This window comes from Bacillus cereus group sp. MYBK227-1, assembly GCF_051916325.1.
GTDB lineage: Bacteria > Bacillota > Bacilli > Bacillales > Bacillaceae_G > Bacillus_A > Bacillus_A cereus.
In genome coordinates this window covers 1-56,179 of sequence record NZ_JBQAGK010000001.1, presented here as the reverse complement: position 1 = coordinate 56,179, position 56,179 = coordinate 1, and the positions used below count along the sequence as shown (strand labels likewise).

The window sequence follows — 56,179 nt, the reverse complement described above, 5'->3', positions numbered from 1 at the left end:
ACCACTTTCGTTCATTTCACTTATTTTTGAATAATGAGCCGGTAACACAACTAAATTTTGAGATAGCTCTTTATATCGGCTATACAAAGTATTACGTAAATCACTCACCCAATCTTCAGCCTTACCAGCAAGATCAGGACGCCCAATTGAATCTACAAATAAAATATCGCCTGATAATAAATAAGAATCATCTACAATGAATGACGTACTTCCAATCGTATGCCCTGGTGAGTATAACGCGTCAATTTCAATTTTAGTACCCCCCACCGTAATAACAGATCCTTCAACGAGCGGTTCGTATGAGAAAACGACTTCCTCCGCATCTTTTGGCGGTAACCAATACGTACCCCCTACTTTTTCCGCTAACTTACGTCCTCCAGAAATATGGTCTGCATGTAAATGTGTATCCATTACATTCTTAATCGTAACGCCATGCTCTTTCGCAAACTCTTCATATGCCTCGGCTGTCCTTACCGCATCAATAACTGCTGCTTCACCGTTTGAAACGACCATATAAGATAAACAGCCTTTTCCTAGGCGGTTAAACTGATACATACTTCCGCCATTTTTTAAATCTCCAACTTTTATAGGCTTTACATATTCACTCCAAGCTTTCATGCCACCAGCTAAATAATAAATATTTTGTAATCCCGCCTCTGTTAATTGCTCTGCCACAAATATAGAAGACCCTTCTTTTGCACATACTACTAAAACATCTTTATCTTTAGGTAATTCACTTACAATATGATCTACACCATCTAACAAGTCAAAGTAAGGTTTATTAATAGAAGAAACTTGTTTCCCTTCAATTTTCCAATCTTCATAATCCGTCTCATTACGAACATCTAAAATGAATAACTCTCCGAATAAAACTTTCTCTGCCACATCTTTTGCTTGTAACGGTTTAACATTCATTTTATTACCCCCATAGGTATATTTTCTTTCAAAAAAATTTACTTCTCTATATTCCCTTTCCACTCTAACATGCCTGGGATGACATTTTTCACATTTGCATAACCTTTCTCTTTCAACATGTGGCAAGCTACATCACTACGGTTACCAGTTCGACAAATAACATAAATTTGCTTCATCTTATCTAATACTGCACTGTCTAATTCACCTAATGGCACCGAAATGGCGGATGGAATATGGCCAAAAGCAAATTCCGCTGCTTCGCGAACATCTAATACAATGCTCTCTTCTCCATGAGACAATATAGACTGTAATTCTGCATTCGTAATTGTATGTGGATATTTCACAACTTCATTCACTTCATGCTCGTTTGCTTTCCTAACATAATGCACCAATACATCACCCTCGTGTTTCGTCCCGATATATTGATGTCCTACTTTACTCGCCCAACTTTTTATATCTACCGTAGATCCTTTATCTGTTGCCTTAACTTCAATCACTTGCCCTGGTGCCAATCCTTCTATCGCCTTCTTCGTTTTCACAATAGGCATCGGACAAGCCAAACCTTTACAATCTAAACTCATATCCACTTTTATACTCATAATCGATTCCTCCACAATTCATATACACATACCTGTAGGGGTATATTAAAACGTTTTTGAAAATCTGTCAACACTTACGTTTGACAGATTATCGGCTTTTTACAAGTAATTGAACAGCTTCTTTAATTAACTCTTCATTTGAACCATTACCACTTTCAAACTGTTCACGCAAACACTGCTCTAAATTCGTTCCAACAACGAGTCCAATTGTACGATCAAGTGCAGAACGAGATGCTGTTAACTGTGTAATAACTTCTCGGCAATCTTTTCCTTCTTCCATCATACGAAGCACACCACGAACTTGACCTTCAATACGTTTCAATCTATTTTTCATATCTTGATTATATTCCATTCTATAATCACCTCATTACCATTATGTCACCATTTATAACCTATGACAATATATTATACCCTATAGGGTATTTTGTAAACCCCTATTTTTAATTTTTGTCTTATATGTTCGCGAAACAAAAATTAAAACCTTAATCTATAGGTTTTCATCTTTCACTAAATCTTGAAGTAGAAGATGAAAAATATCAATATACAACACGTTCTGGCAATACTGTCCCATACAATTTAAAACCACCATCTACATTCTTTACCTTATATCCTTTTTCCATTAACATACGCGCTGCAACATACCCTCTCATACCAAGTTGGCAAGTGATATATATTTCTTTTTCCATTGGCACTTCATCCAATCGATCACGTAATTCATCTAACGGAATATTAATAGAGCCTTCAATCATTCCCTGTTTTAGTTCGTTAGGCTCTCGAACATCAATAAGGTACCCACCATTTTCAACAATGTGATCTATTTCATGCCATTGCACTGTGTCCACAAAACCATCTACTATATTACTTGCGGCATACCCCACCATGTTTACTGGATCTTTTGCAGAAGAATACGGCGGGGCATATGATAATTCTAAATCTGGTAAATCGATTACAGTTAAATTTGCCTTCATTGCCGTTGCAATAACATCGATACGCTTATCTACTCCATCACGCCCTAAAGCCTGTGCTCCGTAAATTTTTCCGCTTTCTTTATTAAAGATTAATTTTATTAGCACTGGCGTAGCATTCGGATAGTATCCCGCATGAGAATTTGCCTGTACATGTACTACCTCATAGGGTATATTTAATCGTTTTAATATTTTCTCATTTACTCCAGTCGAAGCAACTGTTAAATCAAAAACTTTAGCCACAGAAGTTCCCATCGTACCTTTATATAAAGAATCTGTATGCCCATGAATAATATCTGCTAACATGCGACCTTGACGATTAGCTGGCCACGCTAAAGGAATCATCGTTTCTGTTTCTGTAACAAAATCTTTCACTTCAATCGCATCACCAATTGCATATACATATGGATCAGATGTTTGAAATTTCTTATTTACCTTTATCGTTCCTTTAACTCCTAATGCTAATCCTGCATCTTTCGCTAAACTACTCTCTGGTTGTACACCAATTGCTAAAATAATCATATCTGTTTTTATAACTGAGCCACTTTTTAAACGTACAACAGTCCCATTCTCTTCTAACGCATCTACACCATCTTCAAAAACAAGCTCAACATTGTGCACCTTCATATGCTCATGTACATATGCCGCCATTTCGTAATCAATTGGTGGCATCACTTGATTTGCCATCTCTACAAGAGTAACCTCAATCCCGCGTTCTCTTAAATTCTCAACCATTTCCACTCCAATAAATCCTCCACCAATAACCGTCACATGACGTGGTTTCTTCTCATCAATATACGCTTTTATACGATCTGTATCAGGTACATTTCGTAACGTAAACAACGCCTTCGCTTCTTCAATGCCCGGAATAGGTGGAACAATTGGTTTCGCCCCTGGTGAAAGAATCAAAACATCATATTCCTCGTTATATGTTTCATCTGTAGTTACATTCTTTATCGTAATTGTTTTCTCTTCTTTATTAATCTTTACCACTTCACTCAATACACGTATATCTAAATTAAAACGCTTTGACATCCTTTCAACAGTTTGTACTAATAATTTTTGTCTTTCTGTAATGACACCGCCAATATAATATGGCAATCCACAGTTTGCAAATGAAATATATTCACCGCGCTCAACCATAATAATTTCATCTTCTTCACTTAAACGACGAAGCCTTGCAGCTACTGATGCCCCGCCGGCAACTCCGCCTACTACAACTATTTTTCTGGACATATTTCGAACCTCCATATTATTTAATTTTCTCATGTATCACACAGAAAAAACCTATACCTGTATGGGTATATGATAGAGTATAAAAAATTTAATTTCAATCAATATGTCTTTCTTTCACAAATTTGAAACAAATAAAAAAGAACTTAGATATCTCCAAGTTCTTTACGAATGAAGCAATCCATCGTTCCATTTTCATACTTCCTATAATCTCTTTGTAAAACTATACTCCATGTTCCCGCCTAGCGCTGCCGCTGTATCACCAGTTTCTCTAAAATCATGTGTATATATTTTTTCAAATGAACCGAAATCTACTTGCTTATAAAATTCAAAACAAGGGAATCCATCATGCTCTCCTTGAATATCAATACTACCATCCTGTTTCACACATACATTTAATACATAATCCACAGGAGGTGCATATACATTTAATGGATTACTTGCACTCGCACTCATTTTGAATTGCACACCTTCAGAATTCCATGTGATATCAGTGCACACAATATTTTCTGTACTTGCTTTCCCTGTTCTTTTATTCACAGAACCATCTGGATTCGTAACCTTCTCTGTCGTAATACCCGTGTTCGCATATGAAAACACTTCTTCTTTATAAAAATCCACTACTACCTCTTGCTCAACTCTAGAGCGCATCACATTTACCGCATACGGTGTGAATTCATGTGAATCACCTTCGAATTGAATTATTTTTCCTGTTTCCATATCTTTCTTAGCTTCTGTCCAAGAAATTGGAATGAATACACTGGCTCTAATTTTTACGATATTAGTCATCAGAAACACCTCTATAATTTTATTTTAGATATTGAATGCTTATTAAATAAAACAGACCATAATTTCAATCCTAAAACCAATAGATTTCTCTTTTACTTTTCTATTTCCTTCTAAAAAATAGCGCTATATTTATGTTTAGACTGTCGTTTTAAAGCTATATTCCATCTCTCCAGCTAGTGCTGCTGGAGTATCATTTGTTTCTCTAAAATCATGTATATATATTAGTTCAAACGAACCAAAATCTACTTGTTTATAAAATTCATAGCAAGGGAAACCATCATGTACACCTTCAATATTCACAGTACCACTTTCATTAGCTCGTATAGTCAAAAAATAATCAGCTGCAGGTGCTGCTGCGTTTAAAGGATTACTTGCACTTGCTCTCATTTCAAATGAAACTTCATCTTCACTCCATACAATATTTGTACATACAATATTTTCTGTACTTGTTTCTCCCTTTTGATACTCAATTGAGCCATCTGGATTTGTAATCTTCACGGTGACGATACAAGCATCTGCATATGTGAAAATTTCTCTTTTATAAAAATCAATATTTACTTCTTGTTCTAACCTTGAACGCTTTGTGTTCACAGCTTGTGGTGTAAACTCACGTGCATCTCCAGCATATTCAAACACTCTTCCTGTTGCAGGGTCCTTAATAGGTTCCAGCGATGCATACGGTGCAAATACACTCACTCTAATTTTCACGATATTAACCATGTGAAACCTCCATTGATTCTATATTATATAAATCATTATTTGTTCTACCAACATAATATAGTCAATTTGATTGACTATATTACGCATAGTACAATAGGTATTACATATAGTCAACTTAATTGACTACAAGTACGGAGGTTATATACATGAATCAAACATTCAACGAGTTAGATCTTACATCACTTTTATCATTATCATTTAGCACATTAATCACTGAGCTACATGACAAATTAAGTGAATTAGGATTTGAAGATATTAGGCCAGCACATGGTTTTATGTTCAAACGCATCCTTCCTAATGGGGCAACTGGTATAGAGCTAGCTGAGTATTTGGGGATTTCCAAACAAGCTGTAAGTAAAATGGTGGATTCTCTTGAGAGTAATGGCTACGTTACACGCAAAACACATCCTACTGATAAAAGAGGTAAAATCATCGTTTTAACCGCACGTGGTTTGTCAGTAATGAAAGCAAAAGAAGAAATAGTAGCTGAAATAGAACAGCGATGGATTGAAAACATAGGTACAGAACGAATGCAGATGCTAAAAGAAGATTTAACAACATTCGTTACTAAAGAAAATACAGAGAAATTATCATCAAATATACGACCTGTCTGGTAAACAAAAAACGAATCCATTTTGATTCATCTTCTTCAAAATGGATTCGTTTTCATTTCATCTTTTTCACATACAAAAACTGTCCCGTAAATACGTTCTTCAACATTATTTATGCCTGTCTCTCTATGATATCCGACAAAATCAATACCTACAGGCGGCGTAATATCAACCTTACATACCCCTATTTTGCTCATTTGGATCACTCCATTTCTCTATGTAACTCCCTTTTTTCAAGAATAGCATATTTTTCCTATTTTAAATAAAAAAGAACGGACACAGTATCCTATGTCCGTTCTTCCCCTCACACATACTTCCGATGCACCATCTTCCCATCATAAGAAAACACAACGCCCTTACTCTCCACAATGGACTCCATATGCACCGTTCTTCCCCATAGCTGATGAAGATATGGTAATACTTTTTCTAAGTATTTTAAATCGAGCTCGATTCCTTCGTAACTATGTTTAATGTATAATTCTCCGTTCTTTAAGTAGTCTCCATCTTCTACTACTAAGTACGGGAACCCACCATTTGTCCGCATATTTACGAGTTGATCACGCACATTCTCCCATTCTTTATCTATTACTTTATATTCTTTTCCTTGGCGCTGGAATAAGTACATATCTTCTCGCATAACAAGATCTTTATTTAAGTAGTTTCTTAGGAACGATACGTCCCATTCAATTTCGCGTACTTCAAACATTTTGTCACGGCCAGATCCTGGTTTTACGCCTCGTCGTTTCATTTCTTCAGTCGGATTATTGTACCGTTCTTCAATATCTTCAAAGATTTTAATACCGAGGTAGTATGGATTAATACTTGTTTTTGATGGCTGTACAACACCTGCATTTAATTTCGCAAATTCAATTGCTTCATCAGAGGTTAAGTCCATTTCACGAAGTATGCGTTGATGCCAGTAGGATGCCCAGCCTTCGTTCATGATTTTCGTTTCAAGCTGTGGCCAAAAATATAACATTTCTTCGCGCATCATCGTTAATATATCACGCTGCCAATCTTCTAATTCACGGCTATATTCTTCAATAAAGAGAAGTAAATCTTTCTCTGGTTGTGGTGGAATTTTCTTCTTTTTACGCACATTGGAACGTTCCTGCTTTTTATTGCGATTATCTAAATTCCATAAATCATCGTATTGCGACACCTTTTTCTTTTCTACTTCTTCCTCTTCTAAATCATCAATACTCCATGCGAGCTTCGGACGCATAAGCGACGGATCAATATGCTCTTGAATGGCAAGTACGGCATCTAAAAATGTTTCTACCTCTGCCTTTCCGTACTTATGCTCATACGCTTTCACACGGTCCGCTGTTGCCGCCATACTCTCTACCATATCTCGCTTCGTATTTGAAAAACGAATATTATTTTTGAAGAAATCACAGTGTGCTAAAACGTGCGCTACAATTAATTTGTTTTGAATTAAAGAGTTCGTATCTAATAAAAAGGCGTAACATGGATCAGAGTTAATAACGAGTTCGTATATTTTACTAAGTCCTAAATCGTATTGTAATTTCATTCTGAAAAATTGTTTTCCAAAACTCCAATGTGAAAACCTTGTCGGCATCCCATATGCACCAAATGTATAAATAATTTCCGCTGGACATATTTCATAACGCATCGGATAAAAATCAAGCCCAAATCCAGTCGCAATTTCCGTAATTTCCGCAATCGCATATTGCAGTGCTTTATCATCACTTGCTCTCATTATTTTCCCTCCTTACACTTTCCCTTAAGAAAGTGTATGATGAAGAACAAGCTTTCATGAGGATTGATTGCATAATAAAAAGACACCCCCGCAAAAACGAGAATGTCTCATCTATTAACCTTCAATAATCTCCATCTTCTCCGTAATCGGAGTACGTGCTTTTCCTTCTGGCGCTTTATCGAAATAGCCGATATGAAGAATTCCAACGATACGTTGGCCTCTTGTTAAACCGATTCCTTCTATAAATAATGGATTGTAGTTTAATCCGCCTGATTTCCAAACGCAACCTAATCCGCGTTCCCAAGCAAGAAGTTGGAAGTTTTGCATGAATGCACATGTTGCAGCATAATCTTCATCACGTTGAATTTGACGCGGATCTTCATTTATATATACAACGATTTGTGCAGGCGTGCTTAAAAAACGATCTGATAAAATTTTACCGCGTTTCGCTCTTTCTTCTTCCGTGAAAGAGTTTAATACTGCATCTACTAATTTCTTGCGGCCTTCTCCGATGTATAGTTTACAATTCCATGGTTCACGGTGCTTATGATTTGGTGCCCATGTTGCATCGTTTAATAGTTCAATTAATAAATCTTTTTCTACTGCTTTGTCTGTAAATGTACGAACAGAGCGTCTTTCTTTAATCACATTAGCGATGGAAGTATATGTAGTCATATTTATCTCTCCCTTATTTTTATCTATATATATAAGTTTATCGTCATCATTGATATTGATTTTCAATTTCGATTATACCTTAGTTTTTTACTATTAATCAATGTTTTATGTTGGAAAACTTCTAAAAACGTCATTTCATACTGTGAATAAAAAAACTTGATTTGTTCACAAGTATTTCACATTTTATGGAAATGATATGTGTACAGTTTTCTACATTATCCATCTAGGAGGAGTTTACATGTACAAAAAAATCGCTGTTTGTATGACTATGGCAGCATTATTATACGGGATATCCACCTTCCCTACATCCGCTGCCACACCAAAAGAAGTAACAATGCATCACCATAAACCAATTCCAGAAGAAGAAGTGCAATCGCTAGAAAAACTCGGCTATAACAAACATGAAATTTGGAAAGCTGCTCATATTGCAAGAATTAGTAATAAAGAAATAAAAGATGTTTTAGCTTACTATAAGCAAAATAAATCTTGGGAGAAAACAGCCGAGCATTTCGGTGTAGATCCAAGTAAGCTGAAAAAGCATCATATGAATAAAGAAACAAAGCAAGCACTGCTACAACAGCTGGCAACTATGCAAAAATCCACACCGGATCAGCTAAAGCAAAAAATGAAAGAATATAACATCAAATTGCGTCATCTTACTGTGTTAACAATCATCTCTCAAAAAAGCAATACCCCTCTTGATGATGTATTAAAAATGAAAAAAGACGGAATGGACATTAAACAAATTGCCGAAAAATTAAATGTAAAAAGAGAAGATATACGAGCGGAAATGATGAAATTAGTGAAGTCTATTAAAGAACAAAAAACAAATTAAAATGCTAAAAAGGAAGAGCCATTCACCACTCTTCCTTTTCTTTATGAACTTTCAATTTTTAAGTATAAATTCCCGTATTTCCCAAAAACTAACACAAGTAAATGATGTAAGTTAGGGGTGAGAAAATGTTCGGTTTATCATCTAAGAAATCAAAAAAGACTAATACAAAAACACTTTGTTCTATTCCAGAATTTATACAAACCATGAAAGAATCAAGCGATTTTGTCTCTTATAACATACTTAAAGATGAAACGTTGTGCTTGTTTTATTATAAATCTGTCGTGGAAGCACTTATTATTAAACAATTCATTTTAACTCCTATAAAAAAGGAATCGGAACAAATCCAAAACATCTCTGATTTATGTAATATCATCTCTATTGAAGACATTATTACCTCCCCTTCTATTGATGATATTCGTGAAAAATTATTAGGTGGATATATTTTAATACGCTTAAAAAACAATTCGAATCCTGATCAATATGCTTTAATTCGTGCCGAAAGTACTGTTTTAGGAAAACGATTATATAACGATACAGAAAATGAGTATAGCGTAATCGGGCCTAAAATCGGTTTCGTTGAAAACCTTGATACAAATATCCACTTATTACGCCGAAATATCGTAACGGAGCAACTCATTTTTAAAGAAGTTACCGTCGGATCTATATCAAAAACAAAAGTAGCAGTTGCTTATATAGAAGGAATTACAAATGAACAATTTGTCAACACCGCAATTCAACGGCTAGAAGACATTGACTTTGATGTCCCATTTGATTCAACTATGATTGAGCAATTTATTAGTGATAATAGCAATTCACCTTTTCCTGTTCTATTACCTACAGAACGATTAGATCGAGCTGTATTTGCATTAATTAACGGGGAAGTTTTAATTTTAACAGATGGCTCTCCATATGCTTTATCAGGACCAACAACGTTACTGGATTTTTTCATTTCACCAGAAGATTATTATTTACCGTGGATGATTGGATCGTTCTTTCGTATTATTCGTTTTTTCGGAGCTATATTTTCTCTGTTTTCCTCCGCTATTTATACAGCGGCTTTAACATATCATTATCAAATGATTCCTGCCGATTTACTAGGTCCTATTATTTTCTCGAGAGCTAACGTACCTTTCCCTCCTATTCTAGAAGCACTCTTTTTAGAAATTACAATCGAATTACTTCGTGAAGCGGGAGCGCGTTTACCGACAAAAGTCGGACAAACGATTGGGATTGTTGGGGGGATTGTAATTGGCCAAGCATCTGTTGAAGCGGCTTTGACAAGTACAATTTTATTAATTGCAGTTGCTTTATCCGCTCTTGCATCTTTCACAACACCGACTGTAAAGATGTCTTCTACTATCCGGTTGTTACGCTTTCCTCTTATTCTTTTAGCCGGTGCATTCGGAGGATTAGGCCTTATTGTCGGATTTGTATTTATTTTAGCTCATTTAATTAAATTAAAATCACTTGGATCACCTTATTTATTACCTTTATATCCATTTCGTGGTTTAGGTACAGCAGAAGGTTTTCTTCGATTACCATTTAGTCAAACGGCACAAAGACCTTCTTTTCTTAGACCAAAATCAAAATGGCGCTATAATCCAAACAAATCGAAGCAAAAACGTGATGGTGAGAATGAATGAAAAAAGTTTTATTGCACCTTATCATTATCTTCTTCGTTTTACAAACTGGCTGTACACAAACGTATATAGTGGATGCACAGCGTATTATTCATATTGCTGGATTTGACATCACAAAAAACAAAAGATTCCAAGGAACTATCTTATTCCCTGAATACACACATGGTGTAAAATCTAAGCCAGAGACGCAATCAACATCTGCTCGTTCACTTGAAACAATCGCTTCACGATTAAATGCTAAATCTCCTCACAATGTCGTTGTAGGTCAAATGCGTGTTGTCCTATTTGGAAAAGCTCTAGGAGAACGCGGAATGGGAGAGATTATTACTAACTTACAACGTGACCCAAATATCGGACGCGATGTACAACTAGCAATTGTAGATGGATCGGCTGAAGAGCTTTTAAATTACGGAAAAAAAAATGGGTCTTTATATATTGCTGATTTACTCGAACAAAATATAAGAAATGAAAACATTCCACAAACCGAATTAAACATTTTTTTATATAATTATTACTCTTCCGTATGTGATGCCTATGTTCCTTATATTAAAATGGACGATAATCATTCTGTCGCTGTCAAAGGGCTTGCCTTTTTAAAAGGCGATAAAGTCGTCATGTATACGGATAAAAGACATTCTGTTTTAGCAAAATTACTTATTAATCCTACAAAAAATGGACGTTACGAAGCAGCGATAAAAAAGGATAAACATAAAGGTATGGTTGTTATACAAAACTTAGCTGGGGAAAATAAGTATAATATAGATCAAACTGGCGACATACCAAAAGTAAAAATCCATTTAAAATTAAATGGATTAATTAAAAACTCTCCTAATTGGATTGATTTAAGAAAAGAAACAAATATCAACTATATAAAAAAACAAATTGAACGAAATGTTGAAAAAGACTGTGAAGATCTAATAAAACAATTTCAAGAAAAGGAAATTGATCCTTTAGGAATACGAGATGAAATTAGAAGCCATACGAGAAAATGGAATATAACACAAATTCGAAATATGTATAAAAATGTAGCGGTGGATGTAAATTTAGATCTTAATATTGTACAATCTGGAATCGGAGAATAGTGAGGTGAAATAAGCAATGAATACAATGAATAAAACAAAGACAGTCTCTCCATATTTTGCATTTATTTTATTGCATTCTCTCCAGATTGGTATAGGAATTCTCGGATATCAACGTGTAATTTTAAAAAACGCTGGTTATGATGCCTGGATTTCTCTTATTATTGCGGGAATTGCAACTCATATTGTGCTGTTTTGTATGTTAAAAATGCTTGAAAAAGACGGAGATTTAATTAGCATTCATACAACAACCTTTGGAAAATGGGTTGGCTCTATATTTTCTGTAATTTTCACTCTTTATTGCTTATTATTTTGCCTTACGGTTCTTCGTACGTATATGGAAGTGATACAAGTTTGGATTTTCCCTACCATTAAGTTATGGAAACTTACGCTTATGTTTTTATTAGTCACTTACTACATTATAAAAGGTGGCTTCCGTTCTGTGACAGGGATATGTTTTTGGGGTATTGTTCTTCCTATTTTCGTTGTATTCTTTTTAATCTATCCAATGAAATATGCTCATTTTCGTAATATTTTACCTATTTTTACACATTCACCTTTTGACATGCTTATATCTGCAAAACAATCCGCATTGGAATTTCTGGGGTTTGAAACAATTCTTATCTTTTATCCCTTTATTGAAAAAGGAAAATCTTTAAAGCGATGGGCCCATGCTGGAATTGCTTTTAGCACCTTAATTTATGTAGTTTTAGCTATCGTATCTTTTATGTATTACAGCGAGGGACAATTAAACCGTACTATTTGGCCTACTTTAACGATGTTAAAAATAATTAAAGTTCCTTTTATCCAGCGCTTTGAATATATTATTATTTTCGTTTGGTTTTTAATTATTTTACCAAACCTCTGCTTAACTATTTGGTCATCATGTCAAACGATGAAGCGTTCCTTTCATATTTCATTTAAATTTACATTACCGTTTTTTATTTTCATCATATTTTCAGCTTCTCTACTTTTCACAAACCGTGAAAGTATCAACACATTAAATACCGTACTATCTCAAGCGGGTTTATATATTGTATACGCTTATATCCCAATTTTATTTTTGTTTCATTCACTAAGATGGTACTTCAAAAATCGTTCAAAAAAAACTTCTCCCTAGGTGTCCCTTAGTCTGATACAATTTGATTAATACATTTGTAAAGGGGACAAGCGAATGAAAAAGTATGTATTTTCTTTACTTGCAGTACTAAGCTTAATTCTTGCTGGATGCGGAAGTACTAGTACAAATGACCAAAAATCTTCTGAATCAAAAAAAGAAGAACATGACCACGCATCGCACACTCAGCAAGCTGACATTCAAGAGAAAACAAAAGGAGTCGACACACTTCCTACCTTCCTAGACAAGCTTGATCCACAAATGAAAGATATCTACACTGTCGCTGGACAAAATGCAGAACTATTAGATTGGATTCCATGCTATTGTGGTTGCGGTGAAAGTGTAGGACATAAAAATAATAAAAACTGCTTTATTCGTGAAATTAAAAAGAATGGTGAAGTTGTTTGGGACTCCCATGCAACGACTTGCGTCAATTGCCTAGAAATCGCAGTTGAATCTGCTTCCATGAAACAAAAAGGAAAATCAACGCTTGAAATTCGTAACTATATCGATAATAAATACAAAGAAGGCTATGGCAAACCAACACCTACGCCAATGCCAAAAGCTTAAAAAACGAGGAAACTCCTCGTTTTTTCTTTTCATTCACTTTTTTTCTTAACAAATTCTTTCAAGTGTATTTCCCCTTACTTATCACACACTATATATAACTCTCGGTAAGGAGGGTACACAGTGCAAACATATAACGACTATGATAAAGCTCTCTATTACACGTATTGCTGTAATTGGGATAAATTACTCGTTCTCATGGTTCAAACGAACGATCAATTATTTTCTAAACGTATTGAGCATTTTTTACACGCTTATCAATACAGTAAAGAACTTCCAGAAGTTGATAAACAATTGCAGCTCCTATTTCAATATATTGACCACGCATCCCAAAAGTCGCATGTAGAAGAAGTAGAACAAATTCAAATGTAAAATATAGCGCTATTCTCTTCCGGAGAATGGCGCTTTTTTAAAATGTTTATATCAATAAAAGTTTCTCCTTATAAAACTTTTATTGATAAACATATTTTTTCTTTCTTTTCCATACTACTTCATACTATAATTTAGTATGTAACTATTATAAGAGAGGTATAAAATATGGGACGAGAAAAAAAGCAAGAATATGCTTTACTTACCGCATGGGGAGCTTCTTTTATCGCTACACTAGGAAGTCTGTACTTTTCCGAAATCATGAAATTTGAGCCTTGTGTTCTTTGTTGGTATCAACGTATTTTTATGTATCCATTCGTTTTATGGCTTGGTATCGCTGTAGCAAAGAAAGATTATCGCATTGCAAGTTATTCTTTACCAATCGCAACTATTGGTGCTTGTATTTCTTTATATCACTATGCAATTCAAAAAGTCGCAGCATTTTCAGCTGCTGGGGCAGCTTGTGGACGTGTACCATGTACGGGAGAATACATAAACTGGTTCGGTTTTGTGACAATCCCGTTTTTAGCACTTATCGGCTTTATTACAATCGCTGTTTGTAGCTTTATTGTCATCAAAAACAAATAAGGAGATGAAAGAATGAAAAAAATGCTTATATTTGGTGGTATTATTATCGCCTTGTTTGCGGCAATTTTCGCTGTAACACAAATGGAAGAAAAAAACGCTTCAACTAGCCAAAAAATTGATAATGCTACTGGTAGTCAAACAGATGGTCCTGACTACTACACAAATAAAATCTCACTTTCAGATCTTCAAAAGAACTTAAAAGAGAAAAAAGAAGAAACAGTATACTTTTATCAAACATCTTGCGTTCATTGCCAAAAATTATCTCCTGTCGTAGTGCCAATGGCTAAAGACTTGAACGTTGATATGAAAGTTATGGATATTGAAAAATTAGATGCTCCTTGGGATGAATATAAAATTCAAGGTACACCAACAATCATTCATTTTAAAGATGGCAAAGAAGTGAGCCGTATTAGCGGTGAACAGCCGAAAGACAAATTAAAAGAATGGCTTGAACAAACGAAAAAGTAATTAGAAAAGGAAACTCCTTCTACACATGAAATGGGCGTAAAATCCCACACTAATGTATAAGGAGGGGGTTTTATGCCAGAAGTAAGATGTTCTGTTTCCAACTGTTCTTTTTGGGGACAAGGTAACTTTTGTCAAGCAAGTGCGATCATCGTTCAGCCTGATGCAGATGAAACTGGTCAAACTGAAAATGATTCATATACAGCTGCTGTTTTAACAAACGAGACGCTAGAAAGTTCTGTAGCAACGAGTGTAGAGACTTGTTGTCATACATTTAAGCCTAGATATTAACAATTATTCCACCTCATATACGTGAGGTGGTTTTTTCTTTCCCTCTTCTTGTTTACGTCATCTCTAATTCTCCCTATAATAAAGTTAACATTTTTATGAATACGAAGGTGAAATACTATGGCTAAAACAATTGCAGATATCGCCAAATTGGCTGGAGTTGCAAAAAGCACAGTCTCTCGTTACTTAAACGGCGGATATGTAAGTGATAAAACAAAACTTAAAATCGAAGGTATTATTCAAGAAACAAATTTCTCTCCCAATACATTTGCTCAAAGTTTAAAAGCAAAAACAACAAATTTAATTGGTGTCATCATCCCCCGATTAGACTCCTTCGCTACAATGAAAACACTTATCGGGATCGATAAAACATTACAGGAAAATAACTATCAAATGCTTGTAGCAAATGCAAATCAAACAATCGGAACTGAAATACAAGCAATTGAAAACTTTATAAAACAAAAGGTAGCTGGCATTATTTTATTAACAAAAACATTGACGAATGAACATCAAAAAATTATGGCTAATTCAAACATCCCTATTTTATTCGTCGGGCAAGAATATAAAGATCAATATTGCCTCGTTCACGATGATTATGATGCAGCTTATGAGTTAGGGGCATACGTTTTATCGCAAGGCCATCGACATATTGCTTATTTAGGGATAGAAAAAGATGATATTTCTGTTGGAATAAATCGAAAAAATGGTTTTCAAAAAGCAATTGAAAATTTAGAACCGACTTGCAACGTTTCATATTACGAAACAACTTTCCGCATAGAAGATGCCATGAAACAAGTACAACATATTTTAGATAATAATCGCCCAACTCTTATCGTATGTGCTACAGATAACATCGCTCTTGGCGCAATGAAAGTCATTCACTCCCACTCTCTTTCTGTACCAGGTGATATTTCTGTAACAGGATTCGGTGGATATGATATTTCAGAAATGGTACACCCTAGTTTAACGACAATTGCGTTTGACTATGAGTATGCTGGAAAGCTTGCTGCCACTTCTCTTTCACAGCTTGTTGAAAACAAAACTATACCAAAAATATTACACTCTCGTTATACATTAAAAATCCAAGAAAGCGTTGACAAAATATAAAGGCGCTCTATAATAAAATTAAAACCGGTTCCACATTTTAAAAACAGGATTTTCAACATCATTTCCCTGTTTTTTATTTTAACTTTTTGCGGAACCGGTTCCATAAAAGAAAATTTATAGTAAGGGGGAATTTTTATGGATATGAAACAAATTGCAACTCAAGTAATACAGAATATTGGTGGAAAGGAAAACATTGTTCGTGCCACACATTGCGCGACTCGCCTTCGTCTTATATTAAAGGATGATACGAAAATAAACGCTGCAGAAATCGAAAACATCGATGGAGTAAAAGGTGCTTTTGCAACGACCGAGCAATATCAAATTATTTTTGGAACTGGCATAGTAAACAAAGTATATGATGAATTCTCAAAACTAATTGGAATAGCTGAACTAGATTCTACAACATCAAACGATATACCTAAGAAAAAAATGAATCCTGTCGCCCGCCTAGCAAAGACACTATCTAATATTTTTGTTCCAATCATTCCAGCTATCGTTGCAAGCGGTTTACTTATGGGTCTACTCGGAATGTTGAAAGCGTTTAAATTAGTTCCTGGAGATCACTCACTTATCCAATTACTTGATATGTTCTCAAGTGCAGCTTTCATCATTTTACCTATTTTAATTGGAGTTAGTGCCGCTAAAGAATTTGGTGGAAACATTTTCTTAGGTGCAGTTGTTGGTGGTATATTAACTCACCCAAGCTTAACAAATCCTTGGACTCTTTCAAATGCAAAACCCACTGTTTTACATTTCCTTGGTATGGATATTGATATGATTGGCTATCAAGGTACTGTTTTACCTATTTTATTATGTGTATATGTTATGAGTACAATTGAAAAAGAACTTCGAAAACGTGTTCCGAACTCTTTAGATTTATTAGTTACACCATTCTTAACAATTATTATAACTGGCTTTTTATCACTTATTATTATCGGACCAATTGGATATAAAATTGGTGACGGCATTACGTACCTTTTAAATACAATTTATCAATTTGCAGGACCAGTAGCTGGACTTATATTCGGTGGATTGTATTCAACAATCGTTCTTACTGGCCTACATCATAGTTTTCACGCTATTGAAGCGGGCTTACTCGCAAATAAAGATATCGGTGTCAATTTCTTACTCCCTATTTGGTCAATGGCGAACGTTGCACAGGGCGGTGCTACTTTAGCTGTCTATTTCAAAACAAAAAACAAAAAAACGAAAGAAATTGCAATTCCAGCAGCAGCTTCAGCATTTTTAGGAATTACAGAACCAGCTATCTTTGGTGTCAATTTAAAACTTGGTAAACCATTTATTGCAGCAGCTATTGGCGGCGCAATTGGAGGGGCTTACGTTGTTTGGATGCAAGTAGCGGCTAATGCATACGGTTTAACAGGTATTCCGATGCTTACAATTGTTGCACCTCTTGGCATGATGAACATGATTCACTATATAATTGGTTTCGCTATTGCAGTTATCACTGCTTTTGTTGCCACATTCATTTTATATAAAGAAAGTAAATAATAACGGGGTGAAAACCTATGTCAAAATATAAAACAATACTGCAATCTAATAAAGACGAATTACATTCTTTATATGAAATTGCAAACCAAGATTCATGGAAACCAATTTATCATATCCACCCACCATTTGGATTAATGAATGATCCTAACGGTGTATCATACTACAATGATGAATATCACGTTTTTTATCAGTGGTATCCATTTGGTCCCATTCATGGAATGAAGCATTGGGGGCATGTGAGGTCAAAAGACCTTATTAACTGGGAGCGTATGCCTGTAGCCATCATCCCTACTGAAAGCTATGAATCACACGGTGCATATTCTGGTAGTGCTATCGTAAAAGATGGCCTTCTTCATCTACTTTATACAGGGAATATAAAAAAGCCTGATGATTCCCGTGATGCAAAACAATGTATGGCAACAATGGATTCACAATATACGATGACGAAATATAGTAATAATCCTGTTATTGATATAATTCCTGACGGATATACAAAACATGTACGTGATCCAAAAGTCTGGAAACATAATGATATGTACTATATGTTACTCGGTGCCCAACGTGAAAATAAAACAGGAACTCTATTACTATACAAATCAGAAGACCTATACAATTGGCATTTCCAAGGCGAAATTACAACAAACTTAAAAGAATTCGGATTTATGTGGGAATGCCCCGATTACTTCCAATTATCAGGGAAAGATGTACTTCTCTTTTCACCGCAAGGAATTGAAAAAGACGGAGAAAACTTTCACAATGTATACAATGTCGTTTATGCTATAGGCCATTTCGATATTAAAAATTTATATTTCCATGTTGATTCCTATTACGAAGCTGATAAAGGATTCGATTTTTATGCCCCTCAAACTTTAGAAGACTCTACTAGTCGTCGCCTATTGTTTGCTTGGGCAGGATCAAGTGAAATCACATATCCTTCTGATGATTATATGTGGGCTCATTGCCTAACACTTCCACGTGAATTAACATTAGAAGATAACATCTTAAAACAAAAACCAGTTTCAGAATTAACAAAACTACGAACAACAAAAAAAGACATTTCAGGAGATATAACAGCTGGATTAAATGTATTATCAACGCTTGATGATGAAGACTCCTATGAATTAATTGTTACACTTAAAACAGAAGATGCAAAGCGTTTTGGTCTTTCTCTCTTCCACAATGAGAAGGAATGTTTCCCCATTACATTTAATCGGGAACAAGGTACTATTTCTATAGACAGGGGCAACTTCTACCATCAATTTGGCGGAGAATATGGATTTGAACGCTGTAAAAAAATCGATATTCAAGATACGATAGGACTACAAATATTTGTAGATAAAAGCATCGTGGAAATTTTCTTATACGATGGTTCAACAGTCTTTACGTCCCGAGTTTTTCCTCGAAAAGACATGAAACATCATATCGCAATCTTTTCAGATGCAAAACTAAACTTTACCATCACACAATATAAGCTGAAAAGAGGGATTGTATGAGAAATGTCTTTTGTATAGGTGAACTATTAATTGATTTTGTGTGCCGAAATACTAATGTTTCTTTAGTAAACGGTTCAGATTTCGAAAAAAAAGCTGGTGGAGCACCCGCTAACGTTGCTGCTGCGATTACAAAATTAGGTGGACACGCTACATTTATGGGGCAAGTAGGAAACGACCCATTTGGTGAGTTTCTTGAACAAACTTTACAGCGTGCGCAAGTCGATACATCCATGCTCATAAAAGATAAACAAACAACACTTGCATTCGTATCCATCGATCAAGATGGCGAACGTGATTTTACTTTTATGCGTGGTGCAGATGGTGAATATCAATTCAATAGCATTGATTTATCAAAAATACAAACGAATGATTTAATACATTTCGGTTCAGCGACAGCTTTACTATCAAGCCCATTAAAAGAAACGTATTTTCAGTTGTTACAATATGCGAAAGATAAAGGCCATTTCATTTCTTTTGATCCAAATTATCGAAGTGCACTCATTACAAATACAGAACAATTCTCTCAAGATTGTCTAACCTTTATAAAACATGCACACTTCGTAAAAGTAAGTCAAGAGGAAGCTACTATGCTCTCTAAAGAGAGTGATTTACAACAAGCTGCACTCAAATTATTAAATTATGGCGCAAAAGTAGTAGCTATTACACTTGGAAAAGACGGTACCCTTCTTGCGACAAATGAAGGTCAAACTATTGTCTCTTCTATTTCCATTCAACAAGTCGATACAACTGGTGCTGGTGACGCTTTCGTTGGAGCAATGTTATATCAGATTGCCCAAAGTGAACATACACTTTCGTATCATTTCAAAGACTTAACAGCATTTATCTCCTTTGCAAATAAAGTAGGCGCTATCACATGTACAAATTACGGTGCAATTGCCTCTCTTCCATCATTAACAGATATAAAAGCATACGATTAATCGTATGCTTTTTTTACATCCCTCTCCAAAAATCATGCATAATAAAAAAGTACAAAATAACGAGAACGGCCGTCCCGCATAGGGTAATGCGCCGATATATACTCTTCTCTCCTTCCCTCGCTTTCACAAACGCCCAAATAAATCCGAAGAACAATATTAAATCAACATATGGAACATAAAAAGAAAAGACGAGAAACGCATATAAATACACGATAAATAAACAGGTCGTTACTAAGAAAACTTTAAACGCAAATTCACTTTTCATAATATAACCGCCCCCTATCTGTACTGTATTATATTCAGCAAAATACAATAGTTGCAGTTAAACTCCAAGTATAAATAAGCTACCGTCTATAATACGGTAGCCATTACGGAACATTGTATTTCCGTTTATATATATTACTTAAAATCGAAGAAGGAATTTGCTCGTAACGAACTTTCTCTCCTGTTTCATCTATAATATACGAATTGTTTCCTATATAATATATTCCATCTTTTCGTTTTGAGTACACTGGATATCTTTCATTTGGCAATACCGTTTCCACTTTCGTTAACTGTCCATTTGGTTCTTGCCAATATATATCCGCGCGGTCTACTAACGTAAGTACTCCAATTTGTTCTTTTTCTATTTTTCGACCATTCCAGCTCACAACGCGATAACCAAGTTTATTCGCTTCATATTCGGGGCTCGTATGAAAACGAGAAATGATTACTTTTGTTTGTAATTGTACTCGGTCATATAACCATTGTATATCCCTGTCATGCATACGAATACAGCCATTTGATTCCCTACTTCCAATCGTCCATTCCCGGTTCGTCCCGTGAATTGCATATTCATTCTTATCTAGTCCAAGCCACCTCGTACCAAGAGGGTTATTCGGTGCACCCCCAGGTATTTTTTTTCGATGGTATTCTTTATTTTTAAATTTAGTTATAATACAAAAATTACCTTCAGGCGTAGGTGTACGATCTCTTCCAGTCGTTACTGGAAATGTTTTTGTGTAATTTCCATTTTCAAAAAAAGACAACTGGTTCGTCGTAAGATTTACTAATATTAAATGATCTGTATTAGCAAAAGCACTAACCGGTAGGATGAAAAATAATAGTATGATGAAACATAACTTTTTCAGCTATATCCCCCCTAGCGCTCCCTATAATAAGTGGAATTAACATTACTTTGCTCTTATAAATGAAAACTATCCATTTACAATAACGCCCCCATTTACATGTATCATTTGCCCAGTAACATAGGATGAATCACCAGATGCCAAGTATACGTATGCCGGCGCTAATTCATATGGTTGACCAGGTCTTTGCATCGGAACATTGCTCCCAAACTGAGAGACTTTCTTCTCATCAAAGCTCGATGGAATAAGCGGTGTCCAAATCGGGCCTGGTGCAACACCATTTACCCGAATCCCTTTTTGCACTAACGATTGAGAAAGTGATCTTGTAAAAGCTACGATTGCTCCTTTCGTTGCGGAATAATCAATTAACGTTTCATTTCCTTCATATGCAACGATAGATGCCGTATTTATAATGACATCCCCTTTCTTCAAATGAGAAAGGGCTGCTTTCGTAACGTGAAAATAAGAAAAAATATTAATACGAAATGTTTTTTCTAGCTGTTCTGCTGTAATATACTCTAGCCCTTGCTGCGGATATTGCTGTGCAACGTTATTCACTAAAATATTTAAACTACCTAACTGCCGGGCGGTCTCTTCCACAATATCTTTACAATGCTGTTCATTACTCAAATCCCCCGGCAACAATACACACTTTACACCTTCTTTTTCAACACGTTGTTTCGTCTCATTTGCATCTTCTCCCTCATCTAAATAAGCAATCGCAACATTTGCTCCCTCTTTTGCAAAAGCGATGGAAACTGCTCGTCCAATTCCGCTATCTCCTCCCGTAATTAACACATTCTTCCCTTTTAACTTTTCACTTCCTTTATAGTTTGCATCTTCAAACTGCGGAAGGGGGCTCATTAATGATTCAATACCTGGCTGCTTATTTTGATGTTGCGCAGGCATTGTTATAAAGTTTTTTTGCTGTGGCATAGCTGCTTTCAACTCCTTTTCCTTAGCATGTGCACAATAAAAAGCTGAAATTCACACATCGTTTTACGATTAATATTCGAATTTAAGACACAAAATATGAATTGTTATAAACTTTTTATGCAAAACTATTGCAAAATAGATAAAAAACGAATATTATATATAACTGTTGTGAAAATTATTCGTAAACAGAAAGGATGTTTATATGTTTAACCTTTCAAAACATAAAACTTCTATTAAAACTGAAATTATGGCAGGTATTATTACCTTCTTAACAATGGCATATATCATTGTCGTAAACCCTGTTATCCTTGGAGATGCAGGTGTTCCATTTGAACAAGCATTTACAGCAACAATTATCGCTGCTGTTGTCGGAACATTATTTATGGCAATCTTTACAAACTTACCAATCGCAATCGCGCCAGGTATGGGATTAAATGCTTACTTCTCTTACTCTGTTGTAAAAGCGCATGAAGGCATGACTTTCGCAATTGCATTCTCTGCTGTATTCGTAGCAGGTATGATTTTAATTTTGTTATCATTCACATCTTTCCGTACAAAATTAATGGAAGCAATTCCTGAAAACTTAAAACATGCAATTACTGCTGGTATCGGTCTTTTCATCGCCTTTATCGGTTTACGTTTAACAGGTATCGTTACAAAAAATGATGCAAACTTAGTTGGACTTGGTGATCTTCACTCTGCTCCAGTACTACTAGCATTAGCTGGACTTGGAATTACAATTGTCCTTATGTCTTTAAATGTAAATGGCGCACTATTTATCGGGATGCTATTAACTGGTATTATCGCTTTCTTCACGGGACAATTATCATTCTCAAACGGTGTTACATCAATGCCTGGTTTACCAGAAGGAATTATCGTTTCAAATCCAATTACTGCTGTATCTGACGTAATTAACTACGGATTATACGGCGTTGTATTCTCATTCTTCCTTGTTACACTATTCGATACAACAGGTACATTACTTGGCGTTGCACAACAAGGTGGATTTATGAAAGACGGAAAGCTTCCAAAAGCAGGACGAGCTCTTCTATCTGACTCATTCTCAGCAACTATTGGTTCTATGTTCGGAACGACACCATCAACAGCTTACATTGAATCATCTGCTGGTGTTGCAGCTGGTGGTCGTACTGGTTTAACAACTGTTACAGTAGCGGTTCTATTCGCACTAGCAGCATTCTTCGGCCCATTAGTAAGTGCTGTTTCTGGTGTATCAGCTATTACTGCACCATCATTAATTATCGTTGGTAGTCTTATGATGGGTTCAGTTCGCCACATCGATTGGGACGCATTTGATGAAGCATTCCCAGCATTCTTAGTAATCTTAAGCATGCCACTTACATCAAGTATCGCAACAGGTATCGCACTTGGATTTATTTCATACCCACTTATGAAAGTGGCAAAAGGTAAATTCCGTGCTGTTCACCCACTTGTATATGTATTTGGAATTTTGTTTGCTTATCAATTGATATTCTTACCACATTAAAATCCCTCTTCCTGAGGGATTTTTTTATAAATACTGTTTGACAATACCATTCGTTTGTGGAATAATTCAAAATAGTTAAATATCGGATGTCTTATCAAGAGCAGGTGGAGGGATGAGCCCTACGAAGCCCGGCAACCGACCCATTTATGGGCACGGTGCTAATTCTTACAACACATTGTGTTGAAAGATAAGAGTAATATGATAAGGCGTCTTTTCTATATGAAAAGGCGTTTTTTATTTTCACTCCCTCCTCTCTCTTTTTAGTTTAGGAGGGATTTTTTTATGAAAAAATTATGTTCCATCGTACTTATTTTTCTCTTATTTACATTAGCAGCTTGTACAAATGAACAAGATACTATCTCTTCACAAAAGCAACAAACTGTGAGAAAGGCGACTACAACGGTAGAAAATCAATTACAAACAGAAATTCCAAGCCAAATGAAGAAGCCATTAAAAATCGCATTAATTATGCAAATGTCCATCGGAACTTTTTCCTCTCAATATATTGAGGGTGTCAAAAAACAAGTTGAGCTATTTGGCGGCAGTGTACAAGTCTACAATTCTGATAACGATTTAGCAAAAATGGCTGCAAATTTAGATACTGCTATTAATTCAAAAGTGGATGGTATTTTAATTGATCATGGCCGTTCTGAAGCACTAAAACCTGGAGTAGAAAAAGCGTTACAAGCGAACATTCCCGTAGTTGCGTTCGATAACGATCTACGCTTGCCAGGTGTGACAATTATTGATCAAGATGACTATAGTCTTGCATGGAAATCATTAAAAACGTTAGCGGAAGATTTGAATGGACAAGGAAATATCGCAGTTGTATGGGTCGGCGGATTTGCTCCAATGGAACGTCGCAATGTTATCATTGATGCTTTTTATAAACGGTATCCAAATATAAAAGAAGTCGCAAGATTCGGTACTGCTAGTAATAACACGCCACTCGATACACAAACACAAGTAGAAGCTTTACTAAAGAAATATCCGAAAAAAGGCGATTTACAAGCTATTTTCGCTTCGTGGGATGAGTTTGCTAAAGGGACTGTTAAAGCACTTGAACAAGCTGGTCGTACAGATATAAAAGTATATGGCATTGACTTAAGTAATGAGGATTTACAACTCATGCAAAAAGAAAACTCACCTTGGACTGCTACAGCTGCAACTGATCCAGCTGAAGTAGGTAAGGTTCAAGTACGATTTTTATACAAAAAAATTGCTGGTGAACAAACGCCAGATATTTATTCACTAGAACCTTATTTAGTAAAGAAAAATAGTTTACCAAAAGAAAATATAACAATGGATCAGTTATCAAAATATATAAACGGTTGGGGAGACTCAAAAGATGCATATTCCCCTTGGATGAAAAAATTAGAGAAGGAGAAAAAATGATGACGTTCTCTCTTCAAAACATTACACATTCTTATCATGTCGCTACACCTGTTCTAGAAGATGTTTCTATTCATATTCAAAAAGGAAAAGTACACGCTTTACTAGGCATGAACGGTGCAGGAAAAAGTACTTTACTAAAAATAGCAACTGGTGAAATTCAACCAGTTGTTGGCGATATAAAAATTGATACTCAGTCTGTTTCCTTTACTTCACCGCGCGATGCAAAAAAGCATGGCATTTCTTTCGTAACACAAGAAGTAGATCACGGACTTATTCCCGGATTATCTGTATTAGAAAATGTACTAATCGATCATTTAGCAATGCAAAATAAAGTACTATTTTCAAAGTCCAAATTAGTCGCACTTGCTAAACAACATTTGCAAACTGTACAGGTAAATTTAAATGTTTCGGAAGATGTTTCAAACTGTTCATTACATGAAAAACAATTACTTCTTATCGCAAGAGCTTTATCTAACAATACAAATTACCTTTTATTAGATGAACCTACTTCTTCTCTTGGACCAAAAGAAGTTGAAACCTTTGGGAAACTATTAAAAGATTTAACATCAAAAGGAATTGGCATCCTTTTAGTTTCTCATCGTTTATCAGAGATTCGAAATTTCGCGGATGATGTAACTGTATTACATAACGGTCAAGTTGCCCTTTCTGAAACCATTACAACGATTACAGATCAACAAATTGTGGAAGCGATGACTGGAAAACAACTTACACTTCCTATTAATACAGCACCAAAAACCGGGAGCGAGGAACTATTTAAAGTACAAGAGCTTCTATTACACGAAGGTCATTCTCCCCTTTCTCTTACAATACGAAAAGGAGAAACTGTTGTGATATACGGATTAATTGGAAGTGGAAAAACAACACTTGCTGAAACGTTATTTGGTGCTCTTCATACTTATCACGCAGAAATAGCCGGTCAAAAACTAACGATTAAAACACCACGAGATGCGATTAAAGCGAAAATCGCACTTGTACCAGAAGAAAGAAGAAAACAAGGCGTATTTCTTTCGGAAGATATTATAAGTCACACAAATTTACATCAATCAGGTTGGAAACGAAAACAAACCGAATTAAATGATGCTACTACAGCAATTTCTTCTTTCGGTATTTCACCAAATGACCCAAAGGCACTTATTCATTCACTTAGCGGTGGAAACCAACAAAAAGTCTCAATTGCAAAGTGGAGTGGATTCAAACCTAATCTATTTCTTTTAGACGAGCCAACTAAAGGTGTAGACATCGCTGCGAAACAAGACATTTTTCAATTCATTCGCAACATTACAGAAAACGGAAGTTCCGTAATTTATTTCACAGGAGAACAAGATGAAGCGTTGCATATCGCTGATCGCATTCTTATACTGGCAAACGGAGAATTTGTAGGTGAATACTTACCAAGCGAACTATCTCCTGAACAGCTTTTACATTTATCTGAAGGGAGCTATTCCATTGAATCTCGTTCATAAAACGAAAACTAAGAAACTATATTTACCTACTCATCTTTTTTATCAATTTAGTACAATTGCTATTATTATAGGTGTTACAATTTTTTTCTCTATCGTCAATGACTCTTTTTTAACATATAACAATATTAGTGATATTTTACGTTCTATCTCCATCGTAACGTTACTTGCAATCGGCGTTACCTTTACATTGATTGTAGATGGGTTTGATTTATCAGTCGGCTCTACCGCTAGTTTAGCAACAATTGCAGCTGCTTCTTGTCTCGTTTTATATCGACAAGAACTATTAGTTACACTCCTTGTTCCTATTCTTTGCGGATTATTAGTTGGATTATTAAATGCACTACTCGTTATCCGAATTAAACTACCTGATTTACTAGCTACATTAAGTATCATGTATATCGTCAATGGACTACACTTAACATTTTCAAAAGGATCTTCAATTTATGAAGGAATGTCCGGTGCAACAGGACATTTTATTCCATCTTTTTTATTTCTCGGTCAAGGTTCCGTCTTAGGAATTCCAGTCCCTGTCATTATCATACTTACTGTCGTTTTAATTGCACATCTATTTTTAGAAAAAACAACGTACGGTCGTTTCTTTTATATGACTGGTGGGAATCGAGAAGCTGCTAGATTAGCCGGTATTCCTACTGATCGTTACCGTGTATATGCTTATATGATTAGTGGTTTACTAGCTTCTATTGGCGGCATTATTCTATGCAGCCGCGTTGGAACAGGACAAGTTTCAGCTGGTGCTCCATTATTAATGGATGCAGTCGCAGCTGCCTATATCGGTTACGCAATGTTCGGTGCCAAGAAACCAAATATAGTCGGAACATTCCTCGGCTCGGTATTAATTGGAATTATATTAAATGGACTCACAATGATGAACGTCCCTTATTATGCACAAGATATTATTAAAGGCAGCATTTTAATTACAGCTTTAGCCTTTTCATTTATTAAAAAGAAGCGTAAATAAAAAGTAGAGCATCGAATTCGATGCTCTACTTTCCCTTTGCAACAATCACACGAACTACTTTCAAAACAAGAAGTAAAAGACCGTTCACTATCGCTGCAACCCCTAAAGAGACCGATATCATCAGCTCTCCCATTCCATTATTCAATACAAACATAGCAGAAGAAATGAAAGCCAAAATAAACAATACTAACGTTGGTATATATTTAATAACAGGCTTCTTATATGACTTTTGTGAAAGAAGAAACGTAATTACCAACGTCATAATGAAAACAAAATATACTACAAATAAGAAAATCACACGAAAGCCTCCACTATTCCTAAACTATGAAAAAGATAACAGCAATTAAAAATTATTAATATTTCTCATTCATCTGTAATTCTTTACTATACTTTTGAATGGAAACTGACGAAACAACCATTACCATTCCTACACTAAATCCAATAAGCTGATCCAGTAGCATCTCATCATGTATGAGCCAGCGAAGTAGAAATACCCCTCCAAAAATAAGCATTGCAGTAAATCCGGTATGCCTAAGTCCTTTATATACATTTTCCATATGTATCACCTCTTCACATAACATTATCCATATTATACCATACAACCATCAAGTAACCTTATCGTCCTCTGACAATATGCAGCTACCTTTTGATCATGTGTAACAACTAGCACTGTTTTTCCTTCTTTATTAATCTCTTGTAAAATACTCATAATTTTTTCCCCATTTTCTTGATCAAGAGCACCAGTCGGTTCATCAGCAAGTATAATTTTTGTATCTTGTGCTAAAGCCCTTGCTATTGCTGTTCTTTGCTGTTCTCCTCCTGATAACTCGTAAGGATATTTGTTAATATGCCTCTCAAGCCCTACCATTTTCAGCATTTCTTTTGATATTTGCATACGTTTCTTATGAGAAATTCTTCTATATACAAGTGGAAGCATTACATTTTCAATAATCGTATAATCATCGAGTAGCGAAAAGTTTTGAAACACAAATCCAACTTCCGTGTTTCTATACTTATGATAGTTTTGCTTTAATGTACTCGTATCCATTCCATCTAAAAAATACTTTCCAGCAGAGGGGCTATCGATTAAGCCAATAATGTTAAGGAGAGTAGACTTCCCCGAACCAGAGGGGCCCATAATGGCTATCATTTCGCCTTTTTCTATTGTAAGATTAATATCTTTTAAAGCACTAAAATTATTCTTTCCAAAGCCCTTAGCCACATTTGCGAGCTGAATCATCTATAACACCTCTTTCATATATGTATTTTTTATTTTTAGTACATTGAAATAAATGATTGCATATATAACGAGGATCATTACAAGTGATAAAGCACCTATAACAACCAATGATTCTATAGAGACTTTTAACGTTCCAAAGAAAGATACTATACTATTTTCTAGCCCTTTCTGAATTTCAATTACTCCGCTATTCTCCCATTGAAAATACATTATTCCTATACATATCGCTAAAACGAATAGCAACATATACTCAATAATAAATGGAAGACATATTTGAAAAGTGCTTGCACCTAACGCTGATTTAATAGAAATATTTTTACGTTCCATATAAAGTGCTGCCATTGATGTCAATACAATAGATAGAAATGAAAAAAATAAGACTGTACCGCTTAATAATAAGGGGTATGACATATTATCAATACCTTGTTTTTCATTTTCTAACAATTTATTCGGATTTGTAACATAATACGAATAACCCTTACCTTCCGTTACCTTTAATACTTTCTTTTGAAATTCATTTATATTTATCTGCTCCTTTGTTTCTATAATTAACCCATTGTATAAAAGTTCTACACTATAGAACTCTATTTCTTCTGTTCCAATTGGTAAAATCGCCATGTCATCTAATAATGTAATACGATTATCCGATATTTCACCACTTCGAGGATATGTAAATGGTGAATTTTTTTCTAAAAAGCCAATTACTTTTAGCTTCATTTTTCCAGATGGTATAACATCACCAATAGATACCTTTTCTATATAATTAGCTCCTAATATAACAGGTCTAATATCAAATACTGATTTATGAAATTCCGATTCCTCAAAATATCTTCCTTGTGAAATTCGTATATGAAAGTACTTATTAATATCTTTATCAACAATAAGAGTCTTTATCGTTCCATTTTCTTTTTTTAAACTAAGTGAATAGTTACGGAACAAATAATTTGTTTTATTTGTTATTGGTATCGTATTAGATAACCCTTGCATGAAATGTTGATAATCACTTTTTGCTTTTTCTTCGCTAAACAATGTTATATCTTGCGTCGCATAAAGTTCATAAAAATTTTTATGAGTCGATAAATTATTTGCTACCATCATCATTTTTCGATATCCCGAAAGATTACTAACAAATTCTATTGCTGAAGAAAATGCAATAATTAAAGAAATTACTATAATCAAACTTGGTAACAACCGTTTTTTCACAGACCGTATAGAATCAAATATAAAAAACATGAAGACCTCCTACGTTCTTAAATGTTTTCCGGGATATATATTTATAATGTGCTTGATTGGAATTACAGTAACAAACATTGTAAGAAAAATTATAAAAACAATATTACATACCAATACATATGGTGTTAACGGTTTTAATAAGTATGTCTGAAAATACGTATGAATTGTTCCAGAAAACATTTCTAACACCAGAAAAACCAACAGCATCGCCACTAGAGAAATAAACAAAATTTGAATATATAGTTCGCAGTAAATAGATATATTAGAAGCACCTACTGCTTTTTTTAATGAAATCTCTCTTTCTTTTTTATAAATCCAAAATAAAACCGCAGAAATGCCAGAAACAATTGCAACAAGAATGAATTTATAATAATACTTATTTGCTGGATCTATATGTGTCACATGTAGTTCCTGAAGATCTCGTTCATTCAGTATTTGAACATCTCCCGAAAGCACTTCTTTACTCCTATCCATAAACTTTTTTATTTCGTTATGAATAGATGATGTAGGATTAACAACTGTTAATTGTAATTGTTTACTCGCGATAATACCTTTTTTAGATATAGTAGGTAAGTTTTGAAGTGGAACGTATATACCTGCTACACCGACGTCACTGTCTTTTCTTGATATAGTTCCTATTTTTTTATATGTATCATCAAATTCATATAACTCCTCTACATTCGTTTGATCGCCAACAACCATATTGTTTACATTTTCACGATGAAAATATTGTCCTTCAGAAATATATGGCTTCCAATAATAATCATCTTTTAAGTTCACAGCTATAATCTTTGTTGCCCCTGAACTATTTAATGCTTTTAAATGCTCTACATAAATATCACTTTTAACAAAAATATCTTGTATGAAAGGAATTATCTCTTCCAATTCAGTTGCATTCGCTATCGGAACAGTTAAAATTTGATTCTTCTCTGGAAAACCGATTTGAAAAGCAGATATAAAGTTTCGTTTAGATTCTGTTAAAAGTGCGGCTATTGATATAGAAAGAAAAGAAATAAAAAATGACATAAGGAGAATTAAGAAAAACAGTTTATTGCTTTTTATATTTTTAAAAGCTAGGTACATGTCTGTGCTCCTTTTAAATAAGAAGGAGATGATGAACATCCCCTTCTCCTTATCCAAATATTTATAAAGACAACTGTTTAATGCTTTTTACCACTGTAATCGTAAGTTACCGTTACTATCAAAAGTACCTTTGTGTGTATCTTCTTGATAGTCATTATTCTCATTTGCATAATGCTCCGAGTATAGTCCTTTTGCACCAAAGGCGTTATATGCACCATTACTCACAGTTGCGTTTAATGCTCTTCCAGATTCATGGGACCCTAATTTGTCTGAAGCGCTTTCAATATATGAATTATTTCCATTTGATTTAATAAAAGAAATTGCTACTGAACAACGAGATGCATTTTGATTCGTAGTAGTTTGAGCTCTATAAGATAGTAGGTTACCGCTTTTGTGACCGCTTAGAGTTGGATAGAATGCACTTGTTGAGATTGATGTTGCTAATAATACTAAAGTCGTAATTGAAAAAACTTTTCCTTTCATTAATAATCACCTTATAAATTAAATAGTTTTGTAGCGCTACATCGTCATAATACCTCTCAAGTAAATTCTCCTCAATAAGACACCTCTATGTTTTACAAACTCTTTAAACACTTAAACATTCATACATTTTTAAAAAGTAACGTATAAGTAGCAATATAAAAAGACTGCAGAGAACTCCATCTCCACAGCCTAATTATTATTTTTGCAAGAACGCCTGCAAATCTGCAAATTGCCTCTTTGCATCTTCATAGCCTTGCTCGTATAAATTTTGTAGTTTTGCTGTATCTTTTTCCATACGATCTACTTGAAGCGGCACTTCTGGGCGAATAACAAATAAATTGCCAGCTTGTTCTTCTTTTTCAATATAGTGAAGTGTTTCATTATACACTTCATAACGATTCAGCATCGTGTTAACAAGGTTCGGATATTTTTTATAAGCTTTCGCTGCAATCCATCCAAACTTTGATTTTTTCTTCGCGTAGCCATGATTTCTCGTTAAAATAACGACTGATTTTTTAAATCCATCCTCTTGCGCTTTACGAACTGGAATTGGATCAGAAATCCCGCCATCTAACAGTTGTTTACCGCGGTAATTTACTACTGGTGCAATGAAAGGCAATGAACTAGACGCTTGTAATAAATTTAGCGCATCATCATTCGTTCCTTCTTTTTCAAAATAAACAGATTGCCCTGTTTCACAATCCGTCGTTCCTACAAGGAAACGTTCCGGGCTATTAAAGTATGTTTCAAAATCAAACGGCACATGCTTTTCTGGAATTTCGTGGAAAATGAAATCCATATCAAATAGCTGACGTTTTCTCCATAAGTTTTTATACGATAAATATTTCGGATGTGATGCATAATCAATATTGACCGTTTTATTTCTATTTCTTTGTCTGGAAAGATACGACGCTGCATGACAAGCACCAGCTGATACACCGATTACATATGGAAAATATAAATCTTGTTCCATAAAGTATTCTAATATCCCGCCCGTGTATACACCACGCATACCGCCGCCTTCTAATACTAACCCCGTATTTTCAAGCATGTTACTCTCTCCTCTATATATATTGACTCTTTAATTATTCACCATGTTAAGTATCTTTTTCTATTATATATGAGTTCTTTCAGAAATTATATTTAAAAGACTTGAGAAAAAGGAGTTTTTTCTTCCAATTATATTTCCAAATGACCGGAGACATCCTTTATAAACCTTTGAATAAAGTCTTGCTCTTCTTTCGTATATCCATCTAAAAGTAACAACCACTTTTCTTCAGCTTGCTTATGCAATTTTTCATGAGCTTTATATATTTCATTCCCACTCTCCGTTAAGCTGAAGAAGATTTCTTTTTGATTATCTAACATTTGCAGCTTCTCAACGAATTGCTTTTGAAACAACTTTGTACAAATTTTAGAGATTGCTCCCTTCGTCATGCCCATTTCTGTCGTAATTGCCGTTACATTCATCAAACCATTTTTTCCGATACATTCGATTACATGTAACTCAGATAAAGACATACTACTTACACCTGTCTCACGAAGAAACTTCTCGTTTTGTCGTTTTAAATGTTCTTCTTTTTTATGCAAAAGTGTACGAATGTCCGACAGTATTTCCATTTGCTTCGTTGTATGCTTCAATCCGTTCGCCTCCTAAGTTTCCAAAGAAACAATTTAACTATATACCATTTTAAAATTATTTTTTCATCTTTACAAGTGAGAAAATCATGTTAAAATAAATTTAGTTTCCAAAGAAACTAAAATACAAGGAGGTTAACAAGATGAAAAAATCTAAACTAACTTTCATTTTATATGTTGTCTGTATTAGTGCCTTACTCGGTTCCTTCGCTCAAAATATTTACACACCTATCTTACCGATGATTCAAAATTCTTTTCACACTTCTCTTTATCTTGTAAATGTAACAGTTTCACTTTTCACATTCGTTCTTGCAATTATGCAGCTCGTATATGGACCTTTAATTGATACAAAAGGGAGAAAATCTGTCCTTATCCCTAGTTTAGTCATTAGTACAATTGGTTCAATCGGATGTGCCTTTTCGGCAAACATTTATTTATTTCTCTTTTTTAGAGCTGTTCAAGCTATAGGAATAGCGGCTATACCTGTAGTTTCAGCAACGATTATCGGCGATTTATTTGAAGGAAAAGAACGCGGAGAAGCGATGAGCCTATACCAAATGTTACTTGCCCTCGCACCTGCAATGGCTCCTCTCATAGGTGGTTATCTTGGCAGTATAAATGGTCACTTATCTGTATTTCTCTTTTTATCTACACTTGGCATTATCTTATTAATTATAAACATTTCACTACTCCCAGAAACAAAGCCAAATATAATTAAACAATCTAAAGCACAAAAGAATTACTCTCTTATCTTAAAAAATAAAACTGGATTTTCTATTACTCTTATTGGCTTCATTCAATTTTGTATTTACTTTTGCTTTCTCGTTTTTTTACCGAGTATTTTAACAAATTCATTTCATTTAACTGTAGATAAAATTGGTCTTATGTTTGTACCAATGTCTCTTTCTATCATGCTAGGAAGTTTTTGCTACAAGTTTTTGCAAAAACGCCTCACAACAAAGCAAGCTTTATTTATTACGAGTTTCTTCAATGTTATATGTGTCGTTTTATTCTCTTTCACATATAACATCAATATCCCATTCATCATTATCGTTACATCTTTGTACGGTTTTAGTATGGGACTTTCTATGCCAACTCACACTACTTTATTAACAGAAGAATTCGTACAAGAACGCGCAACAGCTATCGGTATGTACAACTTCATCCGCTATCTTGGTATGGGCACAGGGCCACTTATAGGTGGATTTCTTTTATTTAACCAAAATTACTTTTGGATTTTCTTCCTAGGTGCAATTATGTTTTTACTTGTAATCTTATATACAATGAAAATGCTAAGTTTTCATTCTGTACAAAAAGCAAAATAGAGCCCCAAAAAAGGTCGGCTCTATTTATCCTCTTTGATCCGCAACAATATGAATATCAATATACTTTGTTTGTCTCATAATTTCATTTACAATAGAGCCTTTTCGTATTTCTTCCCACCTTGTTCTAGCCGATTGTCCAAGTAAAATTTGCGTCACCTGTAATCTTTTTGCCACTTCAATAATAACATCTGCTGGCTTTCTTCCCTTTGCTTCCTCTAATACAAAACTTGCATCAAATTGATTCGTTAGCAACTTCCACTCTTCAATCGTCTGCTTTTTTCCAGCTGAAATAGAATCTATATTTTCCCTCTCAACGTTTAATACGTACAATTCAGCGTTTAACCGATCAGCCATGCGCCATCCCCGTCTTATTAATTTCTCCGCTGTTGAACTGTATTGTACACAAACGAGAATTTTTTCTTTCACTCCGATTGGTTCTATCACTGTTTGACTAATCTTTTCGTCCATATCGTCAGCGACTTCACGAAGCGATAATTCCCTAAGTGCTCCTAAATTATTAAGCGTAAAGAAATTTTGTAAGCTTTGCTGAATTTTTTCTTCTTTATATATCTTTCCGTCTATTAACCTCTTCCGAAGTACTTCCGGTGTTGCATCAACGAGCTGAATTTCATTTGCTTTTTGTAAAATAAAATCTGGAACTCGTTCTCTTACTTTTACATTCGTAATTTGAGCTACAATATCATGAACACTTTCTAAATGTTGAATATTAAAAGCTGATAATACCGATATACCAGCCTCTAACAATTCCTGCACATCCATATAACGTTTTTTATGCTTAGAACCAGGAACATTACTATGCGCAAGTTCATCCACTACGACTACTTGCGGCGCGCGTTTTTTTATTCCTTCCACATCAAGCTCATAAAATACCTTTCCTTTATACTGTATTTCTTTCAAAGGAACTTTTTCTAAATCAGCAATTGCTTCTTCCGTCTCTTTTCTTCCATGCGTTTCAATTAAACCAATTACAATATCAATTCCATCTTTTTTCATTTCCCTTGCATCAAAGAGCATTTTATAACTTTTTCCTACGCCTGGAGCTGCTCCTACATATAACTTTAACTTTCCGCGATTTTGCTGACGAATATATTCTAAATATTCCTCTGGCGTTCGCCTTTGAAACTTCGGTTCATAATCATCTGCATACAAAATAAACACTACCTTTCATTCGAAACAACGCTACCTCAATCCGTTAGATTGAGGTAGCACTGTTACTATTTCATTAATTCCTGTAATGCCAAATTTAGCTTTAAGACGTTTACGCGGGTCTCTCCAAATAAACCAAGCGCAGCACCTTCTGTTTGATCTTTAATCAATTGATTAAGTTTTTCTTTCGGAATATTCGTTAATTTCGATATGCGATCCACCTGCACAGAAGCTGCCTTCGGACTAATATCAGGATCAAGCCCTGAACCTGAATTTGTCACTAAATCAATCGGTACTTCTGTAACTGGAACGCTCGGATTTTGTTTCTTCCACTCTTCAATACTTTTCTCTACTCGTTTCTCTAAATCTGGATTAGATGGTGCATAGTTATTTGAACCAGATGCTTCAGCCTTATATTCAATACTAGAAACACGCCCTTGAAAATAACGTGGATCCGTGAAGTTTTGCCCGATTAATTTAGAACCAATCACTTCATTTTTATCATTATATATTAGACTTCCATCCGCATTATCCTTCATCACGGCTTGTGCAATACCAGTAACAATAAGCGGGTATACAAGTCCGCACAACACTAGAAATGTAAAAGTAATACGGATAATTGGTGATAGTATACTTTGTTTCTTCTCCATCTTTTTCCCCTCTTCCTTATATGAACAAGCCGACAATTATATCAATTACTTTAATTCCAATGAACGGAACGATAACTCCGCCAAGCCCATAAATAAGTAAGTTTCGGCTAAGCAATGCATTAGAACTCATCGGTTTATATGCAATACCTTTCATCGCTAACGGAATGAGTAATGGAATAATAACAGCGTTAAATATTAATGCTGATAAAATCGCTGACAGTGGTGATGTTAATTTCATAATGTTCAATGCCTCCATTTGCGGAATCGCAAGTGTAAACATTGCTGGAATGATTGCAAAATATTTTGCTATATCATTCGCAATACTAAACGTCGTTAAAGCACCTCGCGTCATTAACAATTGCTTACCGATTCCTACAACCTCAATAATTTTCGTTGGATTCGAGTCTAGATCAATCATGTTTGCCGCTTCTTTCGCTGCTGTCGTACCACTGTTCATCGCTAATCCAACGTCCGCCTGTGCTAATGCTGGAGCATCATTTGTACCATCACCTGTCATCGCTACAAGTTTCCCTTTATCTTGCTCTGCTTTAATGACAGCAATTTTATCTTCCGGTTTACACTCGGCAACGAATTCATCTACTCCAGCTTCTTTTGCAATGGTTGCTGCTGTTAACGGATTATCACCTGTACACATAACCGTTTTAATCCCCATTTGGCGTAACTGTTCAAAACGCTCACGCATACCCGGTTTTACTGTATCCTTTAAATAAATTAAACCGTAAATACGATTATCTACTGCAACTACAAGTGGTGTTCCGCCCTCTTTTGAAATTAAGTCTGCTTTTTGATTTACATCTTTCGGAATTGTTCCGCCTTGTGACTCAACCCATTCAATAACGGCACCTACAGCACCTTTTCTCACTTTCGTTCCGTCTTGTAAATCAACACCACTCATTCTCGTTTCTGCTTTAAACGGAACAAACTCACCTTGTTCTGCAAGTTCTCTATTATATGATATAGATTTTCCCTGCACATACTCGATAACAGATCGACCTTCTGGTGTTTCATCTAAAACAGAACTAATAGCGGCCCACTTTCCAACTTGCTCAATCGTTTCATTTCCTACAGGCAATAATGTATGAGCCATTCGGTTCCCAAAAGTAATTGTACCTGTTTTATCTAAAATAATTGTATTAATATCGCCCGCAGCTTCTACTGCTTTCCCTGACATCGCTAGCACGTTAAATTTTGTCACCCGATCCATCCCCGCAATACCAATCGCTGATAGCAAACCACCAATTGTCGTTGGAATTAAACATACTAACAACGCTACAAGTACAGCAGTATCAATTTGAAAACCTAAATAATTTGTAAAAATCGGCAACGTCACAACGACGATTAAGAAAATAAGAGTTAAGCTCGTTAATACTGTATTTAAAGCAATCTCATTCGGCGTTTTTTGACGAGCAGCTCCTTCTACTAAAGAAATCATTTTATCGATAAATGATTCACCAGGATTACTCGTAATGACAATTGTAATTTCATCACTTACGACCATCGTTCCACCTGTTACGGAACAAAAATCACCGCCTGCTTCTTTTATAACAGGAGCTGATTCACCTGTAATTGCAGATTCATCTACAGATGCTAATCCTTTGATTACTTCGCCATCACTTGGAATCATTTCTCCTTGTTTTACGATAACAACGTCACCTTTTCTAAGATCAGTTGCTGAAACTTGGACAATGTCTCCATTTTCTTTTACTACATTTGCAAACACATCTTTCTTCGACTGCTTTAAAGAATCGGCTTGCGCTTTACCACGACCTTCTGCTAATGCTTCTGCAAAATTCGCAAATAAAACTGTAAATAATAGAATGAGAGAAACTGTTATATTAAACCATCCTGGTATACTACTAGAACTACTTGGAAGAAAAGATAAAATGAACGTAATGATAAATCCAATTTCCACAACGAACATAATCGGATTCTTTATCATGACTTTCGGATTCAATTTCGCAACGGATTGCTTCATCGCATGTGTTACGATATCACGATCCATCGTTTTCGCTTGTCTAACTTCATCTTCTACAGCATGTATTTGTGACTCATTTAATTGTTTTTCTTTTACTACTACCGGTCTCATCATTTACCCTCCATTACTTCAATGTAAGAAATTCTGCAATTGGACCGAGTACTAACATCGGGAAGAATGTTAATGCACCGACAATTACAATTGTTCCGATGAAGATGCCACCAAATAAACTATTATCTGTACGGAACGTTCCGACTGTTTCTGGCACTACCGTTTTTTCTTTCAATGAAGCTGCCACAGCTAGCATCGTAATTAAACTGAAGTAACGTCCTAAAAACATAACTAAACCAGTCGTAATATTCCAAAACGGTGTATTATCTCCTAATCCTTCAAATCCAGATCCGTTATTCGCAGCTGACGATGTATATTCATATACCACTTGCGTCAAACCGTGGAAACCGGAATGAGAAATAGCATCCGTCCCTAAATTTGTTGAAAGAGCTAATGCCGAAAATCCTAAAATGAGCAATGGATGAAATAAAATCGTGACCGCGATTAATTTCATTTCCTTACCTTCAATCTTTTTACCTAAAAACTCTGGTGTCCGTCCAACCATTAACCCAGATATAAACACCGCGATAATTGCATACATAATAATGTTTACAAAACCTGCTCCAACGCCGCCATACACAGTATTTAACATCATATTTACAAGCGGAACTAAACCGCCAATTGGTGTTAACGTATCATGCATCGTATTAACAGCGCCTGTTTCAGCAGCTGTCGTTACCGTTGCGTATAGTGAAGAAAATACTGTTCCAAATCGTACTTCTTTCCCTTCTGTACTTCCTTGTACATGTTCGATACCCATTCCATTTAATGCCGGGTTCCCGTTTAGTTCAGATGTCGTAATCGTTATAAACCCTAGTAAAAATACCATAAATAGTGACACGAAAAGGATGCGGCCTTGTTTTTTATTTCCGACCATTCGTCCGTACGTAAATGGAAGTGCTGTTGGTAATAACATCATAAGCATCATTTGCAAAATATTACTCATTTGTCCTGGATTTTCGAAAGGATGCGTAGAGTTTGCTCCGAAAAATCCACCGCCGTTATTTCCAAGTTCCTTAATGGAAACGAATGATGCAACAGGTCCACGTAAAATACTTTGCTTTGCACCTTCAATCGTTTGTGCTGTAACCGCCCCATCTAACGTTTGTGGTACGCCAAGTGCGACAAAAACTAGTGCCGCAATAAATGCAATAGGAAGAAACACTCTCGTTAACGCTCTCGTAAAATCAACGAAAAAGTTACCAAGTTCTTTTCCAGCAAGTCCTCTTATAAAAGCCATAACGAGCGCTAATGTCGTTGCTGGTGCCGCAAACATTAAAAATGTAATTCCGATTAATTGTGATAAATAAGATAAACCATTTTCACCGCTATAATGCTGTAAGTTTGTATCAGCCATAAAACTAATTGCTGTATTAAAAGCGAGCGTAGGCTCCATCCCTTCAATATGCGCTGGATTTAGTGGCAGCACACCTTGTAATCTGAAAATGAAGTATACGACAACGATCATAAATCCATTTAATAAAACTAATGATAATGCGTACTGTTTCCACGTTTGATTGTATGCTTTTACACCCGTAATTTTAAAAATAAGTTTTTCAAAAGGCCCGAATACTTTATCTAACGTTTTGCTACCTTGAAAAGCTTTTTCTAAATAAATCCCCGTTGGCTTTGCTACTAAAATAAACAAGAGCATTGTAATAATGACTGCAACCCAAATCATAATGAATGATTCCCCCTAATTAAAACTTCTCTGGATTTAATAATGCATACACTAAATACACTGTAATTGCTGCGACAATAACCGATAAGACAATCATCATGATTGCTTTCCTTCTTTCACAACTTTATCTGACCAACTTGCAAGACTTGCCATCGATGCAACTAATAAAATAAAAATCCCGACCATTACAACATCTAACATAACTATCCCTCTCTTTTTGTTAAAATTTACCATTTAAATATTAAAAAAGAACACTGAGCTCTACTCAGTGTTCAAAAAATGAACAACAAAAAGTAAACCTCCTCTCTAAACGCTTACGAGGTTAGCTGTCGGATTCGGGCCTAAAGAGTAGCCCTACTTTCAAAACTGAAAGATTCACCCCAAGTGACGATGCACAAAATTGGTTCCCCCGCTCCATTTCTGGAACTCAGCGATTTTAGGTTTTTTTGGAAATTTTATGAATGATTTATGAGAGTAAATATACTCCTCTATATTTCACTTGTAAAGGGGTAAATTACTGAAAATAATAATATTTACATTCATTTAAACGCTTACATTGAAGATTATTACTGTTATTTCATCTATTTTCTTTATTTCTCTTTTCTTTTCTTAAAAATGACCTTTTAAATATGAAATAAAAAGAGCGAATGACATGAAGTGCATAGCTTGTTGCACTCAGCATTCGCTCTTTTTTATTCAACCTTTATTCTCCTCGTAAAAATGCACGTAAATTTCTCCCACGAATATAAACTTGTGTCAATTCTGCATGTAGCTGCTCATACTCGGTAATATCCATCTCTAAATACAAAGCATCTTTTGATGGTAATATAATATATGGCCCTGGAAAAAGGGGATCAATCTGGACCAATTCTTGAACTCGCTCTACCGATACTGCCCAACGATTTGCTATATCTCCAAGTAATAGTACCTTCATCATTTCTTCCCCCGCCCTATTCAAAAAATAAAAAAGAAATATTATCACAATTTGTAAACACGACAAACTTAGCTCCAATGGTTTCATAGAGCCTCGCTGGATATCGTTTATTCCTTGTAACAACAGTAATAGGTGCTTGAAAAGAAAAACGAATGTGTTCTGTGAAGAAACTAACGATTGGAAGCTCATCCCCTAGTAAAATGACCTTCTTAATACACTCACAAATACTAGTAAAATCCTGCTCCTTACTACAACTATAAGTCCAATCAAACCCACAATTCCTAACTTCAGCCGCTACCTCTTCATTTGCTGTAAAAATAACTAACTCATGTTGAAATGCAACTAGATCTCTTAAACTATTTACCTTACTTTCTTCTCCAACACAAATAAGTGTTAGTTCCATGTACCTCATCCTCCTTAGTATAAAAGAAATCAAACATAGATTGATATTCCCCTATACTAATCAGATCGATGAAGTGATGTATCCATCATGGCACCGTCCTCTCTCAAGACGCTTACGAAGTTAGCTGTCGGATTCGGGCTTTGAGAGTAGCCCTACTTTCAAATTTGAAAGATTCACCCCTAGTGACACTGCACAAATTGGTTCCTCCGCTCCATATAATTGGACTCAGCGTTTACAAAAAAATATATTCTGGCTGATATATTACTCCTGTATTTTGAAAAAGTAAACAGAAAAAAAGCCAGTTATAAAACTGGCTTTTCACTTATCTATACACGCGTTCTATTCACTTTATACGCAAAATGATTCGTTGGTCCATGACCACTACCAATATTCAATGGCTCTTCAATTGCTATACTAATAAATCGTTTTGCTTCTTGAACAGCATCTTCAATTGAGTATCCTTTCGCAAGTCCTGCTGTAACCGCTGAAGCAAATGTGCACCCACTTCCGTGCGTTTGCTTTGAAGGAATTCGCTCGCTTCTAAACTCAATAAATTCTTCTCCATCAAAGAGGAAATCAATTACTTCATTACCTTGATATTCTGCATGTCCGCCCTTCATAAGCACATATTTAGCACCTAATTCGTGCAATACTTTTGCAGCTTCCTTACTATCTTCAACATTATGAATCTCCACCCCAGTTAACACTTCTGCTTCTGGAACATTCGGTGTTATAACGGTTGCTACTGGTAATAAATATTCTTTTAATGCATGAACTGCTTCTTGCTGTAATAATGATGCACCGCCTTTTGCGATCATAACGGGATCTAGCACAATATTATTCCAGCCAAATTTTTTAATTTGTTCTGCAACAATTTGAATTATTTCACTACTAAATAACATTCCTAGTTTCACTGCATCTGGTGTTAAATCCGTACCAATTGAATTCAGCTGTTCTGTAATACCTTCTAACGGAACAGGATATACCCCTTGAACGCCAAGCGTGTTTTGAGCAGTAATTGCCGTAATAGCCGTCATTCCGTATACACCAAGCTCTTGGAATGTTTTTAAATCTGCCTGAATTCCAGCACCGCCGCCGCTATCAGACCCTGCAATTGTTAAAGCTTTATTCACTTTCATCCCACTCATCCTTTTCTATCCAAAATAGCGATGATAAATTGTTTTTGCTTCGCTTATATCTTTCGTTCCATGTACGAGCACACGGCCATCTTTAAAGGCTACTAACCTCTTGTCTTCAACAGAAAATGATAGTAAATATGGATTTATATTTAAATCATTTACACGACCTTCCAACAACTCTTTATATTGTTCAAAATTCATTTCATCTTTATGAGGTGGTCTAATTTGAACTGTATTTCGCCCGCATAAAACTGCTGTTTTTGATGTGTTTTCTTTATTTAAATACGGATATAATGCATTCTCTCCGCATGAAGGACAATTATGCTGGCGAAGTTTTTGCACATTCATACATGAATACTCATTCTTCCACATATCAAACGATACAAGCCCATCTCGAAGTGATTCGTAATCTTCTACTAACAGTTTAAGAGCTTCTGTTACTTGATGAGAAACGACAAGAGATACAGCAGGTGATATAATACCCGCTGTATCACATGTTGCCCCGCCAAGCGGAATCGACTGTAATAAACATGATAAACATGGTGTTTTACTAGGAAGGATTGTGTAAGAAAGACCGTAACTACCTACACATGCACCGTAAATCCATGGAATAGAATATTTTTGTGATATATCATTTACAATAAAGCGCGTTTCGAAATTATCAGTCGCATCAATAATTACATCAACATTTATAACAAGTTCTTCTAGCTCTTCAGCTGTTACATCTTGAACGAGAGCTTCTATTGTTACATCACTATTAATCTCTTCTAAACGTTTTTTAGCCGCTATAGCTTTTGGAAGATTATTCTTTACGTCGCTCTCTGCATACAATTGTTGTCTTTGTAAATTACTCCAATCTACATAATCACGGTCAACAATTGTTATCTTGCCAACACCTGCTCTTACAAACATCTCTGCATTTGCACTACCTAATGCACCTGCACCGATAATAAGCACATGCTTTTCTCTTATCTTTTGCTGTCCTTCTTCTCCAATTGGAGAAAATAGTTCTTGGCGAGAATATCGATTATTCAACTACGCTCATTCCTTCTAAAGGACTACTTGCAGTTGCACAACGCTTACGTGCAATGCGACCTGCTTCAAATCCTAAACGGCCTGCTTCAATACTTAATTTCATTGCTTGTGCCATTTTAATAGGATCTTTTGCTCCTGATACAGCTGTATTTAATAACACGCCATCTGCTCCTAATCCCATTGCAAATGCCGCATCAGCTGGGCTACCAATACCGGCATCAACGATAACTGGTACTGTCGCTTGTTCAATAATGAAGCTCAAATTTAATGGATTTACAATACCAAGTCCTGATCCGATTGGAGATGCTCCTGGCATAATCGCATGCACGCCAAGCTCTTGTAATTTACGTGCTAATACAACATCATCAGATGTATACGGAAGTACGATAAATCCTTCTTCCAGTAACATTTCAGATGCCTTTAATGTTTCTACCGGATCAGGTAATAACGTTCTATCATCACCAATAACTTCTACCTTTATCATGTCACAAAGCCCAGAAGCTTTTGCTAATTTTGCAATACGAACAGCCTCTTCAGCGTTTTTTGCTCCTGCTGTATTTGGTAATAACGTATATTTTTTCACATCAAGTTTCTCTAATAAATTAGGTTGCTTTGCATCAAAGATATCCATACGACGTACTGCAAACGTTAAAATTTCAGCTTCAGAAACGTCAATTGCCTTTTGCTGTACGTCAAAATCAGGGAATTTACCTGTTCCTAATAAAAGTCTAGAATGAAATGAAAATGGTCCAATGTTTAACATAATCAACCGCCTCCTACGAAAGTTACAATCTCAATTTGGTCTCCATCAAAAACAGATGTATCTGTATGATCATCTTTTTGTAAAATATCTTTATTACGCTCTACTACAACAATTCTGTTATCTAGCTCTAAATGTGTAAGTAGCTCAGCTACTGTTTTTACACTCGCTGGCACTTCAATTTGGTTACCATTAATTTTTAAATTCAAACTTCCATCCCCTTTCTAAACTCTTCTAGAAAGCAATGAATCTAGCAAATGATTCTCTTGCTTTCCTTCTATTAAATCAGCCATATATTGGCCAGAAATAGGACTTAATAAAATACCGTTTCGATAATGGCCCGTGCAAGCATATAAACCTTTTATTTCTTCATGCTCTCCCATATAAGGAGCTTCATGATTCGATTGTGGTCTTAATCCTGCCCACGTGCTTTCCCATTCTGCTTCTTTTAAAGCTGGCAATATTGTATAAGCACGCTCTAATATAGAAGTTATACTTTCTGGCTGCACAGTTTTATTGAACGTATGTGGCTTCATTGTTGCCCCAATTACGTAACGTCCACCGCGCTTTGGAGTAATGTAAAATCTTTCTTGAAAAATAGGTGCTTTTAAAAGTTGTTTTCTACTTCTTACCGCAACCACTTCTCCTTTAACTGGATATGTACCCCAATCGCGGTGAAAATAACTGAGTAACTTCGTGCTCCATGAACCTCCTGCAATAACGACTTTCTCACATGTGACAATACCTTCACTTGTAATAACTCCAGTCACTTTATTATTTTCAATACGGATATCAAATACTTCTGTCTGTTCATATATATCAGCACCGGAAATCGCTGCAGAATGTGCGAATGCTTTCGTAAGCTCTGGTGCAATAACATGACCGTCTTTCGGATAATATACTGCTCCTATAATAGATTCGGATAGATATGGCTCTTTTTCCCGCACATGGTCTCCCGTTAGAAAATAAGAATCTTCACCTGTTTTCTGCTGCCAATCCATAATGTGAAGAATTCTTTCCTTCTCATCTTCATTTTGAGCAATACGATAAATTCCTTTTTCTTCATATCCAATATCAACACCCGTCTTTTCACGTAAAACTGCTGCAAGTTGTGGAAATATAGCTCGGCTTTCTCTAGCAAGTTCAAATAGCGGATCATACGCATCCCATTCTGCCTGAACACCAAGTAAACCAGCAGCTGCTTTTGAAGCTTCCGATGCAATACTTTGCTTCTCCACAATCGCTACTTTATGTCCTCTTTCTGCTAGAAAATGTGCAACTGAACTACCAATTACACCACCACCAATAATCGCTACATCATACTTCTCACACATGTTTTTCCGCCCACTTTCTTATTGATTCCTTATAAGATTTCGCTTTGCTATACGGGTTACTACTACTTACAATTCCAGACATAACTGCTATACCGCTTACACCGTTAGTAAGAACATCCACTGTGTTTTCTGGGGTAATTCCTCCAATTGCTGTAATCGGTATAGATAAACACCTTGCAATGTCTGAAATTTCTTCAAGCCCTCTCGCTGGCACACCTTTTTTACAATCTGTCGGAAATACATGGCCATAAACGAGTGAATCCACTCCATTTTTAAAAGCTACTATTGCTTCATCTAGCGAATGCACAGAATAACCGACATGCAAATACGAAAACTTTTCTTTCACTGACTTTACATCTGTACTTCGATATCCTAGTTGAACACGAGGAATATTTAATAAAATTGCAATATCAATTCGATCGTTTATGACAATTTTAGAAGCTGGAAAGCCCTCCATTAATAGACTTTCCACACCTTCATATAATTCCTTCGTACTCTTCTCACGCTCACGAATATGCAAATAATCAATCTCACTCTCAATTTGCATCGCTACATTCACTAACTCTTCGAATGGCATATGGCCATTTGAGATTACGTGGAGCTCATTTTTCATATTCATTCGCCTACTTTAAAATATTTTCGAATAATTCATCGGCTGGGACGGTTTCTTTCGTCATTCCTTTGTCCTTCAGCCACTTATTTTGTTTCTCCCAAGATTCTTTTGAATCTGATAAGAATGGCTCATCTTTCGTTTCCATCTTCTCTAATAAAATTTTCATACTTTCCTTTTCAACTTCTGGCACAAGTGGGAAGTTTTCTTTTTCTTGATGATTTAATAAAATATTCAATGCTTCATCTGGGTTTTTCTTCATGAAATCATAGCCTTTTTTCGTACCACGTAAGAAAGCTTGCAACGCCTCTTTATCTTTTTTCAACGTTTTATCACCTGTTACAAACACAAGCTCATGATAGTTTGGTACTCCGTAATCAGCTGGATTAAAGTACGCTGGTTCATGGCCTTCATGACGCATAACAGGTACTTCATGGTTAATGTATGCCCCTGTTACCGCATCTACTTTCTTCGTAATTAATGCTGGTACTAAATCAAAGCCAACATCTACTACTTTCACTGTATCAGGATTACCACCAGCTTCTTTTACCATCGTTTTTAAATACATCTCACTTAATGGTGTTCCAGAGTATCCTACTGTTTTTCCTTCTAAATCTTTCGGTGATTGAATGCCCGCTGATTTCAGTGATACAACATGATTTAATGGTGAACGTACGACAGCCCCAATTGATTTCACTGGAATTTGCTCATTCGCTTTCGCCATAACAACATCTGGCTGATAATACAAGCCAACTGTCACCTTCCCTGCTGCTGCCAGCGTTAATGGATCAGTCGGATTAGAAGGGAATTTAATATTTACCTTTACACCTTCTTCTTTAAAGTATCCTTTTTCAATTGCTGCATAGATAAAGCTATGTACCGCATTTGGATACCAATCTAACATGACTGTTATTTCTTTCTCTTTTTTACTTTTGTCTGATGCTGAATTACTCGAACATCCTGCAATTATTGCAATTAATAATGTAAACACAAAGATGCGCTTTAAAAATTTCATGAATGCTTCCTCCAACTAATGAATTTCTTTTCTAATATGGAAATAATTACGACGAAGAAAATAGCTAATAATGATAACAATACAATAGGTGCAAATACGCCAGCTCCATCTAACTGCGTCATCATTCTCTTACTGAAATATCCAAGCCCAGCTTGTGCACCGAGCCATTCTCCAATTGCTGCTCCGATAACACTAAGCGGAACTGCAATTTTTAAAGCTGAGAAAAAATAAGGAAGAGCAGACGGCAACTTTAATTTAAGAAAAATATCTCTTTTTGTTGCTCCATATGTAACTAAGAGCTCCTCCCATTCTTTTTTCGTACTACGCAGTCCATCATACGTATTGACCGCAATTGGGAAAAACGTAATTAAAACTGTGACAACAACCTTACTCCAAATTGTATATCCAAACCATAAAACAAATAGCGGAGCAAGCGCAGTAATCGGAATCGTTTGTGAAGCAACTAATAATGGATAAAATGCTCTCTCCATCCATGTACTCGCATTCATTAACATCGCTAGCCCTACACCTAATACGATAGAGATAACAACACCTATTAAAACGACGTATAACGTTGCAGGTAAATGAACTGTAAATAATATGTCTTTTAGTTTCCATATCTTCATTACAATCGCAGACGGTGACGGTAAAATGTACATCTCATCTACAATTCTTGCTCCTATTTCCCACACAGCTAGTAAAATACTAGAAAGTGTAATAGCAGGAACTAATTCTTTCAATCGGTTCATCACACAAGTACCTGCCTTTGTAACATACTAAGAAGCTCATCTTTCAGCGCTAATACTTCCGGTTTATATAAATCTTTTCGTGTTCTGTTATGATCAAGCGGTACAGTCCGCTCAGTCAAAGTCGTTATCGGCTGCTGTTCCACTACTAAAACTCGGTTTGAAAGAAATAACGCTTCTTCAACATCATGAGTAATGAATAAAATTGTTTTTTCCCACTCTTGCCATTGTTCAAACAACCATTCTTGCAAAGAGGTCTTCGTTAAAGCATCCAACGCACTAAATGGTTCATCTAACAGCAATATCTCCCCGCCTGTTAATAAAGTTCGAATAAAAGATACACGTTGTCTCATACCACCAGATAAATCTTTCGGATATTTTTTCTCATACCCTTGCAAACCAAATTTATGTAACAGTTCCTTTGCCTTTACTTCTGCTTCTTTCTTCTGTACACCTTGGCACTCTAGCGGCAGGGCAGCATTCTCAATAATTGTTCTCCACGGCAAAAGCATATCTTTTTGCGGCATATATCCTACAGGATGGTTCTTTGTTTCTGTCAGTTCTATCTGTCCAGTACTTACCTTTTCTAGACCTGTAATAAGGCGAAATAAAGTACTTTTTCCACATCCACTCGGTCCGATAATACTGACAAACTCTTTCTCATGTATAGAAGCATTTAATTCATGGATGATTGGTTTCTCATCGTAATGAAAAGAAACATTATGAAACTGTAGTATGTTCTTGCTCCTCAAATCCCCACATCTCCTTACGATAGGACATATCCCAGAATAAATATTCAAATCGACTGGAATATAAGAAGATCTCCTCTAATCTTTCTAGTTCTTTCTCAGACTTTCCAACTGCCATTTCATTTAATAAATCTATTAACCAAATACAAAGATTACCGTATTCTTCCGAACTATATCCTTGAATCCACTCACCAAAAAACTCATGATCTCTTGCTCCAGGAATATCATTTAAACGCTTTCCAATTTCCCAATAGCTCCACATACATGGAAGAAGCGCTGCTATTAATTCCGCAAGTGTGCCATTTTGAGATACAGACATCATGTAATTTGTATAAGCTAAATTTTTAGCAGATGGTTTCGCAGACTCTATCTCCTCTATAGAAATTCCAAGTCTTTTTGCATATTGTTTATGGATTGTCATTTCGCCATTTAATATTCCATCAATTTGTTCAGCGAACTTTCCCATTACTTGTGGATTCGTTGCTTTTACAACACCAATCGCATATAACTTTGCATAATCTAGCAGATATAAATAATCTTGAATAATATAATACTGGAATTTATCTTTTTCTAACGTGCCATCTCCCATACCCACTACAAACGGATGATTATGACTCATCTCCCAAACCGGTTGCACTGTTTCTAATAATCTATCGCAAAATTTCATTTCTCTATCCCCTTTCAATATATGTATCTAAATAAAAAACCACTTCTATATATAAGAAGTGGTTACAGCAAATAAAGTTATACATTTATTCGATGTTCCACTTCCCTTCGCTAGTATTACCTAGATCAGGTGTTGTAAGGGTTAAGGATTATTCCTCTCTCAGCAAGTCAAGCACCCCTAGTGGTTTCAATATGAAATTTTCAAATAAAAAAGCCCCGTTTCTATACGCAAAGAAACGGGGACTCATTGTTAGTGTCCGAATTGCTTCCCTACGCTAGCATAATCTAGATCAGGTAATAAAAAGGATCAAAGGCTTACGGCCTACTCTCAGCTGGCAACACCAGCTCTCCTAGCAAACTATAAAATTATCACTGTCAGTATAACACCCTAATAAGACATCATCAACTTTTTTAATTTTCTTAATTATCAACATAATATCAAAATTATACAATACATACATTCTATTTTAGAAAATAAAACCCCAATTAATTGTATAAAAAGGAATCATTATCCTCGAAAAATTTATTTTTATATTGATTTCATATTACATTTATGTGAATACCCCCACTATATTATATCTTTATACTATAATAAAATTACAACTATACAACTAGAGGAGGTCTCTATTCCATGAATATGAAAGCTACTGCTTTAACAGCAACTACTGTAGCGATTGCTTCTTTACTTCCTTCTATGGGTGAAACAAATGTACAAAAAGCAAACGCTGAACAATTATCTAATATTAAAACTGGGTATGTCAAAGTCGATCAAGTAGCATTACATACAGAAGATAACGTAAAAAGCACATCAATTGATACAATTCGCTTTAATACAAAAGTGAACATCATTGAAACAACTAATGGTTGGTATAAAGTATCTATTCATAATAAAGTAGGTTATGTACAAAAAGATGCTATTTTACTAAAAAACAAACTTCAATCTAATGATCAATACATCGTTAATGCTAATGCATTAAACGTTCGCTCTGAACCTAATTTAGAATCTTCCATTTTAGATGTATTACCAAATGGTAAGTTTATTACCGTTCAAGAAGATCAAGGCGAATGGTATAAAATATCACATAATGGCCAAACAGGTTACGTACAAAAAGCATTCATCTCTAATGGTTCACAACCCTTAGTAAAAGGAATCACCGTTCAAAATAATACAAAATATACTGTTGCAACACCTAATCTAAATGTACGTAGCACCGCTAGTACAAGTAGCGCTCTACTCGGTTCATTACAAAACGGTACTCAAGTACAAGTAGTAGAAACTGTAGGTACTTGGTATAAAATTCGTTTTGGCACAGGATACGGATATGTAGCAAAACACTATGTAGTACAAAATCAGCCACAAGCTAAAACAGATCAGCCTTCATCAATTCCAGCTGCTTTCAAATTCCCCGCTCAAGGAAGAATTAGCTCAACCTTTGATATACGCTGGGAACAAATGCATTATGGTATAGATATTGCCGCTCCAGGAAACGTCTCTATCCAAGCTGCTGCTGCAGGTAAAGTTGTGAAATCTTATTATTCAGCTAGCTATGGCAATGTTGTTTTCATTGCGCATCAAATCAATGGGAAATTATATACAACTGTTTATGCTCATATGAAGGATCGCACTGTACAAGCTGGTGATCAAGTACAGACTGGACAATTAATAGGTCATATGGGAAACACAGGTCATTCATACGGGCAACATCTTCATTTTGAATTACATAATGGAGAATGGAATTTTGAAAAAACAAATGCAGTAAATCCACTGCCATATTTAGTTAGGTAAATTGTATGCCACGCAATATACCTCTTATAATTGAATACGTAGCCTTTTTAGGTTTAATCTGTTGTTTAATCATTTACAATACAAACATTGTATTTTTATCTATTATTATTGCTTTTGTTGCATTAGAAATTATGATGGAATCATTTCAAGTGCAACTAAAACAAAAAATTGCCCATATTTATAATGCTATTTTTCTTTTGAGTGCTCTCATAACAAATATAATTAGTAATGGCTTTTATTTATCTACTGTATTTCCAATATTCTTTATGGCTGTTTTATTATTTGTAGCTAGATATATTAATGTCCCTTATAACCAAAAACAAAAACAAGAACAAGAAGCTTAGAAAGAGGAGACACTGTGTACCAATCTTTCAAAGATGCTCCAATAAAATACATATTGCATTTGTATAAGAAAGCCAATACTTTTTTTGGTATACAAGGAAGTTATACTGCACAACTTCTCCTATATGGAATGTTGTTTCTTGTCTTAATCACTTTCTCCTTGTTTTACTAACAAAAAAGGATCTCACATAAACTGGAGATCCTTTTTAATTTATATTAATTTTTCATATCGAAAATATTGTTTATCCACAAGCATATTTTTCATAAATAAAGCTCAGATTATATTTTTTCTCTAAGCTCATTCGTTGTTCGTCATCGCACCAATAGAAAAGAATATCATGAATCGTTGCGTAACGCTTATTTTTAAGAAATAGCCTAAAGAATGATGGTAAACAATCATGTAATTGTATAAATATATAATTGCGTAGTGTTTCTTCTTTATATTCAATGCCCTTACAAATATACAGTAATTCTTCACAATAATATGCATGCTGTGGAACTTGTATCATTTCGAAAAATGGCACATAAGATAGTAGCTTTCCAATAAAATGACCATATCGATCCATTACTCCTATCGTCATATGCTCCATCATTTCTTTCATCACATATAAATAATCATCTACATGCGTTGTCTTTAATGGGTCTAAGCGATCGGAAATTTGAGATAATACAGCTCTTTGACATGCTAAAACTGCCTGACTAGGTCCATAATATGATAGGAAATCTGTACACTTACGATATTTCCGTAATAAATCATGTGTATACAAATCATATACAAAAGTATTACAATACATTGCTAAACTCATCATATCACTATTTAATTGCTCTTTTGATAATGATTTCGCTCTCTTGCACATATAAAAGAATGTAAATTCCAATACTTCTTTATGAGATAATAAATGTTTACAATCGGTTATACACTTCTCATTAAATTTAACTCTATCCCAAATTTCAATATCCCTATCTGTCAATTCACCTATACGATATTTAATAATTAAATAATTTAAAGCAACTGATTGCGTCAAAAGATCCCATGTTTCATATTCCAATGAAGTATGAACAAACTCAGCTAATCCTTGCGCTATCATAAAATCATTTGCCTCTTCATACCAACCAATCTCTTGGCATAAGCGAAGAATACGCACTAAAGTTGGAATTTCATCTTTATGAAACTGCGGTAATTTCTTTGCTTTATTCATGCCATATACGATAAATGCCGCTAAATTTTCTTCTTTATAAAATTCTTTCTCTTTCCATACTAATATAGTTCGTTCTTTCCCCTCACCTTTTGGGTGACAAGGTACAAGCAAAGAAAATAATTCAGCGAAATTATTTGGTTCTATATATGTATCTGTAACCAAATTCCAATTTGGATCGCCCTGTACAGCCTTCATATAATTCCCCTTCCCTTTTCATCTATGTAGGAAATATTAATTTATTATCGCACCACTAAAAATTAATATTGTTATATTCAAAATCTCTCATAATACTTATATCTATCAGTATATCATCTTTTCTCTTATTAAAAATTAAGAATAACAAATTTTAAAAAAATGTCGAAATTATTAACCACATACTTATTATATAATGTCTCAGATACATCACGCTAACATATTAGTTTAATCCATATATACTAGAATAATGTATCTGAAATTTATATATAATTTAGCTCTTTATGAGTGACCATTAAACTCTCGGTTAATGAAAGTTTCAATTTACTCTGTACGCTCTGAGATTTCGCTCAAGGCAAATCCAGCTTGATCATCTGCTGATTCCCTTATAGCTAAATCTCCTAGTGCTAACATGCCAATAAGTTGACCACTATCAACTACTGGTAATCGTCTAATTTGATGCTGTGCCATTAGCTCTGTAGCTTTTTCAATAGAATCATTTGGAGAAACTGAGATAATATTTGTTGTCATTACATTTGTAATCTTATTAGATCCAGGATGTTTTTCAGCAATCCCTCGAACGACTAAATCACGATCAGTAACAAGCCCAACAACTTGCTCATTTTCAACAACAGGAATTAATCCAATCGATTCTTCCTTCATTTTTACAGCTGCCTCATATACATTGTCTAGCGGTGTACAATGTACAATATGGGTACTCATTAAGTCTCTCACTCGTGTCATTATGATTTCCTCCTTTTTATACATACCATAGCTTTTCCAAAATTCCTTTATTTATTTCTGGAAAGTAACGTAATAAAAAGGATTAACAAAATAAAAAAGAGCCAGCATAATGCTGACTCTTTTTTGTATGACCCGTACGGGATTCGAACCCGTGTTACCGCCGTGAAAGGGCGGTGTCTTAACCACTTGACCAACGGGCCATGGCTCCGCAGGTAGGACTCGAACCTACGACCGATCGGTTAACAGCCGATAGCTCTACCACTGAGCTACTGCGGAATAATATATGGTGGGCCTAAATGGACTCGAACCATCGACCTCACGCTTATCAGGCGTGCGCTCTAACCAGCTGAGCTATAGGCCCATATACTTTACAGGGGCAGTAGGAATCGAACCCACACTGGAGGTTTTGGAGACCTCAGTTCTACCTTTAAACTATGCCCCTAAATGATGCCGGCTAGAGGACTTGAACCCCCAACCTACTGATTACAAGTCAGTTGCTCTACCAATTGAGCTAAGCCGGCATAAAAAAATGGTGGCTCGGGACGGAATCGAACCGCCGACACGAGGATTTTCAGTCCTCTGCTCTACCGACTGAGCTACCGAGCCAACATAAATGGCGGTCCCGACCGGGGTCGAACCGGCGATCTCCTGCGTGACAGGCAGGCATGTTAACCACTACACCACGGGACCATTTGGTTGCGGGGACAGGATTTGAACCTGCGACCTTCGGGTTATGAGCCCGACGAGCTACCGTGCTGCTCCACCCCGCGACAATATAAAGTTTTAAAAATGGAGGAGGTAGAGGGATTCGAACCCCCGCGCGACTCTCGCCGCCTGTCGGTTTTCAAGACCGATCCCTTCAGCCGAACTTGGGTATACCTCCATGAAGGAAAAAATAAATATTTTATTATTATATGTCTAAGCCATTAAAGAAAAAATGGAGGAGGTAGAGGGATTCGAACCCCCGCGCGATTCTCACCGCCTGTCGGTTTTCAAGACCGATCCCTTCAGCCGAACTTGGGTATACCTCCGAGACATATATTAAATAAAGTGGAGCCTAGCGGGATCGAACCGCTGACCTCCTGCGTGCAAGGCAGGCGCTCTCCCAGCTGAGCTAAGGCCCCATGTTTTTTGGGAATATCGGGAAGACAGGATTTGAACCTGCGACCCCCTGGTCCCAAACCAGGTGCTCTACCAAGCTGAGCCACTTCCCGTTAATAAAAGCGCGCCCGAGAGGAGTCGAACCCCTAACCTCTTGATCCGTAGTCAAACGCTCTATCCAATTGAGCTACGGGCGCATATGGTGCCGAGGGCGGGGGTCGAACCCGCACGGTGGTCACCCACCGCAGGATTTTAAGTCCTGTGCGTCTGCCTGTTCCGCCACCCCGGCATGTCATATTGAAAATTGGAGCGGAAGACGGGATTCGAACCCGCGACCCCAACCTTGGCAAGGTTGTATTCTACCACTGAACTACTTCCGCAAGACATGTATGAGTTATTTTATTAAAAGTGCGGGTGAAGGGAGTCGAACCCCCACGCCAAAGGCGCTAGATCCTAAGTCTAGTGCGTCTGCCAATTCCGCCACACCCGCATATTTCATTAAAATGGTGAGCCATGAAGGACTCGAACCTTCGACCCTCTGATTAAAAGTCAGATGCTCTACCAACTGAGCTAATGGCTCTTAATGGCTGGGCTAGCTGGATTCGAACCAGCGCATGACGGAGTCAAAGTCCGTTGCCTTACCGCTTGGCTATAGCCCATTAATTAAGAATGGTGGAGGGGGGCAGATTCGAACTGCCGAACCCGAAGGAGCGGATTTACAGTCCGCCGCGTTTAGCCACTTCGCTACCCCTCCGACATATATGGTGGAGGATGACGGGATCGAACCGCCGACCCCCTGCTTGTAAGGCAGGTGCTCTCCCAGCTGAGCTAATCCTCCATTTTGCCTGGCAACGTCCTACTCTCACAGGGACAAGGCCCCAACTACCATCGGCGCTAGAGAGCTTAACTTCCGTGTTCGGTATGGGAACGGGTGTGACCTCTCTGCCATCATTACCAGACTGTATTCATTTAAGACAAGAATCATTTTAACTCATTTGACCTCGAAAGTCAACAAGTTTTTTATATTCTTTCAAAACTAGATAACATTTGCTACATATTATATGGTTAAGTCCTCGATCTATTAGTATTCGTCAGCTCCACATGTCACCATGCTTCCACCTCGAACCTATCAACCTGATCATCTTTCAGGGATCTTACTAGCTT

At 35.8% G+C, this 56,179-nt stretch carries 61 protein-coding genes, 20 tRNA genes, 2 rRNA genes, 1 pseudogene and 5 riboswitches (1 of these 89 cut by a window edge); of the genes and pseudogenes, 21 read left to right on the top strand and 63 right to left on the bottom strand.

Annotated elements, in window-relative coordinates:
* The 6 genes from ACTFRM_RS00420 to ACTFRM_RS00395 all read right to left on the bottom strand — a co-directional run.
* On the bottom strand, positions 1-915 hold the 5' portion of the coding sequence (locus ACTFRM_RS00420; RefSeq protein ID WP_048655909.1) for an MBL fold metallo-hydrolase. 216 nt of this gene lie to the left of the window's left edge; only the first 915 of its 1,131 coding nucleotides appear in the window; it begins with the start codon at positions 913-915; the stop codon falls past the left edge of the window.
* 38 nt (positions 916-953) lie between these two features.
* Positions 954-1,514 carry a sulfurtransferase TusA family protein gene (locus ACTFRM_RS00415; protein WP_000023951.1) on the bottom strand — a complete coding sequence of 187 codons (561 nt, stop codon included), beginning with the start codon at positions 1,512-1,514 and terminating at the stop codon, positions 954-956.
* Positions 1,515-1,602: 88 nt separating this feature from the next.
* Positions 1,603-1,866 (bottom strand): metal-sensitive transcriptional regulator, encoded by a 264-nt coding sequence (locus ACTFRM_RS00410; RefSeq protein WP_000456206.1) that lies wholly within the window; start codon positions 1,864-1,866, stop codon positions 1,603-1,605.
* Between the two features lie 184 nt (positions 1,867-2,050).
* Positions 2,051-3,715, bottom strand: a complete 1,665-nt coding sequence (gene cdr / locus ACTFRM_RS00405; RefSeq protein WP_048655911.1) for a CoA-disulfide reductase — start codon at positions 3,713-3,715, stop codon at positions 2,051-2,053.
* A 201-nt stretch (positions 3,716-3,916) separates the two neighbouring features.
* Entirely contained in the window at positions 3,917-4,501 is a 585-nt protein-coding gene (locus ACTFRM_RS00400; protein ID WP_440043059.1) for a DUF3238 domain-containing protein, read from the bottom strand.
* A 135-nt stretch (positions 4,502-4,636) separates the two neighbouring features.
* Positions 4,637-5,221: a DUF3238 domain-containing protein gene (locus ACTFRM_RS00395; RefSeq protein WP_074554226.1), complete on the bottom strand. Its 585-nt coding sequence runs from the start codon at positions 5,219-5,221 to the stop codon at positions 4,637-4,639.
* Between the two features lie 146 nt (positions 5,222-5,367).
* Between ACTFRM_RS00395 and ACTFRM_RS00390 the strand changes: the two genes are divergently transcribed.
* Positions 5,368-5,838 carry a MarR family winged helix-turn-helix transcriptional regulator gene (locus ACTFRM_RS00390; RefSeq protein WP_001076792.1) on the top strand — a complete coding sequence of 157 codons (471 nt, stop codon included), beginning with the start codon at positions 5,368-5,370 and terminating at the stop codon, positions 5,836-5,838.
* A 44-nt stretch (positions 5,839-5,882) separates the two neighbouring features.
* Here the strand turns inward: ACTFRM_RS00390 and ACTFRM_RS00385 are convergent.
* The 3 genes and pseudogenes from ACTFRM_RS00385 to ACTFRM_RS00375 all read right to left on the bottom strand — a co-directional run.
* Positions 5,883-6,029, bottom strand: a pseudogene (locus ACTFRM_RS00385) (neutral/alkaline non-lysosomal ceramidase N-terminal domain-containing protein); the annotation flags it as partial.
* Positions 6,030-6,136: 107 nt separating this feature from the next.
* Complete coding sequence (spoVR, locus tag ACTFRM_RS00380; protein WP_001202702.1) at positions 6,137-7,555, bottom strand: stage V sporulation protein SpoVR; 1,419 nt, start codon at positions 7,553-7,555, stop codon at positions 6,137-6,139.
* A gap of 114 nt (positions 7,556-7,669) precedes the next feature.
* The gene (locus ACTFRM_RS00375) at positions 7,670-8,230 is read right to left on the bottom strand and encodes a nitroreductase family protein (protein WP_000214819.1); all 561 of its coding nucleotides are present in this window, start codon (positions 8,228-8,230) and stop codon (positions 7,670-7,672) included.
* A gap of 238 nt (positions 8,231-8,468) precedes the next feature.
* Between ACTFRM_RS00375 and ACTFRM_RS00370 the strand changes: the two genes are divergently transcribed.
* From ACTFRM_RS00370 to ACTFRM_RS00310, 13 genes are all read left to right on the top strand, one after another.
* Positions 8,469-9,065, top strand: a complete 597-nt coding sequence (locus ACTFRM_RS00370; protein WP_440043058.1) for a hypothetical protein — start codon at positions 8,469-8,471, stop codon at positions 9,063-9,065.
* A 125-nt stretch (positions 9,066-9,190) separates the two neighbouring features.
* Positions 9,191-10,708, top strand: coding sequence for a spore germination protein (locus ACTFRM_RS00365; RefSeq protein WP_000467491.1), 1,518 nt, complete (start codon positions 9,191-9,193; stop codon positions 10,706-10,708).
* Positions 10,705-11,787, top strand: a complete 1,083-nt coding sequence (locus tag ACTFRM_RS00360; RefSeq protein WP_071740636.1) for a Ger(x)C family spore germination protein — start codon at positions 10,705-10,707, stop codon at positions 11,785-11,787. Before ACTFRM_RS00365 ends, ACTFRM_RS00360 begins: the two co-directional genes overlap by 4 nt.
* A gap of 16 nt (positions 11,788-11,803) precedes the next feature.
* Positions 11,804-12,904: a GerAB/ArcD/ProY family transporter gene (locus ACTFRM_RS00355; RefSeq protein WP_001095038.1), complete on the top strand. Its 1,101-nt coding sequence runs from the start codon at positions 11,804-11,806 to the stop codon at positions 12,902-12,904.
* A gap of 54 nt (positions 12,905-12,958) precedes the next feature.
* Positions 12,959-13,471, top strand: coding sequence for a PCYCGC domain-containing protein (locus ACTFRM_RS00350; RefSeq protein WP_000761036.1), 513 nt, complete (start codon positions 12,959-12,961; stop codon positions 13,469-13,471).
* Between the two features lie 120 nt (positions 13,472-13,591).
* Positions 13,592-13,840: a YhdB family protein gene (locus ACTFRM_RS00345; RefSeq protein ID WP_001195459.1), complete on the top strand. Its 249-nt coding sequence runs from the start codon at positions 13,592-13,594 to the stop codon at positions 13,838-13,840.
* 165 nt (positions 13,841-14,005) lie between these two features.
* On the top strand, positions 14,006-14,425 hold the full coding sequence (locus tag ACTFRM_RS00340; protein WP_000532265.1) for a disulfide formation protein C: 420 nt from the start codon (positions 14,006-14,008) through the stop codon (positions 14,423-14,425).
* A 12-nt stretch (positions 14,426-14,437) separates the two neighbouring features.
* On the top strand, positions 14,438-14,893 hold the full coding sequence (locus tag ACTFRM_RS00335) for a thioredoxin family protein (RefSeq protein WP_000738435.1): 456 nt from the start codon (positions 14,438-14,440) through the stop codon (positions 14,891-14,893).
* Between the two features lie 72 nt (positions 14,894-14,965).
* Positions 14,966-15,181, top strand: a complete 216-nt coding sequence (locus ACTFRM_RS00330; protein ID WP_001115482.1) for a DUF1540 domain-containing protein — start codon at positions 14,966-14,968, stop codon at positions 15,179-15,181.
* 117 nt (positions 15,182-15,298) lie between these two features.
* Positions 15,299-16,285 carry a LacI family DNA-binding transcriptional regulator gene (locus ACTFRM_RS00325; RefSeq protein WP_071740635.1) on the top strand — a complete coding sequence of 329 codons (987 nt, stop codon included), beginning with the start codon at positions 15,299-15,301 and terminating at the stop codon, positions 16,283-16,285.
* Positions 16,286-16,420: 135 nt separating this feature from the next.
* Positions 16,421-17,797 carry a sucrose-specific PTS transporter subunit IIBC gene (locus ACTFRM_RS00320; RefSeq protein ID WP_000367321.1) on the top strand — a complete coding sequence of 459 codons (1,377 nt, stop codon included), beginning with the start codon at positions 16,421-16,423 and terminating at the stop codon, positions 17,795-17,797.
* Positions 17,798-17,814: 17 nt separating this feature from the next.
* Positions 17,815-19,290, top strand: a complete 1,476-nt coding sequence (scrB, locus tag ACTFRM_RS00315; RefSeq protein ID WP_440043057.1) for a beta-fructofuranosidase — start codon at positions 17,815-17,817, stop codon at positions 19,288-19,290.
* Complete coding sequence (locus tag ACTFRM_RS00310; protein ID WP_001246640.1) at positions 19,287-20,228, top strand: carbohydrate kinase family protein; 942 nt, start codon at positions 19,287-19,289, stop codon at positions 20,226-20,228. Before scrB ends, ACTFRM_RS00310 begins: the two co-directional genes overlap by 4 nt.
* Positions 20,229-20,241: 13 nt before the next feature.
* Here ACTFRM_RS00310 and ACTFRM_RS00305 read toward each other — a convergent pair whose 3' ends face one another.
* The 3 genes from ACTFRM_RS00305 to ACTFRM_RS00295 form a co-directional block, all read right to left on the bottom strand.
* Complete coding sequence (locus tag ACTFRM_RS00305) at positions 20,242-20,493, bottom strand: hypothetical protein (protein WP_000834195.1); 252 nt, start codon at positions 20,491-20,493, stop codon at positions 20,242-20,244.
* Between the two features lie 103 nt (positions 20,494-20,596).
* A complete protein-coding gene (locus tag ACTFRM_RS00300; protein WP_025687114.1) occupies positions 20,597-21,358 on the bottom strand; it encodes a L,D-transpeptidase in 762 nt (253 codons plus the stop codon).
* A 66-nt stretch (positions 21,359-21,424) separates the two neighbouring features.
* A complete protein-coding gene (locus ACTFRM_RS00295) occupies positions 21,425-22,291 on the bottom strand; it encodes an SDR family oxidoreductase (protein WP_259592975.1) in 867 nt (288 codons plus the stop codon).
* Between the two features lie 202 nt (positions 22,292-22,493).
* On the opposite strand from ACTFRM_RS00295, the gene ACTFRM_RS00290 reads away from it, so the two are divergent.
* The 4 genes from ACTFRM_RS00290 to ACTFRM_RS00275 all read left to right on the top strand — a co-directional run bounded on the left by ACTFRM_RS00290 (position 22,494) and on the right by ACTFRM_RS00275 (position 27,653).
* On the top strand, positions 22,494-23,795 hold the full coding sequence (locus ACTFRM_RS00290) for an NCS2 family permease (RefSeq protein ID WP_000482713.1): 1,302 nt from the start codon (positions 22,494-22,496) through the stop codon (positions 23,793-23,795).
* An 88-nt stretch (positions 23,796-23,883) separates the two neighbouring features.
* Positions 23,884-23,989, top strand: a riboswitch (SAM riboswitch).
* Between the two features lie 88 nt (positions 23,990-24,077).
* A complete protein-coding gene (locus ACTFRM_RS00285) occupies positions 24,078-25,190 on the top strand; it encodes a sugar ABC transporter substrate-binding protein (protein WP_000732065.1) in 1,113 nt (370 codons plus the stop codon).
* Positions 25,187-26,674 carry a sugar ABC transporter ATP-binding protein gene (locus ACTFRM_RS00280; RefSeq protein WP_002164630.1) on the top strand — a complete coding sequence of 496 codons (1,488 nt, stop codon included), beginning with the start codon at positions 25,187-25,189 and terminating at the stop codon, positions 26,672-26,674. Before ACTFRM_RS00285 ends, ACTFRM_RS00280 begins: the two co-directional genes overlap by 4 nt.
* Entirely contained in the window at positions 26,658-27,653 is a 996-nt protein-coding gene (locus ACTFRM_RS00275; RefSeq protein ID WP_173600761.1) for an ABC transporter permease, read from the top strand. Before ACTFRM_RS00280 ends, ACTFRM_RS00275 begins: the two co-directional genes overlap by 17 nt.
* A gap of 25 nt (positions 27,654-27,678) precedes the next feature.
* Here ACTFRM_RS00275 and ACTFRM_RS00270 read toward each other — a convergent pair whose 3' ends face one another.
* From ACTFRM_RS00270 to ACTFRM_RS00235, 8 genes are all read right to left on the bottom strand, one after another.
* Entirely contained in the window at positions 27,679-27,951 is a 273-nt protein-coding gene (locus tag ACTFRM_RS00270) for a hypothetical protein (RefSeq protein WP_000576483.1), read from the bottom strand.
* Between the two features lie 55 nt (positions 27,952-28,006).
* Complete coding sequence (locus tag ACTFRM_RS00265; protein WP_002195168.1) at positions 28,007-28,234, bottom strand: hypothetical protein; 228 nt, start codon at positions 28,232-28,234, stop codon at positions 28,007-28,009.
* Positions 28,235-28,242: 8 nt separating this feature from the next.
* Complete coding sequence (locus tag ACTFRM_RS00260; protein ID WP_000615281.1) at positions 28,243-28,893, bottom strand: ABC transporter ATP-binding protein; 651 nt, start codon at positions 28,891-28,893, stop codon at positions 28,243-28,245.
* Complete coding sequence (locus tag ACTFRM_RS00255; RefSeq protein WP_173600762.1) at positions 28,894-30,126, bottom strand: ABC transporter permease; 1,233 nt, start codon at positions 30,124-30,126, stop codon at positions 28,894-28,896.
* 9 nt (positions 30,127-30,135) lie between these two features.
* Complete coding sequence (locus ACTFRM_RS00250; protein WP_000280225.1) at positions 30,136-31,209, bottom strand: ABC transporter permease; 1,074 nt, start codon at positions 31,207-31,209, stop codon at positions 30,136-30,138.
* An 87-nt stretch (positions 31,210-31,296) separates the two neighbouring features.
* Positions 31,297-31,692: a hypothetical protein gene (locus ACTFRM_RS00245; protein ID WP_000676983.1), complete on the bottom strand. Its 396-nt coding sequence runs from the start codon at positions 31,690-31,692 to the stop codon at positions 31,297-31,299.
* Between the two features lie 196 nt (positions 31,693-31,888).
* Positions 31,889-32,743, bottom strand: a complete 855-nt coding sequence (locus ACTFRM_RS00240) for a patatin-like phospholipase family protein (RefSeq protein ID WP_000892675.1) — start codon at positions 32,741-32,743, stop codon at positions 31,889-31,891.
* A gap of 128 nt (positions 32,744-32,871) precedes the next feature.
* A complete protein-coding gene (locus ACTFRM_RS00235) occupies positions 32,872-33,333 on the bottom strand; it encodes a MarR family transcriptional regulator (RefSeq protein WP_000683326.1) in 462 nt (153 codons plus the stop codon).
* 140 nt (positions 33,334-33,473) lie between these two features.
* On the opposite strand from ACTFRM_RS00235, the gene ACTFRM_RS00230 reads away from it, so the two are divergent.
* Entirely contained in the window at positions 33,474-34,655 is a 1,182-nt protein-coding gene (locus ACTFRM_RS00230) for an MFS transporter (protein WP_000748726.1), read from the top strand.
* Between the two features lie 24 nt (positions 34,656-34,679).
* Here the strand turns inward: ACTFRM_RS00230 and kdpDN are convergent, their stop codons facing one another.
* The 19 genes from kdpDN to tenA form a co-directional block, all read right to left on the bottom strand.
* Entirely contained in the window at positions 34,680-35,834 is a 1,155-nt protein-coding gene (gene kdpDN, locus ACTFRM_RS00225) for a KdpD-like non-kinase potassium sensor (protein WP_074047467.1), read from the bottom strand.
* Between the two features lie 56 nt (positions 35,835-35,890).
* On the bottom strand, positions 35,891-36,472 hold the full coding sequence (gene kdpC, locus ACTFRM_RS00220) for a K(+)-transporting ATPase subunit C (RefSeq protein WP_000412608.1): 582 nt from the start codon (positions 36,470-36,472) through the stop codon (positions 35,891-35,893).
* Between the two features lie 16 nt (positions 36,473-36,488).
* On the bottom strand, positions 36,489-38,579 hold the full coding sequence (gene kdpB / locus ACTFRM_RS00215; protein ID WP_001248003.1) for a potassium-transporting ATPase subunit KdpB: 2,091 nt from the start codon (positions 38,577-38,579) through the stop codon (positions 36,489-36,491).
* A 13-nt stretch (positions 38,580-38,592) separates the two neighbouring features.
* Positions 38,593-40,260 (bottom strand): potassium-transporting ATPase subunit KdpA, encoded by a 1,668-nt coding sequence (gene kdpA, locus ACTFRM_RS00210; RefSeq protein WP_000638330.1) that lies wholly within the window; start codon positions 40,258-40,260, stop codon positions 38,593-38,595.
* A gap of 19 nt (positions 40,261-40,279) precedes the next feature.
* The gene (gene kdpF / locus ACTFRM_RS00205; RefSeq protein WP_223153441.1) at positions 40,280-40,357 is read right to left on the bottom strand and encodes a K(+)-transporting ATPase subunit F; all 78 of its coding nucleotides are present in this window, start codon (positions 40,355-40,357) and stop codon (positions 40,280-40,282) included.
* Positions 40,357-40,461, bottom strand: a complete 105-nt coding sequence (locus ACTFRM_RS00200; RefSeq protein WP_000887894.1) for a SipW-dependent-type signal peptide-containing protein — start codon at positions 40,459-40,461, stop codon at positions 40,357-40,359. The genes kdpF and ACTFRM_RS00200 overlap by 1 nt, the downstream gene beginning before the upstream one ends.
* Positions 40,462-40,557: 96 nt before the next feature.
* Positions 40,558-40,703: riboswitch (cyclic di-AMP (ydaO/yuaA leader) on the bottom strand.
* A gap of 134 nt (positions 40,704-40,837) precedes the next feature.
* On the bottom strand, positions 40,838-40,960 hold the full coding sequence (locus ACTFRM_RS00195; protein ID WP_001034421.1) for a hypothetical protein: 123 nt from the start codon (positions 40,958-40,960) through the stop codon (positions 40,838-40,840).
* A gap of 3 nt (positions 40,961-40,963) precedes the next feature.
* A complete protein-coding gene (locus tag ACTFRM_RS00190; protein WP_002025339.1) occupies positions 40,964-41,197 on the bottom strand; it encodes a hypothetical protein in 234 nt (77 codons plus the stop codon).
* 13 nt (positions 41,198-41,210) lie between these two features.
* On the bottom strand, positions 41,211-41,597 hold the full coding sequence (locus ACTFRM_RS00185) for a hypothetical protein (protein WP_000424087.1): 387 nt from the start codon (positions 41,595-41,597) through the stop codon (positions 41,211-41,213).
* Between the two features lie 93 nt (positions 41,598-41,690).
* Positions 41,691-41,838: riboswitch (cyclic di-AMP (ydaO/yuaA leader) on the bottom strand.
* A gap of 85 nt (positions 41,839-41,923) precedes the next feature.
* Positions 41,924-42,736, bottom strand: a complete 813-nt coding sequence (gene thiD, locus ACTFRM_RS00180) for a bifunctional hydroxymethylpyrimidine kinase/phosphomethylpyrimidine kinase (protein WP_000867372.1) — start codon at positions 42,734-42,736, stop codon at positions 41,924-41,926.
* A 15-nt stretch (positions 42,737-42,751) separates the two neighbouring features.
* Complete coding sequence (thiF, locus tag ACTFRM_RS00175; protein WP_001065417.1) at positions 42,752-43,771, bottom strand: thiazole biosynthesis adenylyltransferase ThiF; 1,020 nt, start codon at positions 43,769-43,771, stop codon at positions 42,752-42,754.
* Positions 43,764-44,534 (bottom strand): thiazole synthase, encoded by a 771-nt coding sequence (thiG, locus tag ACTFRM_RS00170; protein ID WP_000931983.1) that lies wholly within the window; start codon positions 44,532-44,534, stop codon positions 43,764-43,766. Before thiG ends, thiF begins: the two co-directional genes overlap by 8 nt.
* Positions 44,535-44,536: 2 nt before the next feature.
* Positions 44,537-44,740, bottom strand: coding sequence for a sulfur carrier protein ThiS (thiS, locus tag ACTFRM_RS00165; RefSeq protein ID WP_001049502.1), 204 nt, complete (start codon positions 44,738-44,740; stop codon positions 44,537-44,539).
* Between the two features lie 15 nt (positions 44,741-44,755).
* Positions 44,756-45,865, bottom strand: a complete 1,110-nt coding sequence (thiO, locus tag ACTFRM_RS00160; protein WP_000333313.1) for a glycine oxidase ThiO — start codon at positions 45,863-45,865, stop codon at positions 44,756-44,758.
* A complete protein-coding gene (gene tenI / locus ACTFRM_RS00155) occupies positions 45,858-46,478 on the bottom strand; it encodes a thiazole tautomerase TenI (RefSeq protein ID WP_025687123.1) in 621 nt (206 codons plus the stop codon). The genes thiO and tenI overlap by 8 nt, the downstream gene beginning before the upstream one ends.
* A gap of 10 nt (positions 46,479-46,488) precedes the next feature.
* Positions 46,489-47,490 (bottom strand): ABC transporter substrate-binding protein, encoded by a 1,002-nt coding sequence (locus ACTFRM_RS00150; RefSeq protein WP_000670414.1) that lies wholly within the window; start codon positions 47,488-47,490, stop codon positions 46,489-46,491.
* The gene (locus tag ACTFRM_RS00145; protein ID WP_001080855.1) at positions 47,487-48,239 is read right to left on the bottom strand and encodes an ABC transporter permease; all 753 of its coding nucleotides are present in this window, start codon (positions 48,237-48,239) and stop codon (positions 47,487-47,489) included. Before ACTFRM_RS00145 ends, ACTFRM_RS00150 begins: the two co-directional genes overlap by 4 nt.
* Positions 48,239-48,988 (bottom strand): ABC transporter ATP-binding protein, encoded by a 750-nt coding sequence (locus tag ACTFRM_RS00140; protein ID WP_001256797.1) that lies wholly within the window; start codon positions 48,986-48,988, stop codon positions 48,239-48,241. The genes ACTFRM_RS00145 and ACTFRM_RS00140 overlap by 1 nt, the downstream gene beginning before the upstream one ends.
* Positions 48,957-49,652, bottom strand: a complete 696-nt coding sequence (gene tenA, locus ACTFRM_RS00135; protein ID WP_000666827.1) for a thiaminase II — start codon at positions 49,650-49,652, stop codon at positions 48,957-48,959. Before tenA ends, ACTFRM_RS00140 begins: the two co-directional genes overlap by 32 nt.
* An 85-nt stretch (positions 49,653-49,737) precedes the next feature.
* A riboswitch (TPP riboswitch) is annotated at positions 49,738-49,841 on the bottom strand.
* 60 nt (positions 49,842-49,901) lie between these two features.
* Positions 49,902-50,013: riboswitch (TPP riboswitch) on the bottom strand.
* Between the two features lie 269 nt (positions 50,014-50,282).
* On the opposite strand from tenA, the gene ACTFRM_RS00130 reads away from it, so the two are divergent.
* Both ACTFRM_RS00130 and ACTFRM_RS00125 read left to right on the top strand, forming a co-directional pair.
* Positions 50,283-51,437, top strand: coding sequence for an SH3 domain-containing protein (locus ACTFRM_RS00130; RefSeq protein WP_173600763.1), 1,155 nt, complete (start codon positions 50,283-50,285; stop codon positions 51,435-51,437).
* Between the two features lie 5 nt (positions 51,438-51,442).
* Positions 51,443-51,781, top strand: a complete 339-nt coding sequence (locus ACTFRM_RS00125; RefSeq protein ID WP_173600764.1) for a hypothetical protein — start codon at positions 51,443-51,445, stop codon at positions 51,779-51,781.
* Between the two features lie 240 nt (positions 51,782-52,021).
* On the opposite strand, the gene ACTFRM_RS00120 is transcribed toward ACTFRM_RS00125, so the two are convergent.
* The 24 genes from ACTFRM_RS00120 to ACTFRM_RS00005 all read right to left on the bottom strand — a co-directional run.
* On the bottom strand, positions 52,022-53,173 hold the full coding sequence (locus tag ACTFRM_RS00120) for a DUF3965 domain-containing protein (RefSeq protein ID WP_000648912.1): 1,152 nt from the start codon (positions 53,171-53,173) through the stop codon (positions 52,022-52,024).
* A 321-nt stretch (positions 53,174-53,494) separates the two neighbouring features.
* Entirely contained in the window at positions 53,495-53,914 is a 420-nt protein-coding gene (locus tag ACTFRM_RS00115; protein WP_000199006.1) for a CBS domain-containing protein, read from the bottom strand.
* A gap of 128 nt (positions 53,915-54,042) precedes the next feature.
* Positions 54,043-54,114: transfer RNA gene (locus tag ACTFRM_RS00110), tRNA-Glu, on the bottom strand.
* Between the two features lies 1 nt (position 54,115).
* Positions 54,116-54,190: transfer RNA gene (locus ACTFRM_RS00105), tRNA-Asn, on the bottom strand.
* An 8-nt stretch (positions 54,191-54,198) separates the two neighbouring features.
* Positions 54,199-54,275: transfer RNA gene (locus ACTFRM_RS00100), tRNA-Ile, on the bottom strand.
* Between the two features lie 10 nt (positions 54,276-54,285).
* A tRNA-Trp gene (locus ACTFRM_RS00095) sits at positions 54,286-54,356 on the bottom strand.
* 6 nt (positions 54,357-54,362) lie between these two features.
* A tRNA-Thr gene (locus tag ACTFRM_RS00090) sits at positions 54,363-54,435 on the bottom strand.
* Between the two features lie 9 nt (positions 54,436-54,444).
* Positions 54,445-54,520: transfer RNA gene (locus ACTFRM_RS00085), tRNA-Phe, on the bottom strand.
* 8 nt (positions 54,521-54,528) lie between these two features.
* Positions 54,529-54,604 (bottom strand) — tRNA-Asp (locus tag ACTFRM_RS00080).
* Between the two features lie 3 nt (positions 54,605-54,607).
* Positions 54,608-54,684: transfer RNA gene (locus ACTFRM_RS00075), tRNA-Met, on the bottom strand.
* A gap of 20 nt (positions 54,685-54,704) precedes the next feature.
* Positions 54,705-54,797 (bottom strand) — tRNA-Ser (locus tag ACTFRM_RS00070).
* A gap of 55 nt (positions 54,798-54,852) precedes the next feature.
* Positions 54,853-54,945, bottom strand: a tRNA-Ser gene (locus tag ACTFRM_RS00065).
* Positions 54,946-54,965: 20 nt separating this feature from the next.
* Positions 54,966-55,038, bottom strand: a tRNA-Ala gene (locus tag ACTFRM_RS00060).
* Between the two features lie 16 nt (positions 55,039-55,054).
* Positions 55,055-55,128, bottom strand: a tRNA-Pro gene (locus ACTFRM_RS00055).
* A gap of 10 nt (positions 55,129-55,138) precedes the next feature.
* Positions 55,139-55,212: transfer RNA gene (locus ACTFRM_RS00050), tRNA-Arg, on the bottom strand.
* A gap of 3 nt (positions 55,213-55,215) precedes the next feature.
* Positions 55,216-55,304, bottom strand: a tRNA-Leu gene (locus ACTFRM_RS00045).
* 16 nt (positions 55,305-55,320) lie between these two features.
* Positions 55,321-55,395, bottom strand: a tRNA-Gly gene (locus ACTFRM_RS00040).
* Positions 55,396-55,424: 29 nt separating this feature from the next.
* Positions 55,425-55,505 (bottom strand) — tRNA-Leu (locus ACTFRM_RS00035).
* A gap of 14 nt (positions 55,506-55,519) precedes the next feature.
* Positions 55,520-55,595: transfer RNA gene (locus tag ACTFRM_RS00030), tRNA-Lys, on the bottom strand.
* A 4-nt stretch (positions 55,596-55,599) separates the two neighbouring features.
* A tRNA-Gln gene (locus tag ACTFRM_RS00025) sits at positions 55,600-55,674 on the bottom strand.
* A gap of 11 nt (positions 55,675-55,685) precedes the next feature.
* A tRNA-Tyr gene (locus ACTFRM_RS00020) sits at positions 55,686-55,769 on the bottom strand.
* A gap of 8 nt (positions 55,770-55,777) precedes the next feature.
* A tRNA-Val gene (locus ACTFRM_RS00015) sits at positions 55,778-55,853 on the bottom strand.
* A 5-nt stretch (positions 55,854-55,858) separates the two neighbouring features.
* Positions 55,859-55,974, bottom strand: a 5S ribosomal RNA gene (rrf, locus tag ACTFRM_RS00010).
* A gap of 102 nt (positions 55,975-56,076) precedes the next feature.
* A 23S ribosomal RNA gene (locus ACTFRM_RS00005) occupies positions 56,077-56,179 on the bottom strand; the annotation flags it as partial.

What these genes read in the sequence shown, in the direction of transcription:
- ACTFRM_RS00415 (WP_000023951.1), bottom strand. Translation starts at nt 1,514, where the DNA reads ATGAGTATAAAAGTGGATATGAGTTTAGATTGTAAAGGTTTGGCTTGT.
- ACTFRM_RS00410 (WP_000456206.1), bottom strand. Translation starts at nt 1,866, where the DNA reads ATGGAATATAATCAAGATATGAAAAATAGATTGAAACGTATTGAAGGT.
- cdr (WP_048655911.1), bottom strand. Translation starts at nt 3,715, where the DNA reads ATGTCCAGAAAAATAGTTGTAGTAGGCGGAGTTGCCGGCGGGGCATCA.
- ACTFRM_RS00400 (WP_440043059.1), bottom strand. Translation starts at nt 4,501, where the DNA reads ATGACTAATATCGTAAAAATTAGAGCCAGTGTATTCATTCCAATTTCT.
- ACTFRM_RS00395 (WP_074554226.1), bottom strand. Translation starts at nt 5,221, where the DNA reads ATGGTTAATATCGTGAAAATTAGAGTGAGTGTATTTGCACCGTATGCA.
- ACTFRM_RS00390 (WP_001076792.1), top strand. Translation starts at nt 5,368, where the DNA reads ATGAATCAAACATTCAACGAGTTAGATCTTACATCACTTTTATCATTA.
- spoVR (WP_001202702.1), bottom strand. Translation starts at nt 7,555, where the DNA reads ATGAGAGCAAGTGATGATAAAGCACTGCAATATGCGATTGCGGAAATT.
- ACTFRM_RS00375 (WP_000214819.1), bottom strand. Translation starts at nt 8,230, where the DNA reads ATGACTACATATACTTCCATCGCTAATGTGATTAAAGAAAGACGCTCT.
- ACTFRM_RS00370 (WP_440043058.1), top strand. Translation starts at nt 8,469, where the DNA reads ATGTACAAAAAAATCGCTGTTTGTATGACTATGGCAGCATTATTATAC.
- ACTFRM_RS00365 (WP_000467491.1), top strand. Translation starts at nt 9,191, where the DNA reads ATGTTCGGTTTATCATCTAAGAAATCAAAAAAGACTAATACAAAAACA.
- ACTFRM_RS00360 (WP_071740636.1), top strand. Translation starts at nt 10,705, where the DNA reads ATGAAAAAAGTTTTATTGCACCTTATCATTATCTTCTTCGTTTTACAA.
- ACTFRM_RS00355 (WP_001095038.1), top strand. Translation starts at nt 11,804, where the DNA reads ATGAATACAATGAATAAAACAAAGACAGTCTCTCCATATTTTGCATTT.
- ACTFRM_RS00350 (WP_000761036.1), top strand. Translation starts at nt 12,959, where the DNA reads ATGAAAAAGTATGTATTTTCTTTACTTGCAGTACTAAGCTTAATTCTT.
- ACTFRM_RS00340 (WP_000532265.1), top strand. Translation starts at nt 14,006, where the DNA reads ATGGGACGAGAAAAAAAGCAAGAATATGCTTTACTTACCGCATGGGGA.
- ACTFRM_RS00335 (WP_000738435.1), top strand. Translation starts at nt 14,438, where the DNA reads ATGAAAAAAATGCTTATATTTGGTGGTATTATTATCGCCTTGTTTGCG.
- ACTFRM_RS00330 (WP_001115482.1), top strand. Translation starts at nt 14,966, where the DNA reads ATGCCAGAAGTAAGATGTTCTGTTTCCAACTGTTCTTTTTGGGGACAA.
- ACTFRM_RS00325 (WP_071740635.1), top strand. Translation starts at nt 15,299, where the DNA reads ATGGCTAAAACAATTGCAGATATCGCCAAATTGGCTGGAGTTGCAAAA.
- ACTFRM_RS00320 (WP_000367321.1), top strand. Translation starts at nt 16,421, where the DNA reads ATGGATATGAAACAAATTGCAACTCAAGTAATACAGAATATTGGTGGA.
- scrB (WP_440043057.1), top strand. Translation starts at nt 17,815, where the DNA reads ATGTCAAAATATAAAACAATACTGCAATCTAATAAAGACGAATTACAT.
- ACTFRM_RS00310 (WP_001246640.1), top strand. Translation starts at nt 19,287, where the DNA reads ATGAGAAATGTCTTTTGTATAGGTGAACTATTAATTGATTTTGTGTGC.
- ACTFRM_RS00305 (WP_000834195.1), bottom strand. Translation starts at nt 20,493, where the DNA reads ATGAAAAGTGAATTTGCGTTTAAAGTTTTCTTAGTAACGACCTGTTTA.
- ACTFRM_RS00295 (WP_259592975.1), bottom strand. Translation starts at nt 22,291, where the DNA reads ATGCCACAGCAAAAAAACTTTATAACAATGCCTGCGCAACATCAAAAT.
- ACTFRM_RS00290 (WP_000482713.1), top strand. Translation starts at nt 22,494, where the DNA reads ATGTTTAACCTTTCAAAACATAAAACTTCTATTAAAACTGAAATTATG.
- ACTFRM_RS00285 (WP_000732065.1), top strand. Translation starts at nt 24,078, where the DNA reads ATGAAAAAATTATGTTCCATCGTACTTATTTTTCTCTTATTTACATTA.
- ACTFRM_RS00280 (WP_002164630.1), top strand. Translation starts at nt 25,187, where the DNA reads ATGATGACGTTCTCTCTTCAAAACATTACACATTCTTATCATGTCGCT.
- ACTFRM_RS00265 (WP_002195168.1), bottom strand. Translation starts at nt 28,234, where the DNA reads ATGTTATGTGAAGAGGTGATACATATGGAAAATGTATATAAAGGACTT.
- ACTFRM_RS00260 (WP_000615281.1), bottom strand. Translation starts at nt 28,893, where the DNA reads ATGATTCAGCTCGCAAATGTGGCTAAGGGCTTTGGAAAGAATAATTTT.
- ACTFRM_RS00255 (WP_173600762.1), bottom strand. Translation starts at nt 30,126, where the DNA reads ATGTTTTTTATATTTGATTCTATACGGTCTGTGAAAAAACGGTTGTTA.
- ACTFRM_RS00250 (WP_000280225.1), bottom strand. Translation starts at nt 31,209, where the DNA reads ATGTACCTAGCTTTTAAAAATATAAAAAGCAATAAACTGTTTTTCTTA.
- ACTFRM_RS00245 (WP_000676983.1), bottom strand. Translation starts at nt 31,692, where the DNA reads ATGAAAGGAAAAGTTTTTTCAATTACGACTTTAGTATTATTAGCAACA.
- ACTFRM_RS00240 (WP_000892675.1), bottom strand. Translation starts at nt 32,743, where the DNA reads ATGCTTGAAAATACGGGGTTAGTATTAGAAGGCGGCGGTATGCGTGGT.
- ACTFRM_RS00230 (WP_000748726.1), top strand. Translation starts at nt 33,474, where the DNA reads ATGAAAAAATCTAAACTAACTTTCATTTTATATGTTGTCTGTATTAGT.
- kdpC (WP_000412608.1), bottom strand. Translation starts at nt 36,472, where the DNA reads ATGGAGAAGAAACAAAGTATACTATCACCAATTATCCGTATTACTTTT.
- kdpB (WP_001248003.1), bottom strand. Translation starts at nt 38,579, where the DNA reads ATGAGACCGGTAGTAGTAAAAGAAAAACAATTAAATGAGTCACAAATA.
- kdpA (WP_000638330.1), bottom strand. Translation starts at nt 40,260, where the DNA reads ATGATTTGGGTTGCAGTCATTATTACAATGCTCTTGTTTATTTTAGTA.
- kdpF (WP_223153441.1), bottom strand. Translation starts at nt 40,357, where the DNA reads ATGATTGTCTTATCGGTTATTGTCGCAGCAATTACAGTGTATTTAGTG.
- ACTFRM_RS00200 (WP_000887894.1), bottom strand. Translation starts at nt 40,461, where the DNA reads ATGTTAGATGTTGTAATGGTCGGGATTTTTATTTTATTAGTTGCATCG.
- ACTFRM_RS00190 (WP_002025339.1), bottom strand. Translation starts at nt 41,197, where the DNA reads ATGATGAAGGTACTATTACTTGGAGATATAGCAAATCGTTGGGCAGTA.
- ACTFRM_RS00185 (WP_000424087.1), bottom strand. Translation starts at nt 41,597, where the DNA reads ATGGAACTAACACTTATTTGTGTTGGAGAAGAAAGTAAGGTAAATAGT.
- thiD (WP_000867372.1), bottom strand. Translation starts at nt 42,736, where the DNA reads ATGAAAGTGAATAAAGCTTTAACAATTGCAGGGTCTGATAGCGGCGGC.
- thiG (WP_000931983.1), bottom strand. Translation starts at nt 44,534, where the DNA reads ATGTTAAACATTGGACCATTTTCATTTCATTCTAGACTTTTATTAGGA.
- thiO (WP_000333313.1), bottom strand. Translation starts at nt 45,865, where the DNA reads ATGTGTGAGAAGTATGATGTAGCGATTATTGGTGGTGGTGTAATTGGT.
- tenI (WP_025687123.1), bottom strand. Translation starts at nt 46,478, where the DNA reads ATGAAAAATGAGCTCCACGTAATCTCAAATGGCCATATGCCATTCGAA.
- ACTFRM_RS00150 (WP_000670414.1), bottom strand. Translation starts at nt 47,490, where the DNA reads ATGAAATTTTTAAAGCGCATCTTTGTGTTTACATTATTAATTGCAATA.
- ACTFRM_RS00145 (WP_001080855.1), bottom strand. Translation starts at nt 48,239, where the DNA reads ATGAACCGATTGAAAGAATTAGTTCCTGCTATTACACTTTCTAGTATT.
- tenA (WP_000666827.1), bottom strand. Translation starts at nt 49,652, where the DNA reads ATGAAATTTTGCGATAGATTATTAGAAACAGTGCAACCGGTTTGGGAG.
- ACTFRM_RS00130 (WP_173600763.1), top strand. Translation starts at nt 50,283, where the DNA reads ATGAATATGAAAGCTACTGCTTTAACAGCAACTACTGTAGCGATTGCT.
- ACTFRM_RS00125 (WP_173600764.1), top strand. Translation starts at nt 51,443, where the DNA reads ATGCCACGCAATATACCTCTTATAATTGAATACGTAGCCTTTTTAGGT.
- ACTFRM_RS00120 (WP_000648912.1), bottom strand. Translation starts at nt 53,173, where the DNA reads ATGAAGGCTGTACAGGGCGATCCAAATTGGAATTTGGTTACAGATACA.
- ACTFRM_RS00115 (WP_000199006.1), bottom strand. Translation starts at nt 53,914, where the DNA reads ATGACACGAGTGAGAGACTTAATGAGTACCCATATTGTACATTGTACA.